The organism is Nitratireductor sp. GCM10026969, from assembly GCF_042660605.1.
Taxonomy (GTDB): Bacteria; Pseudomonadota; Alphaproteobacteria; order Rhizobiales; family Rhizobiaceae; genus Chelativorans.
This window is the reverse complement of sequence record NZ_JBHSUM010000022.1, coordinates 1-44,686: the sequence shown is the minus strand read 5'-3', so window position 1 is coordinate 44,686 and position 44,686 is coordinate 1. Positions and strand designations below refer to the sequence as shown.

Genomic DNA, 44,686 nt, shown 5'->3' with positions numbered 1-44,686 from the left:
AGGGCGCCTGTACATCGACGGCGGCGACCCGTTGCGCGTGATCCCGCTGGACGATTGACCGTCGGCCGGAGAGGCGCCGCCACGGGACGGCGCCCGCGGTTCATGCCGGTTCGACGATCGGGACGACCGTGCGCCGGCGGATGCCATGCGTGCGCACCGTGCTGTCGACGTGCCATTCCATGAGCGTGTTCAAGAGCGCCTGCTTGACCGCCGTCGCCTCGGGCTCGTCCCAGAGATTGCGCCGCTCGTGCGGGTCGTTCTCGAGGTCGAACAGTTGCCCGTACCGTTCCCCCGCGAAGTGGACGAGCTTGTGGGTGCGCGAGCGGACCATGGTCAGGTAGTCGGCACCGGTGAAGTTCACGTCGCCGCCCTGTTCGCAGAAGACATGGTCGCGCCCGGCGAAGTCCGCCCCTTCCAGCGCCGGATTGAGCGACATCGCCTCGTAGGACTCCTCCAGCGGCGCACCCGCCCATTCCAGGATCGTCGGCCCCAGGTCGAAGAGTTGCACCATTTCCTCGACCGTACGCCCACCCTGGAAGCGCTCGGGCGCGCTGACGATCAGCGGCACGCGCGTGACCTCCTCATAAGGGGCCCATTTCTGGCTCAAGCCGTGATCGCCCAGGCAATCGCCGTGATCGGAGGTGAAGACGATGATGGCATTGTCGAGCCGCCCCGCCTCTTCCAGCGCGTCGAGGATCTCGCCCACCTCACGGTCGATCATCTCCACATTGGCGTAGTAGTAGGCGCGCAGACGGTGGAGCTGCTCGCGGGAGGGGTTGAGGTCCCAGGCGACCGAATCATGGTCAACGTCCACGTCGTGATGCCGCTTTTCCACGAAGGGCGGCGGCAACTGCCGAAGCTCCTCGTCGTCGACCTGCGGCAGCGGCACGTCGCGCTTCATGTATTTGTCGGCGTAGTCGGGGGTCGGATCATAGGGCGGGTGCGGGCCGGGAAACCCGACGACGAGGAACAGCGGCTTTTCGAGCGGCTTCGTCTTGAGCCACCACTTCGTCATCCCGCCCACGAAATTGTCCGATTGCAGATGCGGCGGCAGATCCCAGGTGAAGGCGCCCAGCCGCGACTTGTAGTCGGGGCGCTTGCGGTATTCCTCGCGCTGCTGCTTCTTCAGCCCGTGGGCGGCGAGCGCCTTGTCCCATTCGTCGAAGAACCAGCGGCCCTCGTAGTAGCGGTCCTTGTTCTCCACCACGTAGCGCTCGTCGAAACCGGCCGGCGCGTCATAGGGGATGGTGTGCATCTTGCCGATATTGACCGTGTGGTAGCCCGCTTCGCGCAGCTTCGACACCCAGGTCCGGCTCCAGGCCTGCCCGTTGGCAAGCACGCCCGTGGTGTGCGGGTAATAACCCGAAAACAGGCTGGCGCGGCATGGCACGCAGCTCGGCGCGGTGACATGGCAATTGCTGAAGCTCACGCCGCGCGCGACCAGCCGGTCGATATTCGGCGTGTCCATGTGCTCAGCACCGAGGGCACGGATCGTGTCGTATCGCTGCTGGTCGGTGACGATCATCACGATATCGGGCTTCTGGGGCATTTTTTCTCCTTCTTGTTTGGCATGCCGGTGCGGACGAGCCGCAGGCACTACAGGCTCAGGTCGAAAAAGCGCTCGGCAAGAACGTCGATGTGCGCGCACATGGCGGTGCGGGCGACTTCCGGCAGGCGCCGCCGCATCGCCTTGTAGATCGCCTTGTGATCCTCGATGGAACGACGGCGGTTGGCCGGATGCCTGGTCTTGTCGTACCAGCGGTCCCAGAGCGAGCTTTCGCGCATCTTCCACAGATGCGCGACATAGCTCTCGATGACGCTGTTTCCCGCCGCCCGCGCGATCAGCATGTGAAACTCCACATCCGCCCTGTCGAATCGCGGTATGTCGTCGACGCGTGCTTCCATGCGCTCGATGCAATCGAAGATCGCCGCAAGCTGGTCCTCGGTCGCCCGCTGCGCGGCGCGGAAGGCCGATTCTCCCTCCACCACGCGGCGTGCTTCCAGGACCTCCCATGGGCCGACCTCCTCCACCGCGAGGAGGTCGCCGCGGTCGCGCTCGCGCATGTTCTCCGGCAGCACGAAAACCCCCGCCCCGAGGCGGATCTCCACGAAGCGCATGATCTCGAGCGCAAGCAGGGCCTCGCGCACGGTCGTCCGGCTGACCTCCAGCGTCGCAGCCAGCTCACGCTCCGGCGGCAGCCGGTCTCCGGTCTTGAAGACGCCGGAATTGATGCTGTCGGCCAGATGCTGGGCGATCTGCAGATAGCGGCGACCGCCGGACGGAAGCTCAAGCACGCTCATTCTTCAAAACTCCCTGCCGATTGCGAATCCGCGCCAAGAAGACCGGCCAGAACATCGTCAGCACGGCGAGCGCGAGAAAAAGCAGCGCATAGGGGCGCTGGAGAATTTCCCAGAAGTTCCCGTCGGACATCATAAGCGATGCGCGCAACTGCTCCTCGGCGATGGGGCTCAGGACGAAACCGATGACGAACGGTCCGAGGGGAACACGCGCGGCTTCCAGCCCGAGGCCGATGACGCCGAAGGCGATCATCACCCACACGTCGACGAAACTGCCGTTGATGGCATACGAGCCGACGACGCAGAAGATCAGGATCGGCCCCAGAAGCCCCGCGCGCGGGATCTGCGCCACCCGGGCGATATATTTCACCGCGCCCCACATCAGCACGAGCATGATGAGGTTGGCCACGAGATAGGCGGCGATGATGCCGTAGGCGATCTCGGGCGCGTTCTGGAACAGGAGCGGACCGGGCTGCAGATTGTGGATGGTCAGCGCGCCGATCAGGATCGCTTCGGTAACGCTGCCCGGAATGCCCATGGTGATGAGCGGTATGAGCGCCCCGCCGATGGAGGCGTTGTTGGCACACTCTCCGGCCACCACGCCGGGCTCATAGCCGGTGCCGAACCGCTCGGGCTCACGCGAGACCTGCTTGGCGGTGGTATAGGCCATAAGCGCCGCGATGTTCGCCCCGATGCCTGGCAGCAGGCCGATCCACGTGCCGATGACCGACGAGCGCAGCATATTGAGACCGTGCATCTTCGCGTCCGACCAGTGGACCGGCAGACGCGATTTCGGCAGCGCCGGCTTTTTCTTCGACACCGGCGCGGCGGCGTCGCGCAGGATCTGGCTGATGGCGAAGGCGCCGATCAGTACCGGCAGGAGCCCGAAACCCGACAGCAGAATGTCCTGGTCGAAAGTGAGCCTGGACTGGCCGGTGGAACTGTCGATGCCGGGCAGCGCGAAGGCCATTCCGAGCACGGCTGCCAGCAGCCCTTTCACCATGGAGCTGTGGGCGAGCGCGGCGAGCATGACCAGGGCCATGAGCACCAGCGTGAAATACTCCCACGGCCCGAACTGGAGCGCAAAACGGGCAAGGGCCGGCGACATGCCGGCGAGAAACATCCAAGAGATGATGCCGCCCACGACCGAGGCGAGGATCCCCAGGGCAAGCGCGCGCTCGGCCCTGTTGTCGCACGCCATCGGATAGCCGTCGAAGGTCGTGACGATCGATGCGGGCGTTCCGGGCATCCGCAGCAGAATGGCAGTGATCAGACTGCCGGAAATGCCGCCGACATACTCTCCGATCAGGAGCGTGACGGCGCTGACCGGATCCATGTGGAAGGTCAAAGGCAGGGTCAGCGCGATCAGCATGGAGGCCGTCAGGCCCGGTATGGCGCCGACGACGATGCCGAGCGCGGTGCCGGCGAACAGGAACGCCAAGTTCGGCCAAGTGAACAGGAGGATGAAGGCGTCGCCCATTTCAGCCGAAATCCACATAAAGGAAATGGGTGAAGACGTAGCCGAGCGCGAGAGCGAGCCCGAGTCCGATGGCGCCGAACAGCAGGCCCGTGCGCAGGTCGGCCCTGTGAAGGACGAGCCCGCTCACCATCATCATGGCGGTGGTGGCCGGCACGAAGGGCGCATGGGCGAAATCGAGCGCGCCGACATAGACGACCAGCGCGACCAGGATCAAAAGACCGCGCAACGGGCTCGCCGCCGAGGTCACGTCCTCGTCCGGCATGGCGGCGTCTTCGTCGTCGGATGATTTCCGGTGCAGCACCGCGCGGCCGGCGATGATGGCGCTGAAGATCAGCATGAGAACCGCCAATGCCCTTGGCAGGGCAGCCGAGCCCAGTGGATCGAAGCGCGGCGGCGGCAGGGACGCGGCGCCGTAAAGCAGCACCACCGCCACGATTGCGACCAGGCCCGCAAGGACGAGGTCCGCCGTCATCTCCCGGCTCTGTCTGCGCGAACGTTCCATTGCGCCACTCCCAACGGTCCCGACGCGAAGACTGCCCCTGCCCGCCTCGGCCTCGCCTCCGGTCTACTGGATGGTTGCCGCCACGTCCTCGAGTTGGTCGAGCGTCTCCCGGGCGTCGTCCATCGCCGCCCCGCCGTCCATCCAGTACGGCTCGAGCGTGTTGTTGCGGAAGTATTCGACGATCTCGGGATCGGCGATTGCCCTTTCCAACGCGCCGGCCAGGACGTCCATGGCCTCGTCGGGCGTGCCGGCCGGGGCCAGCCACCAGTTCGGGTTGGCCCAGGTGACGTCGTAGCCGAGTTCAGTGGCGGTCGGCACGTCGGGCAGATCGGGAAGGCGCTCGCGGCCGAAATAGACGAGGGCCTTCAGCCCATCGCCCTGCGCCAGGAACTCGGAAGCGGCGAACAGGGCGATATCGGCATTGCCGCCAAGCAGGAGACGCAGGCGGTCGGCACCGCTGTTGGCGGTCACGTAGCGCGTTTCGAACCCGGCCTCATTGGCTAGCATGGCGCCCACGAAATGGGGAATCGTGCCGATACCGACGGCCTCCACCAGACTGCGCGGCTCCTCCTTCAGATGCGCGATCAGTTCATCCAGCGTGTCGAAGGGCGCATCCTCGCGCACCGCCCAGACCGGGCTGCCGCCGCCGGTGTAGCCGATGGACTTGAAGTCATCCAGGCCGAAATTGCCCAGATCCATCGCTGCGGCGATCAGAAGCTGGTGATGCCAGTGCACGATGGTGTGACCGTCGGCATCCTCGCGCTGCATCTGGTTGACGGCATTGGCGCCAGCGCCGCCATCAACATTGACGACCGCCATGGCCTCGTCGAGCCAGCCCTTCTCCTGGATCTTCTCCGCAATGAGCCGCGCCACGACATCGGTGCGCCCGCCCGGCTTGAACGGCACGATGACCTTGACCGGCTTCGACGGAAATTCCTGCGCCGAGACCGCGCCCGATGATATTGGACCGACCAATCCGAAAGCGCCCGCCGCCATAGCGAGAAGCGCCAACGACCGCGCGGAACGCCAGATCCAATGGAAACTATGTCCATATGCCATGAAAACTCCTCCCTTTCAGCGCCATTCAACTTGCCTCGAATGGCCCAACCACTATACTAGTCATATCCTTATTGTCTAGACCAGTCGAGCAGCATGCACTGATCGCGGGAGGAGCCCATGGACGAACGTCCGGACATCGTCATGGTCATGACCGACCAGCATGCCGCGCGTATCCTGGGGTGCGCCGGCGACGGGATCGCCGAGACACCCAATCTGGACCGACTGGCCAGCCAGGGCACACGGTTCGAGAACTGCTATTGCCCTTCCCCGCTCTGCGTTCCCTCGCGCATGGCGTTCTTGAGCGGCCTCGAGCCGCATCGCTCCGGCGTATTCACCAATGACGACTATCTCGCTTCGGACATCCCGACCATCGCTCACGCGCTCGGCGCGGCGGGCTATGACTGCCGGCTGGTGGGGCGCATGCATTTCTACGGCCCCGATCAGTTGCACGGCTTCGGCGCGCGACCCGTCGGCGACATCGGCGCGAGTTTTCCCGGCGCGCCGCCGCCGGACATCGGTCCGCTGACGAAGGGGCGCGGCAACAGGGGGCCGGAACTGGAGCATTCCGGCGCCGGCGAGACATCCTATCAGGCCTATGACAAGGCGGTGGCCGAACAGGCGATCGAGACCTTGCATGCGCTTGCCGGACAGCGCCGACGCTCCGGCAAGCCCTTCTTCCTGCTGGTGAGCTTCTTCTGCCCCCATCCACCCTATATCGCCCGGCGTGCCGACTACGACGTCTTCGACGGCCGCGTGCCGCCGCCGGCCCTCGGCGCGCCGGAGACGGATCACCCGGCGATCGCTGCCTGGCGGGAAGCCGGCGGCATCGACGCCGTCTCGGCCCAGGCGACGCAAAGAAGCCGTACTGCCTATTACGGCCTGGTGCGCATGATTGACCGCCTGTGCGGCCGGCTTTTCGACGCCATCGATACGCTCGGCCTCGACAATGCCGTGACCATCTACGCCTCCGACCACGGAGAATGTCTGGGGGAGCGCGGATTGTGGTGGAAAAGCGTCATGTACGACCAAAGCGCGAAAGTGCCGCTGGTGATCCGCGCGCCCGACATGCCCCCGGACATGGTGGACGGGCGCGTGACCAATCTCATCGATCTTTCGGCGACGATCCTGGGCTGGGCCGAAGCCCCTGCCCTGCCGCAACACGCCGGACGCGACCTGCGAAGGTCTGTGGGGTGGAAGAACGAGACCTATAGCGCTTATTATGGCGGGCTCATGAATATCAGCCTTCCTCCCTTGCGTCATCGCATGGTCCGCACGGACCGGTATAAACTCATCTGGTTCGATGGCGAGGAGCCGATGCTGTTCGATCTCGAGGCGGATCCGCTCGAACAGAATGATCTGGCGGACGACCCCACCTGCGCGGCGACCGTTTCGGCGCTTGGACGGAAGATGCTCGAGGGCTGGGATCCGGCAGAGATCGCCACGCGCCAGGATCTTAATCGGGCGCGGGCTCGTGTGATCCGCCAATGGGTTCGCGCCACGCGGCCACAAGAGCCGGCGCGGTGGCTCGATCCGCATCCGGGACGCAACCGCTATGAGTGAATGCGCGGAAAGAACAAAACGCTGCTGTCCCTCCGTCTCGCGCTCCGGGACCGTTCCTGCGGCACAAACGGCCGTTGCGGCCGGCGCCCGCACCGAGACCCCTCCAGCGCGGCTCATTTCCATCAAGGGCGGCACCGCGGTGACGGGGACGAACACGCCTCTTCTGCGCCAGGACGGCGAGGGCCCCGCGCGGACACATCGCCTGCGCCCTTATCGGATCGATCCCCACGCGGTGACCAACGCCTGGTTCAAACGCTTCATCGAGGCGACCGGCTACCGCACGGACGCGGAGCGTTTCGGCTGGTCTCTGGTCTTTTATGCGTTCGTGCCGGAGGGCACGGAGGTTCAAAGCGTCGTCGAAACGCCGTGGTGGCTCAAGGTGCAGGGCGCGGACTGGGCGCATCCTTCCGGCCCGCAATCGTCGCTCGACGGGCTGGAGGATCATCCCGTCACGCACGTCTCGTGGCGCGACGCGACGGCATTTGCCGAATGGGCCGGCGGACGCCTGCCCACCGAAGCCGAGTGGGAGCATGCCGCACGCGGCGGCCTGCAGAATGCGATATTCCCCTGGGGCGAGACCGAGCCGACGGACGAGGCGCCATTGTGCAATATCTGGCAGGGGCGCTTCCCTCACGACAACACCCTGGCCGACGGCTATTTCGCAACGGCACCCGTCGACAGCTTCGCGCCGAACACCAACGGCCTCTACAATATGGCCGGCAATGTCTGGGAATGGTGCGCGGACGCCTTCCGCATCCGCTCGGTCGGGGGCCGCGCGCGCCAGGCCGACCGCGCGGCGGCAGCGCAAGGCATGAAGCTGCTCAAGGGCGGCTCCTACCTTTGCCACAAGTCCTACTGCTACCGCTATCGGATCGCCGCACGCACCAGCGCCAGCGCCGACAGCTCGACCGGCCACATGGGCTTCCGGCTGGTTTTCGACGGTTAGAGGGACACCGGTTTACCGTTGGCGTCATCGCCCGGCGGAGGCGACCTTCTCTTTCCAGAGTTTTGCGTAGCGGCGCAACGCCTCGTCCTCGCCGGTTGGGCCGATGGTCGCGGATGGCGGAGCGGTGCCGGGCATACCCGCCAACAAGGCCACGCCCAGGCTCGTGCCCGTCCCCCCACCGTCCTGAACCGCCACCGGGCGCCCCGTCGTGGCCGACAGCATCGACAGATAGGGACGGTTCGTAGCGAACGGGCCTTCGACAACGGTTTGGCCCCGCGCGCCGACAAGATCCAGACAGGTGACCGTCATCAGCGCAAGATAGAACGAGGCGGCAACGAAGCGCCGGCCTTCGGCGGGCTCCGTGCCGCTCCAACCGCCTTGCCTGTCGGGATAAGGGCCTGTGCCGCCCTCTACCGAGGGGAGCAACATGACCGCTTCCGACAGCACGGCATGAAGGTCGTTCTCCCGCCAGTCCTTGCCCGCACCGTCCATGACACGTTCGAACTCCCGGCCGCCCATGAACCGGGCGGAGGGCACCGGGTCACCATGGGCATTCACGTTGATCAGCGTGTCACGCGCGGGATCGAGCGGCAGATCGCCGCCACCCACCGCCATGGCGATCACCCAGGTACCGGTCGACACGACGGCAAAGGGCTGCTCCCGCATGAGGAGATGGGGCAGGAGCGAGGCGTTCGAGTCGTGGATTCCGCACGCGACCGGGGTTGCCGGGTCGAGCCCGGTCCGGCGGGCGACGTCGGGCAGGATCGGCCCGAGCACCGCATCCGCGCGGCGCAGTGGCGGAAAGAGCGCGCGCCAGACCATTCGGTCGACCAGCGACGCATAATCCCGCTTCCTCGGGTTCCAGAGATCGGTATGGCAGCCCAGCGACGTAACCTCGCCTGCGGCGATCCCGGTGAGCCTGTAGCCCCAGAACTGCGGATAGGTAAGCACCGCTTCCACCCGGCCGAACGCGTCCGGGAATGTCCGCTCAAGCCAGAAGAGCTGCGCACCGACGTTCAAGCCGTTCGGCAGCTTCGGCGATCCAGTCTCCGCGAATGGGGACCGGACCGTCTCATACTCCTCGCGCAGACCGTCGGGACCATCATGCTCATAGTCGAGAACCGGCAGGACAAGGTCGCCGGCGGCACCGACGAGCGCCGCCGTCGCACCGTGCGTGGTGAGCGAAATCGCATCGAGGGGATGTTCGCGGCCGAGCGCGGAAAGGCCGTCGAGGATGAAGGACCACAAGGCTTCGATATCGTGGTGCGGATAGGGGCCGCCGGCCAGCGGCCGGTTCGGCGTCTTGCGCACGGCGACCTCGCAAAGGTCTTCGAGGTCGACCAGCGCCAGCTTGGCGTTGGTCTTGCCGATGTCGATGACGACGACGTGGCGGATATCAGCCATCCTCAATCCATGTGGAAGACGGTTTCGAGCGGCACGACGACCGGCTCGTTGTCGGGCTTGGTCTCCATGATGTCGGCCATATGCGCCCACCAGCGCTGCATCACCGGGTGGCTCGGCAGATCGTCCATGGTGTGGCCGTCGGCGCGCCACAGCACGCCGAAGAGCGTCCCGGTCTCCTCGTCGAGGTGGATGGAATAGTCGGAAATGCCGGCCCGCTTCAGGAGCGCCACCAGCTCGGGCCAGATGGCGTCGTGCCGGCGCCTGTATTCGTCCTTCATGCCGGGATTGAGCTTCATCCTGAAGGCATATTTCTCGGGCATCAGCCGCTCCGCGCCGCCTTCAGGCGGTTCCACAGGATCGGTAAGGCGATCACGGTGATCAGAAGCAGCCCGGTGAAGATCGACATGACGATACCGGGCACGTTGAGGAGACCGAGGCCGAAGGTCACCAACCCCATGATGAAGGCGGCGAGCACCACGCCGATGATGGAACCCGCGCCGCCGAGAATGCTCACCCCGCCCAGCACCACCATGGTGATGACCTCGAGCTCATATCCGAAGGCGATGGAAGGCCGGGTCGAGGCGAGGCGCGAAGTGATCAGCACCGCCGCCACGCCGGCCATCAGGCCGGTCAGGCAGAAAAGGATGAACTTCACCCGCTCCACGCGGATGCCGGAGAAGGCGGCGGCGACGCGGTTGTTGCCGATGGCGAAGACCGCGCGGCCGAAGCTGGTGCGGTGAAGCAGGAACCAGAAGACGACGGCAGCAACCAGGAACAGGACGAACTCGAAGGAGACTACCCACCAGACGTAACCCTGGCCGAAGAAGCCGAAGCTTTGTGGATAGCCCTTGTAGGCCTGGTCGCCGAGGATGATGTAGGCGATGCCGCGGAAGAGGCTCATCGTGCCGATCGTGACGACGATGGACGGCAGGCCGAGCCGCGTCACGAGTAGCCCGTTGAAGGCGCCGCAGGCAAGGCCTGTCCCCAGGCCGATCAGCACCAGGGCGGGCGTGTCGAAGCCCGCCTGCACGGCCATGCCCATGAGCGTCGAGGCGAACGTGATGATCGCCGCCACCGACAGGTCGATCTCGCCGGAGATGATGAGCAGCGCCATGGCGAGCGCGATCAGCCCTTTCTCGACGAAATTGAAGGTCAGGTCCGACAGCGACCATGCATTCAGGAAATAGGGCGAGGCGAGGCTGTTGATGACGAAGATCGCAACGGCGATCAAAACCAGGAGCATCTCCCAGCTGAAGAGAGCCGCTGCCAGTGGCCGGTCGAGCCGGTCTGGGATGTGGCGCCGCGCCTTGGTCAGGTCCGTCGTCGTCATGCCGTTGCCGCCCTCCTGAGGATGATGCGCCCTTTCTTGCATTCGCCACGGGCGTTGAGAACGACGGCGAGCAGGATCGCCGCGCCCGAGATGGCGAGCTGCCAGAAGGGCGAGATGTTGATGACGGGAAGCGCGTTGTTGATGATGCCGAGGAACAGCGCGCCCATCACCGCGCCCGCCACGCTGCCGATGCCGCCGGCAATCGAGATACCGCCGATCACGCAGGCCGCCACGATGGTGAGCTCGTAGCCGCTCGCCACTTCCACCGAGGCGATCACGTAGCGCGAGATCCACAGATAGCCGCACAGCCCCGAGACGAGCCCGGAGATCACGAAGGCGATAAACTTCGTGCGGCCGACGTCGATGCCCGTATAGACGGCGGCCGTCGGGTTGACGCCGATCGCATAGATGGCACGGCCGAGCGGCGTGCGGGTCATCAAGAGGTAAAAGACGGCGATCGCAGCGATCGCGAACCACGACAGTACCGGCAGGCCGAGGATCGTCCCGCGCTGGAGATTGATGAAGGCTTCGCTCATTTGGTCGGCGTTGACCCAGGCGCCGCCGGAGACCACGAAGGCGGCGCCGCGGAAGACCGTCAGCGTGCCCAGCGTGACGACGATGGGCGGTATGCCCAGAAGCCAGACGAGCAGGCCGTTGAAGGCGCCGAGTGCCGCGCCGATCAGCATGGCGAGCGCGATCAGAATCGCCACCGGGATTTCGGGAAAGGCGGCGTTCGTCATGGCCACAACCATGCCGGTGAAGGCGAGGTTGGAGGCCATGGACAGATCGATGGAGCGCGTCAGGATCACCGCCATCTGGCCGAGCGCCAGGATGATCAGGATCGAGGTGTCGTTGAAAACCCTCAAGAGGTTGCCCGGCGCCGCGAAAGCCGGAAAGCGCGTGGCGATCAGCCCGATCAGAAGCACGATCGCGGCCAGGAGCCAGATCTCGCGATTTTTCAAAAGCGTCCTCATGCGGCGATCCCCGCGGCTGCCCGCACCAGCGTCTCGGCGTCGAGTCCGTCATTGTCCAAGATGGTGGCGATCCGGCCCTCGCGCATGACGACGATGCGATCCGACATGCCGAGCACCTCCGGCAGCTCGGAAGAGACCATGATCACCGACAGCCCGCCTGCGACCAGTTCCGCCATGAAGGCGTGGACGGCGGCCTTGGAGCCGATGTCGATGCCCTTGGTCGGCTCGTCGAGGATGATCACCTTCGGCTCGGTCGCCAGCCATTTGGCGATCACCACCTTCTGCTGGTTGCCACCCGAAAGCGTGCCGACATCCTGGGAAAGCGAGGCTGCACGCAGGTCGAGCCTTTCGGCATAGATGCGGGCAAGGCGGAACTCCTCCGCCAGCCGCAGAACGCCGTGCTTCGAAGTCCGCTTCAGCGAGGGCAGCGAGATGTTCTGGAAGATCGGCAGGCCGATCACCACGCCCTGGCTGCCGCGCTCCTCCGGCACATAGGCGATGCCGGAGGCGACGGCGTCGGCGGCCGATTTCGGCGCTATTGTGCTGCCGGCGAGCGTCATCGTGCCGGCACTCACAGGCGTCATGCCGGCGATCGCCTGCATGACCTCGCTGCGCCCGGCGCCGACGAGACCGTAGAAGCCGAGGATCTCGCCCTTTCGCAATTCAAAGCTGATGTCGTCGAATTCGGTCGGGTGCGAGAGCCCGGAAACTTTGAGCAGCGGGCCGCCGATCGTCGGCTTGCGCTCGGGAAAGATGGTGTCGACCGCACGGCCCACCATCATGCGCACGATCTGCCGCTGATCGGTCTCGGCCAACAGGCCCTCGCCCACCATCTCGCCGTCGCGGAAGACGGTGTAGCGGTCGGCGATGCGCTCGATCTCGTCGAACTTGTGGCTGATGAAGAGGATCGCCTTGCCTTCCTCCTTGAGGAACTCGATCAGGAGGAAGAGCTCTTCGATCTCCTTTGCCGAAAGGGCGGCCGTCGGCTCATCCATGATGACGATCTGCGCGTCGATCGACATGGCGCGCCCGACGGCGACCAGATGCTTGTTGGCGATGCCGAGGTCGCGCAGCCGCGCGGTCGGATCGATGTGCGCGGCACGCATGGCGTCCAGCACCTCTCGGGCCTCAGCATGCATCCTGCGCCAGTCGATTGTGCCGAACCGGGTCTTCGGCGCGTGGCCCAGGAAGATGTTTTCGGCCACCGAGAGATCGTCGAACAGCACCGTCTCCTGATGGATGGCGGTAATCCCGTTTTCGAAGGCCGCATGGGCGCTCGGCAGCTTGACCGGCGCGCCGTCGATCCTGATTTCACCCGCATCAGGCTGGTAGATGCCGGTCAGGATCTTCACCAGGGTCGACTTGCCGGCGCCGTTCTCGCCGATCAGCGCCGTCACCTGGCCCGGGTAGAGCGCGAGGCTGACATCGGAGAGCGCACGCACGCCGGGGAAACTTTTGGTGATCCCCGCCAGCGTCAGCCGCGGCCGTGCGGCGCTTTCCGGCTGGCGCAGTTCGCTGATTGGAGCCGATGCATGCATGGTCATTCCCGTAGCCGGCCGGCGACCGGATGAGGGTGCGGCAAAGCCGTACTTCGCCGCACCCGTGGTTGGCCGAAGGTCAGTAGATCTTCGAGAACTCATCGATGTTCGACTCGTCGAACTGAAACGGGGGCGCCATGGCCGCCGCATTGTTCTCGTCGAGCGTCACCTCGCCGACCCGGCCGATGGACAGCGTGGCGCCGGGCTCGGCTTCGGCCTGATCCGTCGCCAGAGAGTGGGCGAGATAGACGGCGGAGTAGCCGAGGTCGATCGGGTTCCACAGCGCAACGGCCTGGCTGGCGCCGTTGTCGATGAACTGCTTGAACTCCGACGGCAGCGCGAGGCCGGTGACGTTGATCTCGCCGATCAGGTCCATGTCCGTCACCACCTGGGCGGCGGAAACGACGCCCACCGTCGTCGGCGCGATGATAGCGTCGAGATCGGGATAGGAGGCGATCAGGCCCTTGGCCTCGTTGGTGCTTTTCACCGAGTCGTCGTCGCCGTAGACGACGGCGACGAGGTTGATGTCGGGGAACTTCTCCGGCAGCACTTGTTTGGCCGCGTCGATCCAGGCGTTCTGGTTGGTCGCCGTCGAGGAAGCGGACAGGATCGCCACGTCGCCTCCGTCCGGCAGATAGTCGGCGGCAAGCTTGATGATGGTCTCGCCGATCAGGTCGGTGTCGGACGGGTTGAGGTGCACTTCACGGCCCTCGGGCGCGACGCCCGAGTCCCACGAGATCACGGTGATGCCGCGGGCCATCGCCTTCTTCAGCGCCGGTACCAACGCATCCGGATCGTTGGCCGAGATCGCGATGGCGTCGACCTGCTGGGCGATCAGCGAATTGACGATCTCAATCTGGCCTTCCGCCGTCGCCGAGGTCGGGCCGGTATAGATGATCTCGACGTCGCCGATCTCCTCGGCAGCTTCCTCGGCCCCTTTGGCCGCGGCGTCGAAGAAGCCGTTGCCGAGCGACTTCACCACCAGCGCGATCTTGACCTCGTCGGCCTGGGCCGCGCCGGTCAGCATGGCGGTCGTGATCGCCGCCGTTGCGAAGAGTTTCTTCCAGAATGCCATATCTTCCTCCCTTTGGTTCGAATGATCGGTGTCGCCGGTCTCAGGCGGGTATCGACGACTCCTCCGGTTTCGACACGGAACTGCGCGCGACCACCAGGCCGACGCCCGCCTCCTCAAGCATCTTGGCCTCGTGGTCCTCGATGCCCTCATCGGTGATCACGGTCGCGATGCGCGAGAGTCCGCACAGGATCAGGCTCGAGCGCTGACGGAACTTGGAGGAGTCCACCAGCACGACCAGCTCGTCCGCCTGGTCGATCAGCTTCTGCTCGGCCTGGATCAGGAGCGGATCGCCCTCCATCAGGCCGAGCGGCCCGAGCCCCTGCGCGCCCATGAACATGCGCCGGGCATAGAAATTGCGCGTCACGTCGTTCTCGAAAGGCGACAGGATGATGTTCTGCTCGCGGTAAATCGTGCCGCCCGACAGCATCACCGTGTTCTTGGAATGCTTCAGAAGGTGCTCGGCGATCGGAAAGGAGTTGGTGAAGATCGGCATGCGCCGGTTTGAAAGGTAATGCACCATCTGGAAGGTCGTCGTGCCGCCGTTGATGATGATCGGCTCGCCGTCCGAGCAAAGCTCCACCGCCTCGCGGGCGATCGCCCGCTTCTGGGCGGAGTGCATGGTCTCGTTGACTTTGAAGGGCCGGCCCGCCAGGCCGATGAACTGCGGCGGCGTGATCGCCTCGGCGCCACCGCGCACTCGGCGCAGGCGCTTCTGCACATGCAGCGCCGCAATGTCGCGCCGGATCGTCGCCTCGGAGGAGGAGGTCAGTTCGACGAGCTCCTGGACCGTGACGACAGGCCTTTCCTGGACGGCCGACAGGATGATTCGATGACGCTCTTTCTCGTGCATGGCTCCTCCCAATGCAGGCTATTTGCACACCGATCCCGCACAGTGTCAATCATATTCGATCATTAATTCTCATACTGCAGCGCAATATGATCGATAATGATCGAACATGATTGACATACGACCACGGCTCGTGTGATTTTGGCGGCGGTCGTTTGCGCCGGAGCCGGCGCGCCAAGGGAGGAACCTGCGATGCTCGAAACACGCTCCGCCGCGCGGCTGGCCGATCTTTGGGACGAGGCCAAGGCCGCATCGATGAGCGAGCCCGAGCGGCTGCTGTACCGCTCGAACCTGCTCGGATCGGACAAGCGCATCACCAATTACGGCGGCGGCAACACCTCGGCCAAGGTCACCGAGAAGGACCCGCTCACCGGCGAAGAGGTCGAGGTGCTGTGGGTGAAGGGTTCCGGCGGCGATGTCGGCACGATGAAGCTCGACGGCTTCGCCACGCTCTACATGGATAAACTCACCGCGCTGAAGGGGCTTTACCGCGGTCCCGAGCATGAGGACGAGATGGTCGGCTACCTGCCGCACTGTACCTTCGATCTCAACCCGCGTGCGGCCTCCATCGACACGCCGCTGCACGCCTTCGTGCCCTTTAAGCATGTCGACCACATGCACCCCGACGCCATCATCGCCATCGCCGCCGCGAAGGACAGCAAGGCGCTGACGGCGCAGATCTTCGGTGACGAGATCGGTTGGCTGCCGTGGAAGCGGCCGGGCTTCGAGCTCGGGCTGTGGCTGGAAAAATTCTGCCGCGAAAATCCGCATGCCAAGGGCGTCATCCTGGAAAGCCACGGGCTCTTCACCTGGGGCGATACGGCGCGCGAGGCCTATGCGACGACGATTCGCATCATCAACCGCGCCATCGAATGGTTCGAAGCGGAGACCGGCGACAAGCCCACCTTCGGGGGTGCGGTACATGAGCCGTTACCGGAAGCCGAGCGGCGCGCCATTGCCGCGCGGCTGATGCCGGCGATCCGCGGTCTGATCTCCGCCGACGAGCACAAGGTCGGCCATTTCGAAGACAGCGCGGCGGTGCTCGCATTCGTCGGCGCGAAAGACTTCGAAAGGCTCGCGCCCCTCGGCACGAGCTGCCCCGACCACTTCCTGCGCACCAAGATCAGGCCGCTGGTCGTCGATTTCGACCCGGCAAAGCCGGACGTGGAGGAAACCCTTGCGGCATTGCCTGCGGCGATCGAGGACTACCGTGAGGGCTATGCCGCCTATTACGCGCGCTGCAAGCGGCCCGACAGCCCCGCCATGCGCGACCCTAATGCGGTGGTCTATCTGGTACCGGGCGTCGGCATGATCACCTTCGCCAAGGACAAGGCAACGGCGCGCGTTTCGGCCGAGTTCTACGTCAATGCGATCAATGTCATGCGCGGAGCCTCCTCCGTGTCCGAGTATATGGGCCTGCCGGAACAGGAGGCCTTCGACATCGAATACTGGCTTTTGGAGGAAGCCAAGCTGCAGCGCATGCCCAAACCCAAGCCGCTTGCGGGGCGCATTGCGCTGGTGACGGGCGGGGCCGGCGGCATCGGCTATGCCATAGCCGAGCGCTTCCTGCGCGAGGGCGCCGGCGTGGTGCTGGCCGACATCGACGACGCGGCGCTGGAATCCGCGGAAGCCGAGCTTTCCGGGCGCCATTCGGCGGATCTGGTGCGCACTGTGCATCTCGACGTCACACGCGAAGAGGACGTGGCCGACGCCTTCCTTCATGCCGCACGGGAATATGGCGGGCTCGACTTCCTCGTCTCCAATGCCGGCATCTCCTCCTCCGCGCCGGTCGAGGACACCGAGCTTTCCATGTGGAACCGGAACATGGACATCCTGTCGACCGGCTATTTCCTCGTCGCGCGGGCGGCCTTCCGCCTGATGAAGGCGCAAGGGATCGGCGGGTCGATCGTCTTCATCTCCTCCAAGAACGGCCTTGCCGCCTCGCCCAATGCGGCGGCCTACTGCACGGCCAAGGCGGCCGAGATCCACCTCGCCCGCTGCCTGGCGCTGGAGGGGGCGGAATTCGGCATCCGCGTCAACACGGTCAATCCCGACGCGGTGCTGCGCGGCTCCAAGATCTGGTCGAGTGAGTGGCGCGAGCAGCGGGCGGCGGCCTACAACATGGCGCCGGACGAACTGGAGGAACACTACCGCAAGCGCTCGCTGCTGAAACGCAGTGTCTATCCCGAGGACGTCGCCGAGGCCGCCTATTTCTTCGTCTCCGACATGTCGGCCAAATCGACCGGCAACATCGTCAATGTCGACGCCGGCAACGCGCAGGCGTTCACGCGGTGAGACGAGAGATAGGGAGGAGAAAATGACCGGGAAGCCGATCCCCGCCGATATTATCGAGCGCGAGAACGCCGCGCGCGCGGCGGAACTCAGGCGCGATTACGAGACGCTCGGCGAAAGGCTCGACCGGCACGGCATCGCCATAGACGCCATCAAGGACAAGGTCGCCGCCTTCGCCATTGCCGTACCCTCCTGGGGCGTTGGCACCGGCGGCACGCGCTTTGCCCGCTTTCCCGGCCCCGGCGAGCCGCGCGACATCTTCGACAAGCTCCAGGATTGCGCCGTCATCCACCAGCTCACCGCCGCCACGCCGACCGTGTCGCTGCACATTCCCTGGGACAAGGCGGAGCCACGGCGCCTGAACGAAGCGGCCCAGCATCTCGGCCTCACCTTCGATGCGATGAACTCCAACACCTTCTCCGACGCGCCGGGGCAGCCGCATTCCTACAAGTTCGGCTCCCTGTCGCACACGGACGCAGCGACGCGCCGGCAGGCCGTGGAACACAATCTCGAATGCATCGAGATCGGCAAGGCGATCGGTTCCAACGCCCTCACGATATGGATCGGCGACGGCTCGAACTTTCCCGGACAGGCGCATTTCACAAAGGCCTTCGAGCGCTATCTCGACGCGATGAAGGATATCTACGCGGCTCTGCCCGGCGACTGGCGGCTCTTCACCGAGCACAAGATGTACGAGCCGGCCTTCTATTCCACCGTCGTCCAGGACTGGGGTACGAACTACTTGATCGCGCAGGAGCTGGGGCCGAAGGCCTTCTGCCTCGTCGATCTCGGCCACCACGCGCCCAACGTCAACATCGAGATGATCGTCGCCCGGCTGATCCAGTTCGGCAAGCTCGGCGGCTTCCATTTCAACGATTCCAAATATGGCGACGACGACCTCGATGCCGGCGCGATCGACCCCTACCGGCTGTTCCTGATCTTCAACGAGTTGGTCGATGCCGAGACGCGCGCTGCGCCCGGCTTCAAACCGGCGCACATGCTCGACCAGAGCCACAACGTGACCGACCCGATCGAGAGCCTGATGCTCTCGGCGACGGAAGTGCAGCGCGCCTATGCGCAGGCGCTGCTGGTCGACCGCGCAGCGCTCGAAGGTTTTCAGGACGCAAACGACGCATTGATGGCGACCCGGACGCTGAAGGCCGCCTTCCGCACCGATGTCGAGCCGATCCTTGCCATGGCGCGCTTCGAGGCAGATGCCGCGGTCGACCCGGTTGCGGCCTACCGTGAAAGCGGCTACCGGGCCAAAGTCGCTGCAGAGCGCCCCGCGAGCGTCGCGGGCGGCGGAGGGATTGTCTGAAGATTCCCGGCGGCCCTCATTCTTCGTCCGACGCCGGATCGGATTTAAGGAGTTCCTGCCGCAGCGCCTCCCGGTCGACCTTGCAGCGGGTGAAAATGTCGAAGGCGTCGGCGCCCTGGTGGAAAAACAGCTCGTAGCCGCTCATCACCGCCAGGCCGGCCGCACGCGCATCACGGATGAAGGCGGTTTCGACCGGCGTGTAGACCGCATCGAATGCCCAGCTCTGGCTGCCGATCACCGATTGCGGAATCGCCGTGCCGCCATGGCCGTCCATGCCGAGCGGCGTACAGTTGACGAGCCCGTCGGCGCCCGAGGCGGCATCTGCGACGGTGCCGGCGATCACGACCCGCAACCCCTGGAATACGGACGCAAGGGCGCTCGCCAGCGCCTCGGCTTTCGACAGGTCGCGGTCGAAGAGCCGCAACTCGGATGCGCCGAGCCGACCGAGGGCGAAGCCGATCGCCCGGCCGACGCCACCGGTTCCGGCCATGGCGACCGCGCCGGGACCGGCGTTCCCGAAAACGGTGCGGAAAGCGGCGATGAAGCCTGTATGATCGGTGTTGAACCCGGCGGGCGTCGGAGCGTCGAAGACGACCGTGTTGCAGGCTGCCATGGCGCGAAGAACAGGGTCGTTGACCACCAGCTTCGAAACAACCCTTTCCTTGTAGGGATAGGTGACGTTGAGGCCGCGATAGCCACGTTTCCCGCACGCTGCAAAGACGGCGTCGAAATCCTGTCCGAGATCGGCGGGCACGAGGCGGTCGTAGGCAACATCGAGACCGCACAGGCGCCCTGCCATGCGGTGCAGGCGCGGCGATTGCGAGCGCGCGATGTTGTCACCGACGAGCCCGAGGCGAATGGTTTCCCGTGCCAGAGAGGAGGCCTTCATCGAGACCGCGCTTTATCGCTAGACGCCCAGCGCGCGTCGGCGCGCCACGTCTATATGCGCCTCGATAGCCTCGAGGGCGGCCCTTTCGTCGCGGGCGACGAGCGCGTCGAGAATGCGCATATGCTCGCGCATCACCGACGTCACCAGTTCCGGCAGCATTCGGGTATCGCCCTGCCGGATGAGCCTGATCTTTATGGAGTTCACACGGTAGACGCTGGAGATCAGGCTGTTGCCCATGGAGTCGATCATCGTGTCGTGGAACATCCAGTCCATGTGCTGGGCGCGCTCCAGAAGCTCCGGCGTCACGCCTTTCTCGGCCTCCCGCTGGACCGAAACATGCTCCTCCCTGAGCCTGGAAACGAGCTCGTCAGGCGCATTGCGGCAGAACTCGACGGTTGCCTCGCGCTCCAGGATGAGGCGAAGCTGGAAGGCATTGCGGATGAGATCGATGTCGACATGGGCGACCTGCATGCCCCGCTGCGGCACGGTCTTGATGAGGCCGTCGGCCTCGAGGCGAGGGATAAGTTCCCTGATCGCGCCGAGGGGCATCCCGGTGACGGCCACCAGTTCGCGCTGGGAAAGGAACTGGCCCGGCCGGATATCGCGTGAAAACAATCGTTCCTTGAAGGCCTCGTAGGCCTTCTCGCGAAGGGTGGGGCTGCCCATCCTGCTCATCGCTAGACCGCCCGCGTCTGCTCGAAGTCGCGCAGCAGCCTGTCCAGCATCGCGCAATCGGCCGCCGCGACCGACGCCAGCGGCGGGCGCACCCGGTTCCAGTTTTCGTCTCGGCGCTTCAGCCCGACCAGTGTCTTGATCGCCGGGATAATGGGCAGTTTCACGAGTGAATCGACCAATCTGCTCAACCGGTCGTTATCCTGACCCGTTTCAACGAGCGCGGCAAGTTCCCGTGGAAAGACATTGGCCATGCCGCTGATCGCGCCGGCGCCGCCCAGCCGGACAGCCCTTGCCAGGTGTCGCTCGTCCCCGACGAGGATGGTGAGATCGCTTTCACCCAGGAAGGACTCCGTTGTCGGCCAGTGCCCCCCCGAATCCTTCACACCCAGAACGATTTCTCCGTAGCCCTGCTTGAGCCTTTGCACCACCGGAAGCGGCAGAGCGACTGCCGTGACCTGCGGTATGTGGTAGAGCAGAATGCGCGGCCCGTACCGGCCGATGCGCTCGAAAAGCTCCGCATACCAGGCAAACAGGCCCTCCTCACTCAGATCCTTGAAATAGAAGGGCGGCGGCACGAGCAATGTATGCACGCCAGCTTCAAGTGCGGCAGTTGCCTGTTCGGTCGCCTGCTCCATAGCGGTGGCGCTGATGCCGGCGACAAGGCGCGTCGGATCCACATGAGCGGCAGCGAAAGCATCGAGGATTGCGATGCGCTCGCGCTCGCAGAGGGAGGCGCCCTCGCCCGTGGTGCCGAAGAGGGTCACGCTTGCGCAGCCTTCCTCCAGAAGGCTTTTGGCATGGGCTTCCATGCGGCCGGTGTCGATCGACATGTCCCTTGCGAACGGTGTCGTCAGCGCAGCCGAAAGGCCGAACTTTTCTCCCGGTGCATGCGCGCCTCGATTCGTCCCGGCCATGAAGCCCTCTCTGTTGTGAACAAGCTAACATGTTATTGAGTTGACAATAAAACAGCAAGTGCGTTTTATAGTTCGAGCGGATCCGCATTCCGCTCTGTGAGCGGCCGGGCCTGCCGGCGTTGCGGCTTCGCCCGCGACGGCGCAAATTGCGCGGGCCATGATCCGTGGTACCTGTATGTTCGCGGTCTGCGGGAACCGAATGCAATCAAGGGAGGAGCTACAATGACCATGACAATCGCGCGCCGCGGCTTTCTTGCCGCCACCGCCATGCTTGCGGCCTCGTTCGCCGGTTTTGCCGGAACGGCCCATGCCCAGGACAAGATAACGCTGCGCCTGTCGACGCCGGCCACGCCCACCGACCAGCGCTCGGTGGCGCTCCAGGAAGTCTTCGCATCGGCAGTCAGCGACTTCGCCGAATTCGAGGGGCACTGGAACGCCAGCCTCTTCAAGCAAGGTACGGAGCTCGAGGCGATCGCCCGCGGCAATCTGGAAATGTCGATCACCTCGGCGCAGGAACTGGCCACCATCTTCCCCGAATGGTCGATCTTCACGGCCGGGTACCTGCATCGCGATGCGGAGCACCAGAAAAAGGTGTTCGCGGCCGACTTCATGGAGCCGATGAAGAAGAAGGTCGAGGACGAACTGGGCGTGAAGCTGCTCACGGTCATGTATCTCGGCCGCCGCCAGCTCAACCTGCGTATGAGCAAGGACGAGAAGACGGTGATGACGCCGGAGGATCTTGCCGGCGTGAAGCTGCGCATGCCCGGCACGGACGCCTGGCAGTTCCTCGGCTCCGCGCTCGGCGCCAACCCGCTGCCGATGGCCTTTACCGAGGTCTATACTGCGCTGCAGACCGGCGCGATCGACGGGCAGGACAACCCTCTGCCGACCGACAGGGATTCCAAGTTCTACGAGGTCACCGAGCAGATCGTCCTCACCAGCCATCTGGTCGACCTGAACTATCTCGCCTTCTCCAACGAGGTCTGGGACCAGCTCACGCCGGAGCAGCAGGAGATCGTCCAGAAGGCGGCCGACGACGCGGCCGAGCAGGCCAGGCAGAAGCAACTGGCGCTCGAGGACGAGCTCGTGCAGTTCTTCAAGGACCAGGGTCTGGACGTCTACGAGCCCGTCGTCGACGCCTTCCGCGCCCACGTTCAGAAGGCCTATCTGGAGTCGGAGTTCGCCAGGGATTGGCCGGAAGGCATGGTCGACAAGATCAACGCCGTTCAATAAGGCCGAGGCGACCGACCCATGCAGGCCGCGCTCAGGTGGCTGCAGGCCCGGGCGGACAACATGGCGGTGGGCTTCCTCACCGTCATGTTCCTCTCTTTCATCCTGCAGATCGTCAGCCGCTACGTGTTGAATCATCCGCTCGGATGGACGCTCGAGCTTTGCCTGACCATGTGGCTGTGGGTGGTGTTCTGGGGCTCCGCCTTCCTGCTGACCGATCAGGACCATGTCAGGTTCGACATGCTGTACCTGACGGGAAATGTCCGCGTGCGCCGCGTTCTGGCGCTGGTTTCGGCCGTCGCGATCCTCGTCGGCTTTGCCGCCGCGCTGCCGGCGACCTTCGACTACATCACCTTCTACAAGATCAAGAAGAGCGCGACGCTGCATATCCGGCTGGACTACGTCTTTTCCGTCTACGGGATTTTCGCGGTGGCGGTCATCGCCCGCTATGCGCTGCGCGCCTGGCAGATCGCCCGCGGCGACGCGCCTGACGAGCCGCAAGAGCCGGAGCCCAGATGACCACGGCCTTCTTCCTCTGCCTGCTCGCACTCTTCGCGCTGGCCGCCATCGGCACGCCCATCGCGCTGTCGATGATCGTCGCCGCCATCGTCTATCTCTTCGTGCGCGGCCAGGATCCGGGGCTCGCTGCCGAACAGATCATCCAGGGGCTTTACGACAGCTTCGTCCTTCTGGCCGTGCCGCTCTTCATCGTCGCCGCCAACATCATGAATGCCGGCACGATCAGCGAGCGGCTCCTGAGCTTCTGCGTGGCGGTCGTGGGCCGCTTCCGGGGCGGCCTCGGCCACGTCAATATCGTGGCGAGCCTGATCTTTTCCGGCATGTCCGGCTCGGCGGTGGCGGATGCTGCCGGCATCGGCAAGATCATCATCGAGATGATGACCAAGAGCCGCTACGCACCGGGCTATGCGGCTGCCATCACCGCAGCCTCGGCGACCATCGGGCCGATCATCCCGCCCTCCATCCCGATGGTGATCTATGCGCTCGTGTCCGACCAGTCCATCGGATACCTGTTTCTCGGCGGCATTCTGCCGGGCCTGATGATGGGCGCCGTTCTGATGGCGATGAACAGCTATCTGGCGACAAGGCGGCAATTCGCGCTGGAAGACCCGGTGCCACTCTCCAAGCTGCCGCGCCTGACGGTCAATGCGTTCCCCGCCCTGCTGATGCCGGCGATCCTGCTCTACGGAATCTATGGCGGCGTGACCACGCCCACGGAAGCGGCCGCGGTGGCGGCGGCCTATGCGCTGATCCTGGCGGCACTCTTCTACCGCGCACTCACCTGGAAGAACCTTTACGCCATCCTGTCGGCGAGCGCCCGTTCATCGGCTGCTGTCGGCCTCGTGATCGGCGGGGCACTCATCTTCAACTATATCGTGGCCAGCGAGAACATCCCCGGCAAGGTGGCCGGGGCGCTGGTCGGCATGGACGTCGATCCGCTGCTGTTTCTGCTGGCGATCAACGTTCTCTTCCTGCTGCTTGGATGCATCCTCGACGCCACCACACTGATCCTCGTCGTCGTGCCGCTGTTCATCCCCGCCTGCCGGCAGCTCGGCATCGACCTCGTGCATTTCGGCGTCGTGATCATCGTCAACACCATGATCGGCCTGATCACGCCGCCCTACGGCATTCTGCTGTTCGTCATCAACGCGGTGACCGGGATCAAGCTCAGCGCCATCATCAGGGAAATCTGGACGTTCCTCGCTGTCCTCATTCTCGCTCTTCTGATCATGATCCTCGTGCCCGATGTCGTGCTGTGGCTTCCGCGGCAATTCGGGTACCAGGGCTGAGGCAAGCCAATTCCACGTCTCATGCCAAGGGGGTGAGGCCTGGAAAATGGAGCGCCACCGCGCAATGGATCTGTGCGTCCAAAAAGTCCGGGGTGGACAGGCCGGAAACCGACAGGCCAGAATGGCTGCAGAAGAAGACCGAGACGGGTGCTCACCCGAGGGGGTGGCGCGCCAAAGGGTGACAGTGGAGAGCGGTCGCTGGTAGCACCTTCTCCTTGGGTGCAGATGTGGCATGAAAAGACCATCGCGGAACGATCCGCCAAGGGACGACTGCGCGGCGGGCCGGTAGGGGGCAAGAAGAGACATGATGCGCGTGAGGACGGTCCATCCGTTCAGTGGGCTGGTGCTGCTGATGGCCATTCTGGTCGGGCTGGCCGGCTGCAGTACGACCGCCGTCCTGACACCCACGGTGGCTCCGTTGGACTCGGAGAAGTACGCGGCGATCGTGGTGGATGCCGGTTCGGGGAAGGTCCTTTATCAAAACGCATCGAGTGAACCAAGGTATCCGGCCTCCCTCACAAAGATGATGACACTCTACCTCCTGTTCGAAGCAGTGGATTCGGGCAGGATCGCCCCCACGGGCGCGATCCCGGTCTCCGCCTATGCGGCATCACGGCCGCCGTCGAAGCTCGGTCTGAAGGCGGGGCGGAGCATCGACGTGCAGACGGCAATCCTGGCGCTCTGCGTCAAGTCGTCGAACGACGTCGCCACGGCCGTTGCCGAATACCTTGGCGGCTCGGAAGAGCGGTTCGGGGCAATGATGACGGCGAAGGCGCGGCAACTCGGGATGCGCTCGACCACCTTCAGGAACGCCTCCGGTCTCCCCGATTCCGAGCAGGTCACGAACGCCCGCGACATGGCCATTTTGGCGACGGCCCTGCAGAAGCGTTTTCCCCATCACTATCACGTTTTCGCCAATCGCAGCTTTTCCTACGGCGGCAAGAAGATCCGCGGGCACAACAGGCTCCTGGGCCGGGTCGACGGGGTCGACGGCATCAAGACCGGTTATATCCGGGCATCGGGGTACAATCTCGCCACGTCCGCGGCGCGCGATGGGCGGCGGATCATCGTCATCGTGATGGGCGGGAAAAGCGCCAAATCACGTGATGCCCACGTGGAAGAACTGATCGAGATATATCTGCCGCGTGCGGCACGGACTGCCGGGTTTCCGGGTGGCTGACCCGACGGTATTCCCGAATTGAAGCAGCGGTTGCACTTTAGGTTTCCAGGCACACTCCAGCGGCGACGAGTTCGAATGTGGCCTCCACCGGCGAGGCCCCGGACCAAAGGCTGTTGCGCAGCTTCGAAATATAGGATACCCCCCTATGCTATGACGCACACCATCAGAAACAAGGCCAGGCTTCTCGGGCGCGTCCGTCGCCTCAAGGGTCAAATCGAAGCCATCGAACGGGCGCTGGAAACTGAGGTCCCATGCGGGGAGATTCTCAACCTGACCGCTTCCGTAAGGGGTGCAGTCACGGGCCTCACGGCCGAATTGCTCGAGGATCATATCCGCGAGCACGTTTCCAACCCGGACAAGGATGAGGATCCGGCACGTGCACAAGGTGCCGCAGACCTCATCAGCGTTATCAGGACCTATCTCAAGTGACCGACTACGCCGCCCGCCTCGAAAGTCCTCACGAGCATGTGTTTCTGGGACAGAACCACAAACGCAACGAGCGCCGCACCTGGTTTGTCATCGCACTGACTGCGATAACGATGGTGGTGGAAATCACCGCCGGCAACCTGTTCGGATCCATGGCACTGGTCGCGGACGGCTGGCACATGTCCACTCATGCCGCGGCAATGCTGATCGCGGCATTGGCATATCTTTATGCCCGGAGGAATGCTCATAACCGGCGTTTCACCTTCGGGACGGGGAAAATGGGTGACCTTGCCGGCTTCGCGAGCGCGGTGGTCCTGGCGTTGATCGCCCTGCTGATCGGATGGGAGAGCCTGCTGCGCTTCTACAATCCCGTCGCAATCAGTTTTTCTCAGGCCATCATCGTCGCCTTCGTCGGCCTTGCGGTAAACCTCGCCTGCGCATGGCTGCTTCACGACGATCATGGCCACCATGGGCATCATCAGGGCGGCCACCATCACCATGGTGCCGACAACAACCTGCGCGCAGCCTATTTCCACGTGCTGGCCGATGCGCTGACGTCCGTCCTGGCCATCGTCGCCTTGCTTCTCGGCAGTCTCTATGGGTGGAACTGGATGGACCCTGCAATGGGTATCGTCGGCGCCCTCATCATTGCGCGCTGGTCGTGGGGCCTCATCAGGGACGCCGGTCGCGTCCTCCTGGATTACATACCAGCGGAGGAAAGCCTGCCGGACGAGATTCGTGCCGCCATCGAAAACGATGGCGACAGCATAGCGGACCTCCATGTGTGGCGACTTGGCCCAGGGCACCATGGAGCGATCATCGCCATTCGCGCCGATTCGCCGCGCGAGCCTTCCCACTACCGCAAAAAGCTAGACCGCCTTCACGAACTGTCGCATGTGACGATCGAGGTCGAAGCGAAGGGCTAATTCGGTCTCCGGCGGAAGAACGTCAGTAACCGTTGCTCCCCCCACCGCCTCCATTCGACGGGTATGCGGGCTGGGATGCGGGTGCCCCCTGGTTGGTTGGCGTCGTCGACGCACAGCCGGCCAGTACCAGCATTGCAAGCAGAACAAGCAGTCGCATGGTGAAATCCTCCCCTGCAGAGGATGGATGTGTCGCAGATGGCAAGAGTCTTACCGGCAGATCGACACGTCAACCAATCCCTTCGGGCAGCGCCACCTCCAATAGGCTTATAGGATCTTCATCGTCCGGTTCCTGTCCGGAGCGATCGGCGACCTTTCAGCGGATATCTGGAGAAGGCTCTCAAGTCAGGCCTGAATGACAACCACCCGGGTGCCGACGGGAACGCGCTCATAAAGATCGATGACGTCGTGATTGAGCATGCGAATGCAGCCGCTCGAAACGGCCTGACCGATGGTATGAGGCTGGTTCGTGCCGTGGATCCGGAACATCGTGTCCCGCCCATTGCGATAAAGGTAGAGGGCTCGAGCTCCCAGCGGGTTGTTGGGACCACCGGGCACGCCGCCTGCAAAGCGCGCATTGCGCGGGTCGCGCCGGATCATGTTGTCCGTCGGGCGCCAACTCGGCCATTCGGCCTTGCGGCCGACCGTGGCGCTCCCGCGCAAAGCGAGCCCCTCGCGGCCGACGCCGATCCCGTAGCGGATCGCGCGCCCGTCACCGAGAACATAGTAGAGGCGGCGCTCGGGCGTGTTCACGACGACCGTTCCCGATGCATAATCGCCGTCGAAGGCCACTTCCCTCCTGCGCAGATCGGGATCGATTTCAGAAAGGGGGATCGACGGTACCGGATATGGCTCGTCCCGGTGGGCGGAGTAGTTGGCGAAATCCGCCCTGTACTCTCCGGACACGCAGCCGGCAGCGACCAGAGGCAAGCCCACAAGGAATAATCGACGCGATAACGGCACCACCGCCTCCTCTTTATATCTCGGTACGGTCCCCATATGGCCTTATGGTTAACGAAAGCTCAACCGAGTTTCACCGCGCTGCCACCACCGGCGCGATTACAAGCGCGGCGGTCATCGCAACACGCAGGCTTCTATTCCACCTGTCGACACGAAACATTCCAGCCCCCAATCTGATACTGTAATATCCTCGCCGGAGGCCGCTTACCCCGGTCAAACCCGACGATCGGCGCCCCGCCGAGGGCTTTCGGTCCTTCAACTTTCGTTAGCCGCTTCCTTTTTATGAAGGAAGCGGCGGCACTTGGCGAATCCAGGGGGAGTGATGGAACAGGCAATCGCGCTCGTACTGAGCAATTTCACCATTACATTCCTGGTAATTGCCGCCATCGCGACCGCGATCTCCATGCTGGCCGGCCGAAATGGTGCCCGCCCGCGATTGGCGGAAAAGGCGCTCGCCTACTATGCGCTCTTCGTCATCGGCTTCACCTTCCTCTACAATTTCGTGATGCACGTCTTCTTCGGCGACATGGCGGCGGCGTTCATCGGCTGGGAAAACAGCCCCTTTCAGGCCGAGGTCGGCTTTGCCAGCCTGGGCTTTGCGGTGGTCGGTTTCCTGGCGTTCAAGGGCGGCTTTGAAATGCGCCTTGCGGCCGTCGTTGGCCCCGCATGCTTCCTGCTTGGCGCGGCCGGCGGCCATGCCTATCAAATGATCATGGCGGGCAATTTCGCTCCGGGCAATGCCGGAGCGATCTTCTATACCGACATCTTCGTGCCCTTGCTCGGCGCGCTCCTGCTGTGGATGCGGTATGGGAAGACAGGGCAGGCCTCGGCGCGCTCAACCTGAGACCGTTCGGGGCGCCGACGCCCGGGACGGCGCGCATCTGCCGCCCTCGCGCCGGTGTTGACGCTTGCCCGGCGCCGTCTCCTCGATCGCCTCCACGACGCAATCGATCAATCGCCCTGCCGGCGAACTTTGCGGCCAAAGCATGCCGATGGCGCGCTCGGGACAGGGATCGGGCACGGGCAAGCGGACCAGCGTATCGGCATGGTCCCAGGGAAGCTCCCAATCGGGGACGAGGGACACGCCCAGGCCCGTACGCACCATCACGGCAATCGCGTCCAGCGAGTCCAGTTCGAAGCGCTCGCGCGGAAAAATCCCGTTGTCGCGGAGGTACTGATCGGGAAGGCGCCCGCCCCAATTATTGCGGTCATAGCGGATGAAGGGCTCGCTCCGCAGCAGTTCCAGCGGGTCCTCTCCCCGATGCGCGGGTGCGCACAGGACAACGAGGCGCTCCTTTCGAAGCGTCTTCCACCGCAGGGACTTGGCGACCGGAAATGGTGGCGCGACGATGAGCGCGCCATCGATCTTGCCGTCCAGGAGCGAGCGGTAGAGATCGTTGGACGTGCCCGGCAGGAGAAACGCGTTGACCGCCGGTGCGGTGCGACTGAGCGTCAGGAGTGCGGCCGGCAGGATTCCGGTCAGCGTCGTGGCAATGGCCCCGATGCGGATGTCGCCGGCGATTTCGTCGAGCCTCGTGAGGCCCGCCAGGGTACGAACGCCGACCAATATTTCGCGCGCCTTGTCGAGGATCGCATGGCTGGCATCCGTGGGCTTTACACGACGGCCGGTGCGCACGAGCAGGGTCGCCCCGATTTCATCCTCCAGCGCTTGCATGCGCTGTGCGACCGCCACCGGCGAAATCCCCAGGCGGCGTGAAGCTTCCGCCAGGGATCCGAGTTCGGCAACAAGGACAAACGTTTCAAGAAAGCGCGTTTCCATGCGTCTGGTCCTCGCCCGTTCCGTGCAGCCTGTCGACGATCATCTCGGCAATGGGCATGGCCGAGGTGGCGGCTGGCGACGGAGCGTTGCAGACGTGCAGCATGCGTTCCGACTGCAGGAACAGAAAGTCGTGCACCAGCGTGCCGTCGTCGAGGATCGCCTGCGCCCTGATGCCGGCGCCCGGTTCCCGAAGGTCGTCCAGCGTGAGGCTCGGGCAATATTTGCGGCATTCCTCGAGGTAACGACGCCGGGAGAATGAATTCCGGAATTCGTCGATGCCGGATTTCAAGTTCCTGTGCGCCATCTTCCAGAAACCGCCATGCGTCGCCAGCGAGGCGACATCCCGGAAGTCGATGCTGCCTTTCCGGTATCCTTCGCGCGAAAAGCCGAGCACGGCGTTCGGGCCGACCGTGACCCGCCCGTCGATCATGCGGGTCAGGTGAATGCCGAGGAAGGGCAGGTCCGGGTCGGGCACCGGATAGATGAGGTGCTTGACGATCTCGGATTTGGACGGCGGCAAGGTGTAATATTCGCCGCGGAAGGGGACGATGCGATGTTTGAGCCGCATGCCGGCCAACCGCGCAATCCGGTCCGACTGGAGACCGGCACAGCTGATCAGATAGCGGGCGTGGTGGATCTCACCGTCACGATCGTGGATCGAGACACGCCCTTCCCCCTCGTCGATCGCCACCACCTGCTTTCCGAGTTTGAGGACCGCTCCCCGTTCCTTCATCTTTTCGGCCATCGCCAGACAGACCTGACGATAGTCGACGATGCCCGTGGCATGGACCAACAGGGCACCGATGCCGGTGACGTTCGGTTCGATCCGGCGCAGGCGCTCGCGCGAGACGGGCTCGAAGCTGATCTCGTTTTGACTGGCGCGTTCCTCGAGCCCGCCCAGCCGCTCGAGCTCACGCTGATCGGTTGCGATCAGGAGCTTGCCGCAGGTCTCATAGGGGATGCCGTTTTGCCCACAGAATGCCTTGGTCGCCTCGGCTCCGGCGCGGCAGAGCCGGGCTTTCAGCGAACCGGGCTTATAATAGATTCCGGCATGGATGACCCCGCTATTGTGGCCGGTCTGGTGCATTCCGACCGCCGCCTCCTTTTCCAGGAGGAGGATTTTCGCGGCGGGATCGCGTTGCGACAGGCTCAGCGCCGTCGCCAGCCCGACAATGCCGCCACCGATGATGCAGTAGGTGTACTCCATGTCGTCCCTTGTCCGATCCTCAGGAGGATGTCTCGGCAAGCAGCGGCTTCTTCTTCCGCAAAAGCTTCATCGCGACCGGCAGCAGCAAGACAATCGCCGTCAGCACAAACAGGGTCAATGCGATGGGGCGCTCGATGAAGATCAGCACGTCACCCTGCGACTGTATCAGCGTGCGGCGGATATTGCGCTCCAGCATCGGCCCGAGGATGAGCCCGAGGACGAGGGGAACCGGCGGATAGTCGAGCTTGATGAGGATCAGGCCGAAGAAGCCGGCCAGAAGCGCGATCGTCACGCCCGACATCGAGTAGCCGATGGAGAAGACGCCGAAGACGATGATCGCAAAGACCATTGGATAGAGGATTGCCGACGAAATGAACAGGAGCGAGGCCAGGAGCGGCGTCAAAAGGAGCGTCAGGAAGACGAGCATCACGTTGCCGATCCAGAAGCTGCCGAAAACCGTCCAGATGAAATCGCCATTGTTGACGAAAAGCAGAGGCCCGGGCTGTAGGCCCAGCATCAGGAGGCCTCCCATCATGACGGCCGTCGTCGCCGAGCCCGGGATCCCGAGCGTGAACAGAGGGATCATCGAGGAATAGGAGGCGCTGTTGTTGGCCGCTTCGGGTGCGGCGATCCCCTCGACGATGCCGGTGCCGTATCTTTCGGGCGTCTTGGACATGCGCTTTGAGGCGGCATAGGCCATCATGGTCGCTGCGGTCGCTCCGATCCCCGGCAGGACGCCCACGAAAAATCCGGTAACCGCTCCCTGCAGCAGGTCGATGCGGGATCGGACAGCATACTTTACTCGCGGAAACAGTCCGGAAAGTTCAAACTTGGCGAGGCCCTTCGTCACATTCTCGTTGAGGCTGGTGAACATCGCGGTCAGTCCGAACAGGCCCACCGCGACGACCGAGAAGTCCAGACCGTCGAACAGTTCCATGGAACCGAAGGTAAACCGGATCGGACCGGCGATGGGATCGAGCCCGATCATGCCGAGCCAGAAACCAATGGCGAGAGCGGTGAAACCCTTGATCGCGTTGCGGTCTCGCGCGCTCTTCCGTCATTCCCCATGCCCGAAAGATGGCGGCGGCTTGATTCTCATGTGTTTGATAGCCGTGTGCGATCAATCCGGCCTCCCTCCGAGACGCATACCCATTGTCCGGAGGGTGCCCCATGGAGAAGGGGCAAGAAAAGATTGGTTTCTCTTAAATCAAGCCAAATCTTTCCTTTGGTTTTCGCCACCGAGACCCGACCCAAAGCGGAACCGGGCAAGCGCGAGGATGGCTTGCCGTCCGAACGCCTCGGCGTGGAAAGGGAGGCCGGTTTGCCTACGCGGCCTCGGCGCCAAGCGCCTCGATCCGCTGACCGCCCTCGGCGTCAAAGAGGTGGACATGCGCGGTGTCGAACACGAGGTCGACACTTTCTCCCGACCGGGAAACACGGCCGGGCGTCAGGCGCGCGGTCAGTTCCACACCGGAAAGCTCGCACAGCGCCATCACATCGGATCCCAAGGGCTCCAGAATCTTGGTCGTCGCCGGAAAAGTCATCGCGTTTCCGTGCGGGCGGAACTGGGACGGCTCCAGATGTTCGGGGCGGATACCGAGGACCACTTCGGTGCCGTTTTGCACGCCGTAGGGCGGCAGGGCGATGCGAAGGTCGTCACGGATGACCGCCTCGGCCCTGTCTCCTTCGACCACGTAATATGCCTTGACCATGTTCATGGCGGGCGAGCCGATGAATTCGGCGACGAAAAGATTGGCCGGACGTTCATAAAGCGCGAACGGGGTGCCCACCTGCTCGATGTGGCCGTTGCGGAGCACCGTGATCCGGTCCGCCAGCGTCATCGCCTCGACCTGATCGTGCGTGACATAGATGGTGGTCGTCTTCAAAAGCGCGTGCAGGCGCTTGATCTGGGTGCGCATGTCGACGCGCAGCTTGGCGTCGAGATTGGACAGCGGCTCGTCGAACAGGAAGGCTGAGGGCCGCCGGACGATCGCGCGTCCCATCGCCACACGCTGGCGCTGCCCGCCGGAGAGCTGGCCGGGCTTGCGATCGAGAAGCGGCGTGATCTGCAGGATGTCCGCCGCTTCCGCGAGCTTCTCCTCGACCTCCGAGGCCGGCGCCTTGCGCATCCTCAGGCCGAAAGCCATGTTCTCGCGCACGGTCATGTGCGGGTAAAGCGCATAGTCCTGAAAGACCATGGCAATGTCCCGGTAACGCGGTTCGAGCGCATTCACCAGCCTGTCGCCGATCAGGATATCGCCGCCGGTGATCGTCTCGAGTCCCGCCACCATGCGCAGGAGCGTGCTCTTGCCGCAGCCGGAGGGGCCGACGAACACCATGAATTCATGGTCGGCGATGTCGAGCGAAACGCCGTGGATGACCTCCGCTCCCCCGTAGCTCTTGATGACATCCCTCAGCTCGATCGTGGCCATGCGCGCCGCATCCCTCGTTTCGCCCTTGCCTTATCGTTATCAATATTGATAATAATGGAAGGAGACGCAGGCGACAAGAGGCGGGCCGATGGCATTTGCCCTGACCGGCAGAAGAGGACGCGAAGCGACCCAGCGGGTGTCGAAGAGCATGGAGGTCTTCGAGGGGCTCAAACGGGCGATCATGCTCGGCGAGGCGGCTCCGGGAGAGACCCTTCTGGAACTCGAGCTCGCCGAATATTTCGGCTGCAGCCAGGGCCCCGTACGCGAAGCGCTGCTCAACCTTCAGGACGAAGGTCTTGTGGTGCGCATGGGGCACAGGGGCACGCGCGTGTCCGACTGCACGCGGGACGAGGCGGTCGAGATGTTCCGGCTGCGCCACGGGATCGAGACCCGCGGGATCTGCCGCGCCGTCCAGCGGATAAACGACAAGGCCCTCGACGATCTGCGCCACTACCTGGCGGCGATGATGAAGGCCGCGCGCGCGAAGGATGAATATGCCCTCGCCGATTTCGACCGCAGCTTCCACATGTGCCTGTTCCAGGCCGCGGACCTTCCCGCGGTCGAGCCGCTCTTGTCACGCTGCATCCTGCACAACCAGCGTTTCAAGATCCTGCGCAGCGGCGAACAGCGCGATCTCGACGTCACCGCGCGGCGCCACGAATCAATCATCGAAGCGCTCGATTCCCGTAACGAGGAAGCTGCGATAGGCGCCATCGGCCACCACGTGGCGACGATCGTCGATTTCGGGCCCGCCCTGTTCGAGCAGCCCTCCCACGAGGAAAGCATATGACGGGGCGGGCGGGATCAACGGCGGTGCGGGCGCCCGAGCCGACCCGGCAGATGGGGGCGCTCATCGAGTGGCTCAAGGCAGAAGACGAGGGGCTTGCCGATTCCTTCTCGCTGCCGCTCGACCAGGCACGCGCGCAGTTCGAACGGAGCAACAGTCGCTGGAACGTCGAACTGCCTGAGATGGCGGCAGCGAAAGACATAACGCTGTCGGACGGCTCCCAGATCGGTCCGATCACGGCGACATTGCGGATTCCTTTCGAACCCAGACCGGGTTTCATTCTCTATCTGCATGGCGGCGGCTGGATGTTCGGCTCGCCGCATACCCACGAGCGGGCCATCCGCCTTCTGGCTGCATCCTGCCGGATGGCGGTGATCGCGCCGTTCTACCGTCGCGCGCCCGAGGCGCCGTTTCCCGCCGGACTGGAGGACTGCAAGGCAGCCTGGGGTGCGGCTTTCGCGGCGGCCGCGGCACATGGTATCGACGCTGGACCGGCCGGCATTTCAGGAGATTCAGCCGGCGCCAACCTCGCCATGGCCACCATGCTCGGCGCCCTTCGGGATGGCACGCCCCTGCCCGACTTCGCGTTGCTCTTCTACGGCGTCTATGGCGCGGACTTCGCCACCGCATCCTACCGCATGCCGGACCCGCCCTACGGCCTCACGGCCGCGCGGATGAAGGGCTATTGGGACCGGTATGCACCGGATCCCGCGTTGCGTAGCGATCCGCTGACCGCTCCGCTCAATGCCTCGAACGAAGCGCTGTCGGCCCTTCCGCCCCTCTATCTCAATGCGGCCGAGCTGGACCCGTTGCGGGACGACACGCTCGGCCTTCACGAACGCCTGAGAGCCCTCGGGCGCCATGACGTCTGCCATCTGCATCGCGGCGTGGTGCACGGCTTCATGCAGATGACTGCCGCGCTCGAGGAGGCGCGTACCGCCTTTGCTCTGGCCGCCGACTGGCTGGACACGGCCGGACATTCATCCAACCACGGGAGGAAAAGATGAGAAACGCTTTGAAAACGCTCGCACTGGCTGCGTCGATATCGGCAATGGCGGGCCTTGCCCACGCGGATTCGACCGTGCGGTTCTGGTACCATTTCGACAATCCGGACAATCCGATGAACGCGCTGATCGCCAAGTTCGAGGAGAAGAACCCGGGCATCACGATCGAAGCCGAGAACGTGCCGTGGAACAGCTATTACGACAATCTGTACACGGCGATCGTCGGCGGCGGTGCGCCGGACGCCGCCATGGTCAAGCTCTTCGCGCAGCCGCGGCTCGTTGAAATGGGTGCGCTCGAGCCGATCGATGAACGGCTGGCGAATTGGGATGGCAAGGACGACCTGCTCGACAACATCCTGGAGATCAACGCCGGCCCGGACGACAACCAGTACTACCTGCCCGTCCAGTACGTGGTGCTCTATCTCTATTATCGCGCCGACATGTTCGAGGAGGCGAGCCTCGCACCGCCTGAAACCTGTGAAGACTTCCTGGCCGCGGCCCAGGCGCTGACGCAGGATACGGATGGAGACGGTAATAACGACGTCTACGGCTTCGGCTTCCGCGGCGGTAAAGGCGGTCACGACCACTGGGCGAGCCTGGTGCTGTCCCATGAGGGCGTTTCGCTCGAAGACGAAGAGAGCCTGACCAGCGAGACGGCCATTGCCGCGAACCAATGGGTGATCGACCTGCATCGCAAGCACGGCGTCTTTCCACCGTCGGCCCCGAATGACGGGTTCCAGGAGATCATCGCTGCATTCCAGCAGGGGCGCACGGCGATGACGATTCACCACATCGGCTCCTCCAACGCCATGGTCGAGGCGCTCGGCGACAAGGTCTCCGCAGCACCCGTGCCGGAATGCGGCGGCGGGCGTTGGACGGCTTTCGGCGACGAGTCACTGGCGGTGTTTTCCTCGGCGGAAGACAAGGAAGCCACCTGGAAATGGATTTCCTTCCTCGCCTCCAGCGGAAACAACGCGCTCTTCAATGAGGCGACCGGTCAGTTGCCCGTCACCAAGTCGGATTCGGAGAACTGGCGGAACCACGAGGCGCGCTTCGTAGAGGCGACGATGGACTCCCTTCCCTTCGCCGAGACCCTTCCGGCAACGGGTGCGACGTCCGATTTCGTGGACAATGTCTGGCCGCGCGCCATGCAACGCGCCCTTCTGGGCGAAATCACCTCCGACGAGATGATGCGCGAGTTCGAAGAGCTCTACGCGTCCGAGTAAGCCTATTCCGGCAGCCGGGCAACGGCCCGGCTGCCCGTTTCCAGAACCGGTCCGACGATGTCCTCAGCTGCTCGCACAGTACCGCACGGCCGCGGAAGAACCCGGGAGAGCGTCTCCGCGTTTCCCTATCTCCTCCTGACGCCAGCGGTCCTGGTCACTCTTCTGATCGTCTTCCTGCCCATGGCGGAAGCGATTTTCCTGAGCCTGCACGACTATGTCGTCTGGCGGCCGGCGGACCGTACGTTCATATGGTTCGGCAACTTCATCGCGGCGTTTCAGGACGATGTTTTCTGGATCTCCTTCTGGAACACGCTGCTGTGGATCGGCATCACCATTCCCGCGCAGGCGCTCCTCGGGCTCGTCACCGCCATCCTGCTCAACCGTGATTTCTTCTGGCGGCCCGTGGCGCGGGCGCTGATTATCATTCCCTGGGCCTTGCCGAGCGTCGTTATCGCGCTGATGTGGCGCTGGATCTATGACGCCAATTACGGCGTGCTCAACGACATCCTGTTCCGGCTCGGGATCATGCAGTCCTCCTTTCCGTGGCTGGCCGATCCCGACACGGCGCTCTACGCCGTCATCCTCACGCTGACCTGGCAGGGCTTTCCCTTCTTCGCCGTGATGATCCTAGCGGGCCTGCAGTCAATCCCCAGGAGCTACTACGAAGCGGCGGCGATCGACGGCGCCAGTAATTGGCAGCAGTTCTGCAACATCACGCTGCCCGGCATCGCAGGCGTGCTTGGCACCGCGATCCTCCTGCGCACGATCTGGGTCGCCAACTCCATCGACGTCATTTACGTCATGACCGGCGGAGGGCCGGGCTACGCCACCCACACATTGCCGCTCTACGCCTTCATCGAAGCCCGCTCCAGCCTGAACTTCGGCTATGGCTCCGCGCTCGCGGTCATTTTCACCATCATGCTGACCGGGCTCGTGCTCGTCTATCTCTCGCGCGTCAACAGGACCCTGGACTGATGGTACGCCGCCAATCCGCCCTTCGTTCGCTCTTCGGCACGCACCTTCCGGTGCTGGCGATCGTCGCCTTCGCGCTCGGTCCGTATATCTGGATGGCGCTGACCTCTTTCACCCCGCAGGAGCACTTGTTGCAGGCAGGCGTCGCGCTCGATCCGCAGAACTGGACCGCGGCGAACTACGAGAGGCTCGTTGGCCGCACGGACTTTCCGTTCAACATGGTGCACAGTTTCATCGTGGCCATCGGAACCGTCGTCCTGGGGCTGAGCCTCAGCGTCACCGCGGCTTACGCGTTCTCGCGCTTCCGCTTTCCCGGTCGGCGCGTTCTGATGATCAAATTCCTCGTTATCAACATGTTTCCCGTCGTCCTGCTCATCCTGCCGCTCTTCGTGATCATGCGCCGGCTCGGCCTGATCGACACGCATGCCGCGCTGATCATCGCCAACGCCACCGTGGCGATCCCCTTCTCGGTGTGGATGATGACCAGCTACATCAATTCCATTCCAAGGAGCCTCGACGAAGCGGCCATGATCGACGGCTGTTCGCGGCTGGGGGCGCTCAGGAAGGTGATCCTGCCACTCATCCTGCCGGGCATCATCGCCACCGGCATCTATATCTTCATCACGTCCTGGAACGAGTACCTTTATGCACTGACGCTGGGCGGCCGCAACGTGCGCACCATCACCGTCGCCATCCAGACGCTCATCGGGGAATACCAGATCGAATGGGGCCTGCTGACGGCAGGCGGCGTGCTGGGCGCCATGCCCGCCACGCTGCTCTTCCTGCTCATCCAGAAACGGCTGATCTCGGGCCTAACACAGGGTGCCGTCAAAGGCTGACCGAACCGTGGAGAATACATTGATGACCAATCCCGTCGGGCTGATTTCCATGCAGATCGCCCGCCCTTTCACCGAAGACCATTTCCCCTGGCTGAGGCGCCTGAAGGCGCTGGGTTTCGACTTTATCGAGCTGCTGGTGCCAGAGCCCGGCGACGTCGACCTGAAAAAGTTGCGTGAGGCGCTCACGGATGCCGGGCTCGATGTCGTGCTGGCCGCCCGCGTCAACATGGAGCGCAACCTGACCAGCAGCGATGCGACCTGCCGGCAATCGGGCCTGGACTACCTGAAATACGCGATTGAGTGTGCCCACACGCTCGGCGCCCGCATCGTCGGCGGTCCCCTCTATGGCAACCCGCTGGTCTTTGCGGGGCGGGCGCCGCACCCCGTCGACGAGACACTTCGTGCCGCGCGTGAGAATTGGTGCGTGGAAGGTCTCAAGGCCGTCGCCCCGTTCGCAGCGCAGGCGGGCGTCACCCTCGCCGTGGAGCCTCTCAACCGTTTCGAAACCGACATCCTGTGCACGACGCGGCAGGGCACCGCGCTCATCGACCTCGTCGGCGAGCCGTCGGTGGGGCTCATGCTCGACACCTTCCATATGCACATGGAGGACGCGAGCATTCCCGAAGCGATCGTCGAAGCGGGTCCCCGCATCGCGCATTTCCAGGCGAACGAGAATCATCGCGGTTTCCTCGGCACGGGCGCGACCGACTGGGTCGCCGTTGCCCGGGCGCTCCACGCCGTCGGCTATGCGGGTCCGATCGCGCTCGAACCATTCCGGCGGGACGACGATCGCATCGCGGTGCCGATCGCGCAGTGGCGGCCTCCGCATGAGGACGAGACGGAAAAGCTCGCCGCCAGCCTCGCACTCCTGAAGAACGCAATGACAATGGGACGCTATCGTCGATGACGCTCAATATCGGCTGGATTGGTTGCGGGCGACACGCCGCGCAGATGCTTTTGCCACAGCTCGTCCGTCAAGACGTCCGCATCGCCGCCATCTGCGACATCGATGCCGGTCGCGCCGCGGACGTGGCCCGCCAATACGGGGTGGGCGCGGTCTTTTCCGACGCGCGGGACCTGCTCGCCCATCCCGGGCTCGACGCCGTCGGTCTCGCCATCGGCCCCGCGGCGCATCTCGAGATCGGCAAGGCCGCACTCGAACACGGATTGCCTGTCTTCATGGAAAAGCCGCCCGGCGCCTCCCATGAGGACGCGCTGCGCCTCAGGGACGCTTCGGAAAAGGCCGGCAAGCCTCTCGTGGTCGGCTTCATGAAGCGCTTCTCGGCGGGCAACAGGATCGCCAAGGCGGTGATCGACCGGGATTTCGGCTCCGCACTCGGCTTCTACGGCTCCTACATGACGGCCCCCACTTATTTCGAGGGCAACGCCGACTATACCGGTTTCCTGCTGCACCATTGCGTGCACTACATGGACCTTCCGGCCCATCTGGTCGGCCCCATCGCGGCAATGGAGCCGCGGGTCATGGAGAAAGAACCCGGCAAGATCCTGCTGCACGTCGCTATTCAGTTCGAGAACGGGGCGATCGGGACGCTGGTGATGGGGACGATCCAGTCCCGCGGCACGCCCATGGAGTTCGTGCAGGTCATGGGTGATCATCGCCGCGTCGAGATCGACAACGTCATCGGGGTTACCTATCACCGCGACCCGCCGTTCAAGTCCGACAACCCGGAAGCGAGTCTGATCGACGGGGAAGACAGCTTGTCCTGGCGGCCGAACTTCACGGCCGCGGCCAACGAGGATTTTAAGGGTTATCATGCGCTTTTGAAGGAAACGGTCGCCGCCTTCCGGGGCGAGCGCAATTCGGCGCCCCTGATCGACGATGGCGCAACGGCGATGCGCTGGCTCGAGACGATCCGCGCCAGCCTCCCGGCGTGACCGGCGGCGAGCCTTTCAGGCCGACTTTCGATCCTGCGCGTCCGCAGGCCGGCGAAGGCCTCCTGCCGTTTCGATGAAGGCGCAGATCTCCTCGACGCCCTTGCGGCGCGAGAGGTCGGTCATGATATAGGGCCGCCCTTCGCGCACTCTCTCGGTGTCTTCCCGCATCACCTCGAGATCGGCCCCGACATGCGGGGCGAGGTCGGTCTTGTTGATGATGAGCAGGTCAGAACGCGTGATCGCCGGCCCGCCCTTGCGCGGGATCTTCTCTCCCTGGGCCACCGAGATCACGTAGATGGTGAGATCCGCGAGATCGGGCGAGAAGGTGGCGGCCAGATTGTCGCCGCCGCTTTCGATCAGCACCATGTCGAGATCGGGGAAGCGGCGATTCAAGTCAGCAATGGCCGCCAGATTGAGGGAGGCATCTTCGCGGATCGCCGTATGCGGACAGCCGCCCGTCTCCACACCGACGATCCGGTCTTCCGAGATCGCCTGCAAGCGCGCCAGGATCAGCGCGTCCTCCCTGGTGTAGATGTCGTTGGTGACCACCGCCATGGAATAGCGGTCGCGCATGGTCTTGAGCAGGACTTCGCACAGCGTGGTCTTTCCGGAACCGACAGGTCCGCCGATGCCGATGCGCAGGGGGCCGTTGAGCGATGTCATGAGCGGAAAATCCTCGTGCCAAGCGTTTCGTGTTTCATGGCGGCGATATCGGCCGCATAGGCGGCGGCGCCAAGATCGTCGGTCGTGGCGTTAGACAATCCGGCCGACAGTTCCGCAACGAGCGGCTCCAGCGCCGCCTGAATTTGAAGCCCCTCCGTCTGGCCGATCGGCACGAGCCGGACGGCGACCGAGACCTGCGCCTGGACATGGACGGTCAGGTAGGCGGCGAGCGTGTCGGTGAGGTCGATGCCGGCTGCGCCGGCCACCGCACCGAAAGCGACCGGATACGGGCATGGCTCCGGCAGCCGGTCGTGCACCGGGTCGGGCCACGCGCGTGCGGCCTCGGCAAAGGCGCCTCCCGTCACCAGCATTTCCGTATGGCGCTCGAGCGCCGGCGTCAGCGCCAGGCAGAACTCGGCAAGTTCGGCGAGCCGGTGAGGCGCCTCGTGTCCGCGCCACGCCTCCGCGACCAGGATTGCGTCGTTGCGCGCGGTACCGCTCCTCAGGTTTCCTGCGATCCAGTCTTTTGTTTCCGCACGGCCGGCCATCCGCGCATGGGCGATTGCCGTTTCCAAACCGGCGGAATAGGCGAACGCGCCGATCGGAAAGGCCGGCGAGCACCACGTCAGCAGACGGACGAGCCCATTGTTCACCCCTGCCCGGCTCCTTCGAGATCCGTGTAGTCGCCGATGGCGAGATAGTGCAGTTCGCGAACGACCCTTATGCTCGGCTTGAGCGCGAAGAAGGCCGATCCGATGATGAAGCACCAGATGGCCGGCGTCTCCACCGCCGGGTAGAGGAATAGAACGGATCCGACAAAAAACAGCATTGCCGCGGCAAACTCGGCGACGGTGTAGCCTATCTCGTAATAGGCGTAGAGCTTCCGATGCCTGCATGAACGGGTAGGGTTCGACGGGTTGAAGATCTTCATGGCGCTACCCCAAGCTGTTTCTGCCGATGGAGGCATAGCAGAATTCACGCGCCATGTTCGTGGTCTCCTCCGCCCCCGTGATGATGGCCGTGGGAATGGCTGTGGTAGGCACCCCTCTCCGGAGAAAAGGGCGCCATGATCTCGCCCACCGTCGCGCCCAGGCCGATCAGCATTTCGTGAATGACGTGATCGCGGCGGATGAGGATCCGGTCCTCCGCAATTTCCGCCGGCAGGTGGCGGTTGCCGAGCTGCCACGCCAGAGTGACCAGATGGCGGGCATCGCGCCCACGCACCTCGTAGAGCGGCTCCGGCGCGGCATGCACTTCGATGACGCGCCCATCGTCGAGCACGAGCCCCTCGCCATGCTGCAGGAGCCGCGCCTCGGGCAGGTCGAGGAGGAACTCGATGCCGCCGTCGGAGCGCATCGCCATGCGGCGGCGGTGGCGTGCCGTTTCGTCCAGGGTGATCTTGTCGGCGGGGTCGGCGACGGTTTGCGTGACACATGTGGCGGTCGGGAGCATGGAATCCTGCTATTGTCTGGAGAGTGCCATCGACGCGCCGGAAGCGATGAGCACGCCACCGACGAGCCGGTTCAACTGCACGAATATGCGGTTGGACTTCAGCATCTTGCCGATCAGCGTTCCGGCAGTCACGTAGAGCATCACCGCCGCCACCTCCAGGAGGAGGAAGACCCCGCCCATGGCCGCAAGCTGCGTCCAGGCGGGCGCGGAGGCATCGATAAACTGCGGGAAAAAGGCGGTGAAGATGGCGATCGCCTTCGGATTGCTGATGGCGATCAGAAAGTCGCGCCGCATGAGGGGGCGTACCGCCGTTTCCTGGCTCTGGGCGGCGGCAAGGGCGCGTGCCTTGCGCAGGAACTGAATGCCCACATAGACGAGATAGACGGCGCCCGCCAGCTTGACGATGGTGAAGGCGGCCGCCGAGGCGGCGAGCACGGCGCCGAGCCCCACGATCGTGATCAGGATCAGAAGCGCGAAGGCCGGCATGCGCCCGAGTCCGCCCAGCATGGCGCGGCCGAAGCCGAGCCGGGCGCCATTGGCAAAGGCCAGCATGTTGTTGGGGCCCGGCGCGCTGTTGAGCGCGAAGCAGGCGGGGATGAAGATGGACCAGGCGATCATGGTGCCCTCGTTCGCGTTACGGACAAGGCGGCAATCCTAGAACAGGAAGTAACGCTGCGCCATGGGCAGCTCCGCCGCCGGCTCGCAGGTAAGGAGCTCGCCGTCGGCCCGCACCTCGTAGGTTTCCGGATCCACCTCGATCTCGGGTGTCAAGTCGTTGAAGAGCATCGCCTTCTTGCCGATCTGCTCGCGTGTGTTCTCCACCGCAAGCATGCCTTTTTCCACGCCGAGCCTTTCCTTCAGCCCGTCGTCAAGTGCTGCCTTCGAGACGAAGGTGACCGAGGAAGCGGTGATCGCCTTGCCGTAGCCGCCGAACATGTACCGATAATGGTAGGGCTGGGCGGGGATGGAGCCGTTGGGGTCGCCCATCGGGGCGGCCGTGATCGACCCGCCGATCAGGATCATGTTGGGCTTCACGCCGAAAAAGGCGGTGTCCCACAGAACAAGGTCGGCGCGCTTGCCCACCTCGATGGAGCCAATGTGCTTCGAGATGCCGTGGGCGATGGCCGGATTGATCGTGTATTTGGCGATGTAGCGCTTGACTCGGAAATTGTCGTTGTCGCCGGTCTCCTCCGGCAGCCGCCCGCGCTGGCGCTTCATCTTGTCCGCCGTCTGCCAGGTGCGAATGATCACCTCGCCGACACGGCCCATCGCCTGGCTGTCCGAGGCGATGATGGAGAAGGCGCCCATATCGTGCAGGATGTCCTCGGCGGCGATCGTCTCCTTGCGGATGCGGCTTTCGGCAAAGGCCACGTCTTCGGGGATCGAGGCGTCCAGGTGATGGCAGACCATCAGCATATCGAGATGCTCGGCGATGGTGTTCACCGTGTAGGGGCGTGTCGGATTGGTGGAGGACGGGAGTACGTTCGAAAGTCCGCACACCTTGATAATGTCCGGCGCGTGGCCGCCGCCGGCGCCTTCGGTATGGTAGGTGTGAATGGTGCGGTCCTTGAAGGCGCGAATGGTGTCTTCCACGAACCCGCTCTCGTTGAGCGTGTCGGTGTGGATCATCACCTGCACGTCGTAATCGTCGGCGACCGAGAGGCAGTTGTCGATTGCCGCAGGCGTGGTGCCCCAGTCCTCGTGCAGCTTCAGCGCGCAGGCCCCGCCCTTCACCATCTCGACGAGCGGTGCGGGGAGCGAGGCGTTGCCCTTGCCCGCAAGCCCGATATTCATCGGAAAGGCGTCGAAAGACTGGATCATGCGGCCGATATGCCAGGCGCCCGGCGTGCAGGTGGTGGCGAGCGTGCCGTGCGCCGGCCCCGTGCCGCCGCCCAGCATGGTGGTCACCCCGCTCATCAGCGCTTCCTCGATCTGCTGCGGGCAGATGAAATGGATATGCGCGTCGAAGCCGCCGGCCGTCAGGATCTTGCCCTCGCCGGCGATCGCCTCGGTGCCGGGGCCGATGACGATATCGACACCGGCCTGCGTGTCAGGATTGCCGGCCTTTCCGATGCCTGCGATCCGGCCGTCCTTCAGGCCCACATCGGCCTTGTAGATGCCGGTGACGTCCACGACCAGCGCGTTCGTGATGACGGTATCCATCGCGCCATCGGCGCGGGTGACCTGGCTCTGGCCCATGCCGTCGCGGATCACCTTGCCGCCGCCGAACTTCACCTCCTCGCCGTAGGACGTGAAATCCTTCTCCACCTCGATGAAGAGCTCGGTATCGGCAAGCCGCACCTTGTCGCCCGTGGTCGGGCCGTACATGTCGGCGTAGGCAGCGCGGGAAATTCTTGCGGGCATCTATACCGCTCCCATTATTTTCTGCTGGAACCCGTAGACCGTCCGGGCACCGGAGAATGGCACCAGCCGCACTTCGCGCGTCTGCCCGGGCTCGAAACGGACGGCGGTACCAGCCGCGATGTCGAGACGCATGCCGCGGGCCTTCTCCCGGTCGAAGGAAAGCGCCTCGTTCGTCTCGAAGAAGTGGTAGTGCGAGCCCACCTGCACCGGCCTGTCGCCGGTGTTGGCGACTTCGAGCACGACCTGACCGGCGCCCGCGTTCAGCGTTACCTCGCCGGGCTTGGTGATAACTTCACCGGGGATCATGGCATATCCTCCTCTTGTCGGCGGCTCATCCGGCGAAGGCCAGCCACAGGCCGGCGAGCGCCGTTGCAAGGCCGGCGAAGCGAGTGAGGCCCGCACGCTCCTGCCGCCAGCGGCCAACGCCGAGCCCGAG

At 64.2% G+C, this 44,686-nt stretch carries 45 protein-coding genes; 18 read left to right on the top strand and 27 right to left on the bottom strand.

The window, feature by feature from the left end:
- Positions 1-100 precede the first annotated feature (100 nt).
- From ACFP9U_RS07735 to ACFP9U_RS07715, 5 genes are all read right to left on the bottom strand, one after another.
- A complete protein-coding gene (locus tag ACFP9U_RS07735) occupies positions 101-1,549 on the bottom strand; it encodes a sulfatase (protein WP_378620316.1) in 1,449 nt (482 codons plus the stop codon).
- Positions 1,550-1,596: 47 nt separating this feature from the next.
- On the bottom strand, positions 1,597-2,301 hold the full coding sequence (locus ACFP9U_RS07730; RefSeq protein WP_378620314.1) for a FadR/GntR family transcriptional regulator: 705 nt from the start codon (positions 2,299-2,301) through the stop codon (positions 1,597-1,599).
- Positions 2,288-3,778, bottom strand: a complete 1,491-nt coding sequence (locus tag ACFP9U_RS07725) for a tripartite tricarboxylate transporter permease (protein WP_378620311.1) — start codon at positions 3,776-3,778, stop codon at positions 2,288-2,290. Before ACFP9U_RS07725 ends, ACFP9U_RS07730 begins: the two co-directional genes overlap by 14 nt.
- Position 3,779: 1 nt before the next feature.
- Complete coding sequence (locus ACFP9U_RS07720; protein WP_378620309.1) at positions 3,780-4,280, bottom strand: tripartite tricarboxylate transporter TctB family protein; 501 nt, start codon at positions 4,278-4,280, stop codon at positions 3,780-3,782.
- 63 nt (positions 4,281-4,343) lie between these two features.
- Complete coding sequence (locus ACFP9U_RS07715; protein WP_378620307.1) at positions 4,344-5,339, bottom strand: tripartite tricarboxylate transporter substrate binding protein; 996 nt, start codon at positions 5,337-5,339, stop codon at positions 4,344-4,346.
- Between the two features lie 117 nt (positions 5,340-5,456).
- Here ACFP9U_RS07715 and ACFP9U_RS07710 point away from each other — a divergent pair, with 117 nt between their 5' ends.
- Positions 5,457-6,899: a sulfatase-like hydrolase/transferase gene (locus tag ACFP9U_RS07710; protein WP_378620305.1), complete on the top strand. Its 1,443-nt coding sequence runs from the start codon at positions 5,457-5,459 to the stop codon at positions 6,897-6,899.
- Positions 6,892-7,845: a formylglycine-generating enzyme family protein gene (locus ACFP9U_RS07705; protein ID WP_378620303.1), complete on the top strand. Its 954-nt coding sequence runs from the start codon at positions 6,892-6,894 to the stop codon at positions 7,843-7,845. The genes ACFP9U_RS07710 and ACFP9U_RS07705 overlap by 8 nt, the downstream gene beginning before the upstream one ends.
- Positions 7,846-7,869: 24 nt before the next feature.
- Here the strand turns inward: ACFP9U_RS07705 and ACFP9U_RS07700 are convergent, their stop codons facing one another.
- The 7 genes from ACFP9U_RS07700 to ACFP9U_RS07670 form a co-directional block, all read right to left on the bottom strand.
- On the bottom strand, positions 7,870-9,249 hold the full coding sequence (locus ACFP9U_RS07700; protein WP_378620301.1) for an FGGY-family carbohydrate kinase: 1,380 nt from the start codon (positions 9,247-9,249) through the stop codon (positions 7,870-7,872).
- Between the two features lie 2 nt (positions 9,250-9,251).
- Positions 9,252-9,569 (bottom strand): L-rhamnose mutarotase, encoded by a 318-nt coding sequence (rhaM, locus tag ACFP9U_RS07695; protein WP_378620298.1) that lies wholly within the window; start codon positions 9,567-9,569, stop codon positions 9,252-9,254.
- Positions 9,569-10,579 (bottom strand): ABC transporter permease, encoded by a 1,011-nt coding sequence (locus ACFP9U_RS07690; protein WP_378620296.1) that lies wholly within the window; start codon positions 10,577-10,579, stop codon positions 9,569-9,571. Before ACFP9U_RS07690 ends, rhaM begins: the two co-directional genes overlap by 1 nt.
- Positions 10,576-11,553 carry an ABC transporter permease gene (locus ACFP9U_RS07685; RefSeq protein WP_378620295.1) on the bottom strand — a complete coding sequence of 326 codons (978 nt, stop codon included), beginning with the start codon at positions 11,551-11,553 and terminating at the stop codon, positions 10,576-10,578. The genes ACFP9U_RS07690 and ACFP9U_RS07685 overlap by 4 nt, the downstream gene beginning before the upstream one ends.
- Complete coding sequence (locus ACFP9U_RS07680; protein ID WP_378620322.1) at positions 11,550-13,091, bottom strand: sugar ABC transporter ATP-binding protein; 1,542 nt, start codon at positions 13,089-13,091, stop codon at positions 11,550-11,552. The genes ACFP9U_RS07685 and ACFP9U_RS07680 overlap by 4 nt, the downstream gene beginning before the upstream one ends.
- Positions 13,092-13,170: 79 nt before the next feature.
- Positions 13,171-14,166, bottom strand: a complete 996-nt coding sequence (rhaS, locus tag ACFP9U_RS07675) for a rhamnose ABC transporter substrate-binding protein (protein ID WP_378620293.1) — start codon at positions 14,164-14,166, stop codon at positions 13,171-13,173.
- Between the two features lie 40 nt (positions 14,167-14,206).
- The gene (locus ACFP9U_RS07670) at positions 14,207-15,016 is read right to left on the bottom strand and encodes a DeoR/GlpR family DNA-binding transcription regulator (protein WP_378620291.1); all 810 of its coding nucleotides are present in this window, start codon (positions 15,014-15,016) and stop codon (positions 14,207-14,209) included.
- A 189-nt stretch (positions 15,017-15,205) separates the two neighbouring features.
- On the opposite strand from ACFP9U_RS07670, the gene ACFP9U_RS07665 reads away from it, so the two are divergent.
- Both ACFP9U_RS07665 and rhaI read left to right on the top strand, forming a co-directional pair.
- Positions 15,206-17,308: a bifunctional rhamnulose-1-phosphate aldolase/short-chain dehydrogenase gene (locus ACFP9U_RS07665; RefSeq protein ID WP_378620289.1), complete on the top strand. Its 2,103-nt coding sequence runs from the start codon at positions 15,206-15,208 to the stop codon at positions 17,306-17,308.
- Positions 17,309-17,330: 22 nt separating this feature from the next.
- Entirely contained in the window at positions 17,331-18,623 is a 1,293-nt protein-coding gene (gene rhaI, locus ACFP9U_RS07660; protein WP_378620287.1) for an L-rhamnose catabolism isomerase, read from the top strand.
- 16 nt (positions 18,624-18,639) lie between these two features.
- Here the strand turns inward: rhaI and ACFP9U_RS07655 are convergent, their stop codons facing one another.
- The 3 genes from ACFP9U_RS07655 to ACFP9U_RS07645 are packed head-to-tail and all read right to left on the bottom strand — an operon-like array spanning position 18,640 to position 21,101.
- The gene (locus ACFP9U_RS07655) at positions 18,640-19,512 is read right to left on the bottom strand and encodes a shikimate dehydrogenase family protein (RefSeq protein ID WP_378620285.1); all 873 of its coding nucleotides are present in this window, start codon (positions 19,510-19,512) and stop codon (positions 18,640-18,642) included.
- An 18-nt stretch (positions 19,513-19,530) separates the two neighbouring features.
- The gene (locus ACFP9U_RS07650; RefSeq protein WP_378620284.1) at positions 19,531-20,187 is read right to left on the bottom strand and encodes a GntR family transcriptional regulator; all 657 of its coding nucleotides are present in this window, start codon (positions 20,185-20,187) and stop codon (positions 19,531-19,533) included.
- A gap of 2 nt (positions 20,188-20,189) precedes the next feature.
- Positions 20,190-21,101 (bottom strand): dihydrodipicolinate synthase family protein, encoded by a 912-nt coding sequence (locus ACFP9U_RS07645; RefSeq protein WP_378620283.1) that lies wholly within the window; start codon positions 21,099-21,101, stop codon positions 20,190-20,192.
- 222 nt (positions 21,102-21,323) lie between these two features.
- Between ACFP9U_RS07645 and dctP the strand changes: the two genes are divergently transcribed.
- From dctP to dmeF, 6 genes are all read left to right on the top strand, one after another.
- Positions 21,324-22,334: a TRAP transporter substrate-binding protein DctP gene (gene dctP / locus ACFP9U_RS07640; RefSeq protein ID WP_378620282.1), complete on the top strand. Its 1,011-nt coding sequence runs from the start codon at positions 21,324-21,326 to the stop codon at positions 22,332-22,334.
- Positions 22,335-22,352: 18 nt separating this feature from the next.
- Positions 22,353-22,850: a TRAP transporter small permease gene (locus tag ACFP9U_RS07635; protein WP_378620280.1), complete on the top strand. Its 498-nt coding sequence runs from the start codon at positions 22,353-22,355 to the stop codon at positions 22,848-22,850.
- The gene (locus ACFP9U_RS07630; RefSeq protein WP_378620279.1) at positions 22,847-24,139 is read left to right on the top strand and encodes a TRAP transporter large permease; all 1,293 of its coding nucleotides are present in this window, start codon (positions 22,847-22,849) and stop codon (positions 24,137-24,139) included. Before ACFP9U_RS07635 ends, ACFP9U_RS07630 begins: the two co-directional genes overlap by 4 nt.
- Before the next feature lie 304 nt (positions 24,140-24,443).
- A complete protein-coding gene (locus tag ACFP9U_RS07625) occupies positions 24,444-25,319 on the top strand; it encodes a D-alanyl-D-alanine carboxypeptidase family protein (RefSeq protein ID WP_378620278.1) in 876 nt (291 codons plus the stop codon).
- A 150-nt stretch (positions 25,320-25,469) separates the two neighbouring features.
- Complete coding sequence (locus tag ACFP9U_RS07620; RefSeq protein WP_378620275.1) at positions 25,470-25,748, top strand: metal/formaldehyde-sensitive transcriptional repressor; 279 nt, start codon at positions 25,470-25,472, stop codon at positions 25,746-25,748.
- A complete protein-coding gene (gene dmeF / locus ACFP9U_RS07615) occupies positions 25,745-26,671 on the top strand; it encodes a CDF family Co(II)/Ni(II) efflux transporter DmeF (protein ID WP_378620272.1) in 927 nt (308 codons plus the stop codon). The genes ACFP9U_RS07620 and dmeF overlap by 4 nt, the downstream gene beginning before the upstream one ends.
- Positions 26,672-27,013: 342 nt before the next feature.
- On the opposite strand, the gene ACFP9U_RS07610 is transcribed toward dmeF, so the two are convergent.
- Positions 27,014-27,631, bottom strand: a complete 618-nt coding sequence (locus ACFP9U_RS07610) for a L,D-transpeptidase (protein ID WP_322453552.1) — start codon at positions 27,629-27,631, stop codon at positions 27,014-27,016.
- A 319-nt stretch (positions 27,632-27,950) separates the two neighbouring features.
- On the opposite strand from ACFP9U_RS07610, the gene ACFP9U_RS07605 reads away from it, so the two are divergent.
- Positions 27,951-28,472: a DUF6790 family protein gene (locus ACFP9U_RS07605; RefSeq protein WP_378620269.1), complete on the top strand. Its 522-nt coding sequence runs from the start codon at positions 27,951-27,953 to the stop codon at positions 28,470-28,472.
- Here the strand turns inward: ACFP9U_RS07605 and ACFP9U_RS07600 are convergent.
- The 4 genes from ACFP9U_RS07600 to ACFP9U_RS07585 all read right to left on the bottom strand — a co-directional run bounded on the left by ACFP9U_RS07600 (position 28,464) and on the right by ACFP9U_RS07585 (position 33,047).
- Entirely contained in the window at positions 28,464-29,408 is a 945-nt protein-coding gene (locus ACFP9U_RS07600) for a LysR family transcriptional regulator (protein ID WP_378620266.1), read from the bottom strand. The two genes, ACFP9U_RS07605 and ACFP9U_RS07600, sit on opposite strands and share 9 nt — an antisense overlap.
- Positions 29,389-30,615 (bottom strand): L-2-hydroxyglutarate oxidase, encoded by a 1,227-nt coding sequence (gene lhgO, locus ACFP9U_RS07595; protein WP_378620264.1) that lies wholly within the window; start codon positions 30,613-30,615, stop codon positions 29,389-29,391. Before lhgO ends, ACFP9U_RS07600 begins: the two co-directional genes overlap by 20 nt.
- A 19-nt stretch (positions 30,616-30,634) precedes the next feature.
- Positions 30,635-31,645 (bottom strand): tripartite tricarboxylate transporter permease, encoded by a 1,011-nt coding sequence (locus ACFP9U_RS07590; protein WP_378620320.1) that lies wholly within the window; start codon positions 31,643-31,645, stop codon positions 30,635-30,637.
- Between the two features lie 295 nt (positions 31,646-31,940).
- Positions 31,941-33,047, bottom strand: coding sequence for an ABC transporter ATP-binding protein (locus tag ACFP9U_RS07585; RefSeq protein WP_378620262.1), 1,107 nt, complete (start codon positions 33,045-33,047; stop codon positions 31,941-31,943).
- Between the two features lie 88 nt (positions 33,048-33,135).
- Between ACFP9U_RS07585 and ACFP9U_RS07580 the strand changes: the two genes are divergently transcribed.
- From ACFP9U_RS07580 to ACFP9U_RS07550, 7 genes are read left to right on the top strand one after another with little or no spacing between them, the layout of a single operon-like run.
- On the top strand, positions 33,136-33,837 hold the full coding sequence (locus ACFP9U_RS07580; protein WP_378620260.1) for a GntR family transcriptional regulator: 702 nt from the start codon (positions 33,136-33,138) through the stop codon (positions 33,835-33,837).
- On the top strand, positions 33,834-34,841 hold the full coding sequence (locus tag ACFP9U_RS07575) for an alpha/beta hydrolase (protein WP_378620259.1): 1,008 nt from the start codon (positions 33,834-33,836) through the stop codon (positions 34,839-34,841). The genes ACFP9U_RS07580 and ACFP9U_RS07575 overlap by 4 nt, the downstream gene beginning before the upstream one ends.
- Complete coding sequence (locus tag ACFP9U_RS07570) at positions 34,838-36,064, top strand: ABC transporter substrate-binding protein (protein WP_378620257.1); 1,227 nt, start codon at positions 34,838-34,840, stop codon at positions 36,062-36,064. The genes ACFP9U_RS07575 and ACFP9U_RS07570 overlap by 4 nt, the downstream gene beginning before the upstream one ends.
- A gap of 57 nt (positions 36,065-36,121) precedes the next feature.
- Positions 36,122-37,039 carry a carbohydrate ABC transporter permease gene (locus tag ACFP9U_RS07565; RefSeq protein ID WP_378620255.1) on the top strand — a complete coding sequence of 306 codons (918 nt, stop codon included), beginning with the start codon at positions 36,122-36,124 and terminating at the stop codon, positions 37,037-37,039.
- Entirely contained in the window at positions 37,036-37,875 is an 840-nt protein-coding gene (locus tag ACFP9U_RS07560) for a carbohydrate ABC transporter permease (protein WP_378620318.1), read from the top strand. Before ACFP9U_RS07565 ends, ACFP9U_RS07560 begins: the two co-directional genes overlap by 4 nt.
- Positions 37,876-37,897: 22 nt before the next feature.
- Complete coding sequence (locus tag ACFP9U_RS07555; RefSeq protein ID WP_378620254.1) at positions 37,898-38,782, top strand: sugar phosphate isomerase/epimerase family protein; 885 nt, start codon at positions 37,898-37,900, stop codon at positions 38,780-38,782.
- Entirely contained in the window at positions 38,779-39,771 is a 993-nt protein-coding gene (locus ACFP9U_RS07550) for a Gfo/Idh/MocA family protein (RefSeq protein ID WP_378620251.1), read from the top strand. Before ACFP9U_RS07555 ends, ACFP9U_RS07550 begins: the two co-directional genes overlap by 4 nt.
- A gap of 15 nt (positions 39,772-39,786) precedes the next feature.
- Here ACFP9U_RS07550 and ureG read toward each other — a convergent pair whose 3' ends face one another.
- The 7 genes from ureG to ACFP9U_RS07515 are packed head-to-tail and all read right to left on the bottom strand — an operon-like array spanning position 39,787 to position 44,556.
- On the bottom strand, positions 39,787-40,434 hold the full coding sequence (ureG, locus tag ACFP9U_RS07545) for an urease accessory protein UreG (protein WP_378620249.1): 648 nt from the start codon (positions 40,432-40,434) through the stop codon (positions 39,787-39,789).
- Positions 40,431-41,087 carry an urease accessory protein UreF gene (locus ACFP9U_RS07540; protein WP_378620247.1) on the bottom strand — a complete coding sequence of 219 codons (657 nt, stop codon included), beginning with the start codon at positions 41,085-41,087 and terminating at the stop codon, positions 40,431-40,433. The genes ureG and ACFP9U_RS07540 overlap by 4 nt, the downstream gene beginning before the upstream one ends.
- The gene (locus ACFP9U_RS07535; protein WP_378620245.1) at positions 41,084-41,365 is read right to left on the bottom strand and encodes a YrhK family protein; all 282 of its coding nucleotides are present in this window, start codon (positions 41,363-41,365) and stop codon (positions 41,084-41,086) included. Before ACFP9U_RS07535 ends, ACFP9U_RS07540 begins: the two co-directional genes overlap by 4 nt.
- A 44-nt stretch (positions 41,366-41,409) precedes the next feature.
- A complete protein-coding gene (locus ACFP9U_RS07530) occupies positions 41,410-41,886 on the bottom strand; it encodes an urease accessory protein UreE (RefSeq protein WP_378620242.1) in 477 nt (158 codons plus the stop codon).
- A 9-nt stretch (positions 41,887-41,895) separates the two neighbouring features.
- Positions 41,896-42,504: a LysE family translocator gene (locus ACFP9U_RS07525; protein ID WP_378620241.1), complete on the bottom strand. Its 609-nt coding sequence runs from the start codon at positions 42,502-42,504 to the stop codon at positions 41,896-41,898.
- Positions 42,505-42,540: 36 nt separating this feature from the next.
- Positions 42,541-44,250 carry an urease subunit alpha gene (gene ureC, locus ACFP9U_RS07520; RefSeq protein ID WP_378620239.1) on the bottom strand — a complete coding sequence of 570 codons (1,710 nt, stop codon included), beginning with the start codon at positions 44,248-44,250 and terminating at the stop codon, positions 42,541-42,543.
- Positions 44,251-44,556: an urease subunit beta gene (locus tag ACFP9U_RS07515; RefSeq protein WP_378620238.1), complete on the bottom strand. Its 306-nt coding sequence runs from the start codon at positions 44,554-44,556 to the stop codon at positions 44,251-44,253.
- Between the last annotated feature and the right edge of the window lie 130 nt (positions 44,557-44,686).

Bases quoted from the DNA above. Each gene is read 5' to 3' on its own strand.
- ACFP9U_RS07735 (WP_378620316.1), bottom strand. From the start codon at position 1,549: ATGCCCCAGAAGCCCGATATCGTGATGATCGTCACCGACCAGCAGCGA.
- ACFP9U_RS07730 (WP_378620314.1), bottom strand. From the start codon at position 2,301: ATGAGCGTGCTTGAGCTTCCGTCCGGCGGTCGCCGCTATCTGCAGATC.
- ACFP9U_RS07725 (WP_378620311.1), bottom strand. From the start codon at position 3,778: ATGGGCGACGCCTTCATCCTCCTGTTCACTTGGCCGAACTTGGCGTTC.
- ACFP9U_RS07720 (WP_378620309.1), bottom strand. From the start codon at position 4,280: ATGGAACGTTCGCGCAGACAGAGCCGGGAGATGACGGCGGACCTCGTC.
- ACFP9U_RS07715 (WP_378620307.1), bottom strand. From the start codon at position 5,339: ATGGCATATGGACATAGTTTCCATTGGATCTGGCGTTCCGCGCGGTCG.
- ACFP9U_RS07710 (WP_378620305.1), top strand. From the start codon at position 5,457: ATGGACGAACGTCCGGACATCGTCATGGTCATGACCGACCAGCATGCC.
- ACFP9U_RS07705 (WP_378620303.1), top strand. From the start codon at position 6,892: ATGAGTGAATGCGCGGAAAGAACAAAACGCTGCTGTCCCTCCGTCTCG.
- ACFP9U_RS07700 (WP_378620301.1), bottom strand. From the start codon at position 9,249: ATGGCTGATATCCGCCACGTCGTCGTCATCGACATCGGCAAGACCAAC.
- rhaM (WP_378620298.1), bottom strand. From the start codon at position 9,569: ATGCCCGAGAAATATGCCTTCAGGATGAAGCTCAATCCCGGCATGAAG.
- ACFP9U_RS07690 (WP_378620296.1), bottom strand. From the start codon at position 10,579: ATGACGACGACGGACCTGACCAAGGCGCGGCGCCACATCCCAGACCGG.
- ACFP9U_RS07685 (WP_378620295.1), bottom strand. From the start codon at position 11,553: ATGAGGACGCTTTTGAAAAATCGCGAGATCTGGCTCCTGGCCGCGATC.
- ACFP9U_RS07680 (WP_378620322.1), bottom strand. From the start codon at position 13,091: ATGCATGCATCGGCTCCAATCAGCGAACTGCGCCAGCCGGAAAGCGCC.
- rhaS (WP_378620293.1), bottom strand. From the start codon at position 14,166: ATGGCATTCTGGAAGAAACTCTTCGCAACGGCGGCGATCACGACCGCC.
- ACFP9U_RS07670 (WP_378620291.1), bottom strand. From the start codon at position 15,016: ATGCACGAGAAAGAGCGTCATCGAATCATCCTGTCGGCCGTCCAGGAA.
- ACFP9U_RS07665 (WP_378620289.1), top strand. From the start codon at position 15,206: ATGCTCGAAACACGCTCCGCCGCGCGGCTGGCCGATCTTTGGGACGAG.
- rhaI (WP_378620287.1), top strand. From the start codon at position 17,331: ATGACCGGGAAGCCGATCCCCGCCGATATTATCGAGCGCGAGAACGCC.
- ACFP9U_RS07655 (WP_378620285.1), bottom strand. From the start codon at position 19,512: ATGAAGGCCTCCTCTCTGGCACGGGAAACCATTCGCCTCGGGCTCGTC.
- ACFP9U_RS07650 (WP_378620284.1), bottom strand. From the start codon at position 20,187: ATGAGCAGGATGGGCAGCCCCACCCTTCGCGAGAAGGCCTACGAGGCC.
- ACFP9U_RS07645 (WP_378620283.1), bottom strand. From the start codon at position 21,101: ATGGCCGGGACGAATCGAGGCGCGCATGCACCGGGAGAAAAGTTCGGC.
- dctP (WP_378620282.1), top strand. From the start codon at position 21,324: ATGACCATGACAATCGCGCGCCGCGGCTTTCTTGCCGCCACCGCCATG.
- ACFP9U_RS07635 (WP_378620280.1), top strand. From the start codon at position 22,353: ATGCAGGCCGCGCTCAGGTGGCTGCAGGCCCGGGCGGACAACATGGCG.
- ACFP9U_RS07630 (WP_378620279.1), top strand. From the start codon at position 22,847: ATGACCACGGCCTTCTTCCTCTGCCTGCTCGCACTCTTCGCGCTGGCC.
- ACFP9U_RS07625 (WP_378620278.1), top strand. From the start codon at position 24,444: ATGATGCGCGTGAGGACGGTCCATCCGTTCAGTGGGCTGGTGCTGCTG.
- ACFP9U_RS07620 (WP_378620275.1), top strand. From the start codon at position 25,470: ATGACGCACACCATCAGAAACAAGGCCAGGCTTCTCGGGCGCGTCCGT.
- ACFP9U_RS07605 (WP_378620269.1), top strand. From the start codon at position 27,951: ATGGAACAGGCAATCGCGCTCGTACTGAGCAATTTCACCATTACATTC.
- ACFP9U_RS07600 (WP_378620266.1), bottom strand. From the start codon at position 29,408: ATGGAAACGCGCTTTCTTGAAACGTTTGTCCTTGTTGCCGAACTCGGA.
- lhgO (WP_378620264.1), bottom strand. From the start codon at position 30,615: ATGGAGTACACCTACTGCATCATCGGTGGCGGCATTGTCGGGCTGGCG.
- ACFP9U_RS07585 (WP_378620262.1), bottom strand. From the start codon at position 33,047: ATGGCCACGATCGAGCTGAGGGATGTCATCAAGAGCTACGGGGGAGCG.
- ACFP9U_RS07580 (WP_378620260.1), top strand. From the start codon at position 33,136: ATGGCATTTGCCCTGACCGGCAGAAGAGGACGCGAAGCGACCCAGCGG.
- ACFP9U_RS07575 (WP_378620259.1), top strand. From the start codon at position 33,834: ATGACGGGGCGGGCGGGATCAACGGCGGTGCGGGCGCCCGAGCCGACC.
- ACFP9U_RS07570 (WP_378620257.1), top strand. From the start codon at position 34,838: ATGAGAAACGCTTTGAAAACGCTCGCACTGGCTGCGTCGATATCGGCA.
- ACFP9U_RS07565 (WP_378620255.1), top strand. From the start codon at position 36,122: ATGTCCTCAGCTGCTCGCACAGTACCGCACGGCCGCGGAAGAACCCGG.
- ACFP9U_RS07555 (WP_378620254.1), top strand. From the start codon at position 37,898: ATGACCAATCCCGTCGGGCTGATTTCCATGCAGATCGCCCGCCCTTTC.
- ACFP9U_RS07550 (WP_378620251.1), top strand. From the start codon at position 38,779: ATGACGCTCAATATCGGCTGGATTGGTTGCGGGCGACACGCCGCGCAG.
- ureG (WP_378620249.1), bottom strand. From the start codon at position 40,434: ATGACATCGCTCAACGGCCCCCTGCGCATCGGCATCGGCGGACCTGTC.
- ACFP9U_RS07535 (WP_378620245.1), bottom strand. From the start codon at position 41,365: ATGAAGATCTTCAACCCGTCGAACCCTACCCGTTCATGCAGGCATCGG.
- ACFP9U_RS07530 (WP_378620242.1), bottom strand. From the start codon at position 41,886: ATGCTCCCGACCGCCACATGTGTCACGCAAACCGTCGCCGACCCCGCC.
- ACFP9U_RS07525 (WP_378620241.1), bottom strand. From the start codon at position 42,504: ATGATCGCCTGGTCCATCTTCATCCCCGCCTGCTTCGCGCTCAACAGC.
- ureC (WP_378620239.1), bottom strand. From the start codon at position 44,250: ATGCCCGCAAGAATTTCCCGCGCTGCCTACGCCGACATGTACGGCCCG.
- ACFP9U_RS07515 (WP_378620238.1), bottom strand. From the start codon at position 44,556: ATGATCCCCGGTGAAGTTATCACCAAGCCCGGCGAGGTAACGCTGAAC.